Source organism: Janthinobacterium sp. Ant5-2-1, from assembly GCF_001445815.1.
Classification (GTDB): domain Bacteria; phylum Pseudomonadota; class Gammaproteobacteria; order Burkholderiales; family Burkholderiaceae_D; genus Janthinobacterium; species Janthinobacterium lividum_E.
Map to the genome: position 1 here is coordinate 1 of NZ_LNCE01000045.1, position 57,501 is coordinate 57,501.

46 protein-coding genes (1 of these 46 only partly in view) are annotated in these 57,501 nt (G+C 64.6%); 21 read left to right on the forward strand and 25 right to left on the reverse strand.

Features of this window, described 5'->3' with window-relative positions:
* Positions 1-210 (reverse strand): hypothetical protein (locus ASN89_RS14625; protein ID WP_152988572.1); only part of this gene is annotated, 210 nt, incomplete at its 3' end.
* A 241-nt stretch (positions 211-451) separates the two neighbouring features.
* Between ASN89_RS14625 and ASN89_RS14630 the strand changes: the two genes are divergently transcribed.
* A complete protein-coding gene (locus ASN89_RS14630; protein WP_058049758.1) occupies positions 452-823 on the forward strand; it encodes a hypothetical protein in 372 nt (123 codons plus the stop codon).
* 125 nt (positions 824-948) lie between these two features.
* Here ASN89_RS14630 and ASN89_RS14635 read toward each other — a convergent pair whose 3' ends face one another.
* The 3 genes from ASN89_RS14635 to ASN89_RS14645 all read right to left on the reverse strand — a co-directional run bounded on the left by ASN89_RS14635 (position 949) and on the right by ASN89_RS14645 (position 4,386).
* A complete protein-coding gene (locus tag ASN89_RS14635; protein WP_058049759.1) occupies positions 949-1,641 on the reverse strand; it encodes a carbonic anhydrase in 693 nt (230 codons plus the stop codon).
* A gap of 61 nt (positions 1,642-1,702) precedes the next feature.
* Positions 1,703-3,088, reverse strand: a complete 1,386-nt coding sequence (locus tag ASN89_RS14640) for a NarK family nitrate/nitrite MFS transporter (protein ID WP_058049760.1) — start codon at positions 3,086-3,088, stop codon at positions 1,703-1,705.
* The gene (locus ASN89_RS14645) at positions 3,085-4,386 is read right to left on the reverse strand and encodes an MFS transporter (protein WP_414842516.1); all 1,302 of its coding nucleotides are present in this window, start codon (positions 4,384-4,386) and stop codon (positions 3,085-3,087) included. The genes ASN89_RS14640 and ASN89_RS14645 overlap by 4 nt, the downstream gene beginning before the upstream one ends.
* 225 nt (positions 4,387-4,611) lie before the next feature.
* On the opposite strand from ASN89_RS14645, the gene ASN89_RS14650 reads away from it, so the two are divergent.
* Both ASN89_RS14650 and ASN89_RS14655 read left to right on the forward strand, forming a co-directional pair.
* Positions 4,612-5,058 (forward strand): GNAT family N-acetyltransferase, encoded by a 447-nt coding sequence (locus tag ASN89_RS14650; RefSeq protein ID WP_058049762.1) that lies wholly within the window; start codon positions 4,612-4,614, stop codon positions 5,056-5,058.
* Positions 5,059-5,144: 86 nt separating this feature from the next.
* Positions 5,145-5,522 (forward strand): SirB2 family protein, encoded by a 378-nt coding sequence (locus tag ASN89_RS14655; RefSeq protein WP_058049763.1) that lies wholly within the window; start codon positions 5,145-5,147, stop codon positions 5,520-5,522.
* Between the two features lie 113 nt (positions 5,523-5,635).
* Here ASN89_RS14655 and ASN89_RS14660 read toward each other — a convergent pair whose 3' ends face one another.
* Complete coding sequence (locus ASN89_RS14660) at positions 5,636-6,277, reverse strand: hypothetical protein (RefSeq protein WP_152988573.1); 642 nt, start codon at positions 6,275-6,277, stop codon at positions 5,636-5,638.
* Positions 6,278-6,544: 267 nt separating this feature from the next.
* Between ASN89_RS14660 and ASN89_RS14665 the strand changes: the two genes are divergently transcribed.
* Positions 6,545-7,057, forward strand: a complete 513-nt coding sequence (locus tag ASN89_RS14665) for a hypothetical protein (protein WP_152988574.1) — start codon at positions 6,545-6,547, stop codon at positions 7,055-7,057.
* A gap of 3 nt (positions 7,058-7,060) precedes the next feature.
* Here ASN89_RS14665 and ASN89_RS14670 read toward each other — a convergent pair whose 3' ends face one another.
* The 5 genes from ASN89_RS14670 to ASN89_RS14690 form a co-directional block, all read right to left on the reverse strand.
* Positions 7,061-8,368 carry a DUF3472 domain-containing protein gene (locus tag ASN89_RS14670; RefSeq protein ID WP_235501977.1) on the reverse strand — a complete coding sequence of 436 codons (1,308 nt, stop codon included), beginning with the start codon at positions 8,366-8,368 and terminating at the stop codon, positions 7,061-7,063.
* A 128-nt stretch (positions 8,369-8,496) separates the two neighbouring features.
* Entirely contained in the window at positions 8,497-9,888 is a 1,392-nt protein-coding gene (locus tag ASN89_RS14675; RefSeq protein ID WP_058049767.1) for a Gfo/Idh/MocA family protein, read from the reverse strand.
* 66 nt (positions 9,889-9,954) lie between these two features.
* Positions 9,955-12,996 carry a TonB-dependent receptor gene (locus ASN89_RS14680; RefSeq protein ID WP_058049768.1) on the reverse strand — a complete coding sequence of 1,014 codons (3,042 nt, stop codon included), beginning with the start codon at positions 12,994-12,996 and terminating at the stop codon, positions 9,955-9,957.
* Between the two features lie 491 nt (positions 12,997-13,487).
* Positions 13,488-16,433, reverse strand: coding sequence for a TonB-dependent receptor plug domain-containing protein (locus ASN89_RS14685; RefSeq protein WP_058049769.1), 2,946 nt, complete (start codon positions 16,431-16,433; stop codon positions 13,488-13,490).
* Between the two features lie 99 nt (positions 16,434-16,532).
* Entirely contained in the window at positions 16,533-19,883 is a 3,351-nt protein-coding gene (locus ASN89_RS14690) for a TIM-barrel domain-containing protein (protein ID WP_058049770.1), read from the reverse strand.
* A gap of 348 nt (positions 19,884-20,231) precedes the next feature.
* Between ASN89_RS14690 and ASN89_RS14695 the strand changes: the two genes are divergently transcribed.
* The 8 genes from ASN89_RS14695 (at position 20,232) to ASN89_RS14730 (ending at position 30,346) form a co-directional block, all read left to right on the forward strand.
* Positions 20,232-21,368, forward strand: a complete 1,137-nt coding sequence (locus ASN89_RS14695) for an SIS domain-containing protein (RefSeq protein ID WP_058049771.1) — start codon at positions 20,232-20,234, stop codon at positions 21,366-21,368.
* Positions 21,355-22,302 carry an ROK family protein gene (locus ASN89_RS14700; RefSeq protein WP_058049772.1) on the forward strand — a complete coding sequence of 316 codons (948 nt, stop codon included), beginning with the start codon at positions 21,355-21,357 and terminating at the stop codon, positions 22,300-22,302. The genes ASN89_RS14695 and ASN89_RS14700 overlap by 14 nt, the downstream gene beginning before the upstream one ends.
* A gap of 5 nt (positions 22,303-22,307) precedes the next feature.
* The gene (locus tag ASN89_RS14705; RefSeq protein ID WP_200969041.1) at positions 22,308-23,651 is read left to right on the forward strand and encodes a D-tagatose-bisphosphate aldolase, class II, non-catalytic subunit; all 1,344 of its coding nucleotides are present in this window, start codon (positions 22,308-22,310) and stop codon (positions 23,649-23,651) included.
* Positions 23,652-23,686: 35 nt separating this feature from the next.
* Positions 23,687-24,454 carry a DeoR family transcriptional regulator gene (locus tag ASN89_RS14710; RefSeq protein ID WP_058049773.1) on the forward strand — a complete coding sequence of 256 codons (768 nt, stop codon included), beginning with the start codon at positions 23,687-23,689 and terminating at the stop codon, positions 24,452-24,454.
* Positions 24,455-24,457: 3 nt separating this feature from the next.
* Positions 24,458-25,552, forward strand: a complete 1,095-nt coding sequence (locus ASN89_RS14715; RefSeq protein ID WP_058049774.1) for an N-acetylglucosamine-6-phosphate deacetylase — start codon at positions 24,458-24,460, stop codon at positions 25,550-25,552.
* 51 nt (positions 25,553-25,603) lie between these two features.
* On the forward strand, positions 25,604-27,391 hold the full coding sequence (locus tag ASN89_RS14720; RefSeq protein ID WP_058049775.1) for an MFS transporter: 1,788 nt from the start codon (positions 25,604-25,606) through the stop codon (positions 27,389-27,391).
* Between the two features lie 211 nt (positions 27,392-27,602).
* Entirely contained in the window at positions 27,603-29,000 is a 1,398-nt protein-coding gene (locus tag ASN89_RS14725; protein WP_046685034.1) for an amino acid permease, read from the forward strand.
* A gap of 59 nt (positions 29,001-29,059) precedes the next feature.
* Complete coding sequence (locus tag ASN89_RS14730; protein ID WP_058049776.1) at positions 29,060-30,346, forward strand: DUF445 domain-containing protein; 1,287 nt, start codon at positions 29,060-29,062, stop codon at positions 30,344-30,346.
* Between the two features lie 6 nt (positions 30,347-30,352).
* On the opposite strand, the gene ASN89_RS14735 is transcribed toward ASN89_RS14730, so the two are convergent.
* Both ASN89_RS14735 and ASN89_RS14740 read right to left on the reverse strand, forming a co-directional pair.
* Entirely contained in the window at positions 30,353-31,378 is a 1,026-nt protein-coding gene (locus ASN89_RS14735; protein ID WP_058049777.1) for an LLM class oxidoreductase, read from the reverse strand.
* Positions 31,379-31,396: 18 nt separating this feature from the next.
* On the reverse strand, positions 31,397-32,047 hold the full coding sequence (locus ASN89_RS14740; RefSeq protein WP_046685031.1) for a glutathione S-transferase family protein: 651 nt from the start codon (positions 32,045-32,047) through the stop codon (positions 31,397-31,399).
* 125 nt (positions 32,048-32,172) lie between these two features.
* Between ASN89_RS14740 and gcvA the strand changes: the two genes are divergently transcribed.
* Positions 32,173-33,075: a transcriptional regulator GcvA gene (gene gcvA / locus ASN89_RS14745; RefSeq protein ID WP_058049778.1), complete on the forward strand. Its 903-nt coding sequence runs from the start codon at positions 32,173-32,175 to the stop codon at positions 33,073-33,075.
* On the opposite strand, the gene ASN89_RS14750 is transcribed toward gcvA, so the two are convergent.
* A complete protein-coding gene (locus ASN89_RS14750; protein WP_152988575.1) occupies positions 33,072-33,311 on the reverse strand; it encodes a hypothetical protein in 240 nt (79 codons plus the stop codon). The two genes, gcvA and ASN89_RS14750, sit on opposite strands and share 4 nt — an antisense overlap.
* Before the next feature lie 270 nt (positions 33,312-33,581).
* Between ASN89_RS14750 and ASN89_RS14755 the strand changes: the two genes are divergently transcribed.
* Positions 33,582-35,387, forward strand: coding sequence for a PHA/PHB synthase family protein (locus tag ASN89_RS14755; RefSeq protein WP_082654580.1), 1,806 nt, complete (start codon positions 33,582-33,584; stop codon positions 35,385-35,387).
* A 46-nt stretch (positions 35,388-35,433) separates the two neighbouring features.
* On the forward strand, positions 35,434-36,279 hold the full coding sequence (locus tag ASN89_RS14760) for a universal stress protein (RefSeq protein WP_058049780.1): 846 nt from the start codon (positions 35,434-35,436) through the stop codon (positions 36,277-36,279).
* A gap of 22 nt (positions 36,280-36,301) precedes the next feature.
* On the opposite strand, the gene ASN89_RS14765 is transcribed toward ASN89_RS14760, so the two are convergent.
* A complete protein-coding gene (locus ASN89_RS14765; protein WP_200969053.1) occupies positions 36,302-36,679 on the reverse strand; it encodes a c-type cytochrome in 378 nt (125 codons plus the stop codon).
* Positions 36,680-36,906: 227 nt separating this feature from the next.
* Between ASN89_RS14765 and ASN89_RS14770 the strand changes: the two genes are divergently transcribed.
* Positions 36,907-37,605, forward strand: coding sequence for an alpha/beta hydrolase (locus ASN89_RS14770; RefSeq protein WP_058049782.1), 699 nt, complete (start codon positions 36,907-36,909; stop codon positions 37,603-37,605).
* Between the two features lie 9 nt (positions 37,606-37,614).
* Here ASN89_RS14770 and corA read toward each other — a convergent pair whose 3' ends face one another.
* From corA to ASN89_RS14795, 5 genes are all read right to left on the reverse strand, one after another.
* Entirely contained in the window at positions 37,615-38,601 is a 987-nt protein-coding gene (corA, locus tag ASN89_RS14775; RefSeq protein ID WP_046685547.1) for a magnesium/cobalt transporter CorA, read from the reverse strand.
* 188 nt (positions 38,602-38,789) lie between these two features.
* Entirely contained in the window at positions 38,790-40,451 is a 1,662-nt protein-coding gene (locus tag ASN89_RS14780; RefSeq protein ID WP_058049783.1) for a lipocalin-like domain-containing protein, read from the reverse strand.
* Between the two features lie 240 nt (positions 40,452-40,691).
* Complete coding sequence (locus ASN89_RS14785; protein ID WP_082654582.1) at positions 40,692-43,067, reverse strand: TonB-dependent siderophore receptor; 2,376 nt, start codon at positions 43,065-43,067, stop codon at positions 40,692-40,694.
* Between the two features lie 93 nt (positions 43,068-43,160).
* Positions 43,161-44,135 carry a FecR family protein gene (locus ASN89_RS14790; RefSeq protein ID WP_082654583.1) on the reverse strand — a complete coding sequence of 325 codons (975 nt, stop codon included), beginning with the start codon at positions 44,133-44,135 and terminating at the stop codon, positions 43,161-43,163.
* Entirely contained in the window at positions 44,132-44,650 is a 519-nt protein-coding gene (locus ASN89_RS14795) for a sigma-70 family RNA polymerase sigma factor (RefSeq protein WP_058049786.1), read from the reverse strand. The genes ASN89_RS14790 and ASN89_RS14795 overlap by 4 nt, the downstream gene beginning before the upstream one ends.
* A 146-nt stretch (positions 44,651-44,796) precedes the next feature.
* Between ASN89_RS14795 and ASN89_RS14800 the strand changes: the two genes are divergently transcribed.
* Positions 44,797-46,008, forward strand: coding sequence for a serine hydrolase domain-containing protein (locus ASN89_RS14800; protein ID WP_200969043.1), 1,212 nt, complete (start codon positions 44,797-44,799; stop codon positions 46,006-46,008).
* A gap of 17 nt (positions 46,009-46,025) precedes the next feature.
* On the opposite strand, the gene paoC is transcribed toward ASN89_RS14800, so the two are convergent.
* The 3 genes from paoC to paoA are packed head-to-tail and all read right to left on the reverse strand — an operon-like array spanning position 46,026 to position 49,847.
* Positions 46,026-48,230 carry an aldehyde oxidoreductase molybdenum-binding subunit PaoC gene (gene paoC / locus ASN89_RS14805; protein ID WP_058049787.1) on the reverse strand — a complete coding sequence of 735 codons (2,205 nt, stop codon included), beginning with the start codon at positions 48,228-48,230 and terminating at the stop codon, positions 46,026-46,028.
* Between the two features lie 4 nt (positions 48,231-48,234).
* A complete protein-coding gene (locus ASN89_RS14810) occupies positions 48,235-49,194 on the reverse strand; it encodes an FAD binding domain-containing protein (protein WP_058049788.1) in 960 nt (319 codons plus the stop codon).
* Positions 49,191-49,847, reverse strand: a complete 657-nt coding sequence (gene paoA / locus ASN89_RS14815; RefSeq protein WP_058049789.1) for an aldehyde dehydrogenase iron-sulfur subunit PaoA — start codon at positions 49,845-49,847, stop codon at positions 49,191-49,193. The genes ASN89_RS14810 and paoA overlap by 4 nt, the downstream gene beginning before the upstream one ends.
* Before the next feature lie 292 nt (positions 49,848-50,139).
* Here paoA and ASN89_RS14820 point away from each other — a divergent pair, with 292 nt between their 5' ends.
* From ASN89_RS14820 to ASN89_RS14830, 3 genes are read left to right on the forward strand one after another with little or no spacing between them, the layout of a single operon-like run.
* Positions 50,140-51,156, forward strand: coding sequence for a M14 family zinc carboxypeptidase (locus ASN89_RS14820; RefSeq protein WP_058049790.1), 1,017 nt, complete (start codon positions 50,140-50,142; stop codon positions 51,154-51,156).
* Positions 51,153-51,959, forward strand: coding sequence for an alpha/beta fold hydrolase (locus tag ASN89_RS14825; protein WP_058049791.1), 807 nt, complete (start codon positions 51,153-51,155; stop codon positions 51,957-51,959). Before ASN89_RS14820 ends, ASN89_RS14825 begins: the two co-directional genes overlap by 4 nt.
* Complete coding sequence (locus ASN89_RS14830; protein WP_152988576.1) at positions 51,950-52,987, forward strand: serine hydrolase domain-containing protein; 1,038 nt, start codon at positions 51,950-51,952, stop codon at positions 52,985-52,987. Before ASN89_RS14825 ends, ASN89_RS14830 begins: the two co-directional genes overlap by 10 nt.
* Positions 52,988-52,990: 3 nt before the next feature.
* Here the strand turns inward: ASN89_RS14830 and ASN89_RS14835 are convergent, their stop codons facing one another.
* Both ASN89_RS14835 and ASN89_RS14840 read right to left on the reverse strand, forming a co-directional pair.
* Positions 52,991-54,121, reverse strand: coding sequence for a YbfB/YjiJ family MFS transporter (locus ASN89_RS14835; RefSeq protein ID WP_058049792.1), 1,131 nt, complete (start codon positions 54,119-54,121; stop codon positions 52,991-52,993).
* Positions 54,118-54,993, reverse strand: coding sequence for a LysR family transcriptional regulator (locus ASN89_RS14840; protein WP_058049793.1), 876 nt, complete (start codon positions 54,991-54,993; stop codon positions 54,118-54,120). Before ASN89_RS14840 ends, ASN89_RS14835 begins: the two co-directional genes overlap by 4 nt.
* Positions 54,994-55,080: 87 nt before the next feature.
* Here ASN89_RS14840 and ASN89_RS14845 point away from each other — a divergent pair, with 87 nt between their 5' ends.
* Complete coding sequence (locus ASN89_RS14845; RefSeq protein ID WP_058049794.1) at positions 55,081-56,142, forward strand: NAD(P)H-dependent flavin oxidoreductase; 1,062 nt, start codon at positions 55,081-55,083, stop codon at positions 56,140-56,142.
* Between the two features lie 41 nt (positions 56,143-56,183).
* Here the strand turns inward: ASN89_RS14845 and ASN89_RS14850 are convergent, their stop codons facing one another.
* Positions 56,184-57,501, reverse strand: the 3' portion of a protein-coding gene (locus ASN89_RS14850; protein WP_200969045.1) for a PLP-dependent aminotransferase family protein. The gene runs 83 nt beyond the window's last position; the window shows 1,318 of its 1,401 coding nt (coding positions 84-1,401); its start codon lies beyond the right edge, outside the window — the gene reads right to left on this strand; it ends in the stop codon at positions 56,184-56,186.

Genomic DNA, 57,501 nt, shown 5'->3' on the forward strand with positions numbered 1-57,501 from the left:
GGTGATCAGGCCATTCTTGACATATCCCTCCCAGCTGCACGAGCCGGTACAGTTCACGCCATGCGTGGAGCGCACGATCTTGTCGTGCTGCCAGCGCTGGCGGTAGGCGTTTTCCCAGGTACGGTCTTCATCGACCACGGTGCCGTGGCCGTTTGAAAACGGCTCGGCGGGCTTGCTAAAAAATTTCAGGCGGTCCAGAAAGTGACTCATGCTACCTCCACATTGCGCCGCCGACAGCGGCGCCAGGTCTTAAAAAACGCTGCAAGCAGGATGGCTCAAGCGTCGATACAAACAGTCTATCGACGCGCCGCGCCCGGCGGTATTGGCAAGAAGTCGGTTTCCGGCACCAGGAATGCATAGGCGCGTAGTCACCCGGATAGTCACTATTGCCTATGGGCGGCAAGGCGGAGCTGCGGTATACCTGTCGCCATCGTTCAATCAGGAGAAAACCATGAGCATTACCGATTACGCCAGCCTGCTGAGCAGCGCCCGCAACCAGGAGCAGCCGCAACGCCTGCTGTTCACCTTTACCCAGGCGCAGGCCCAGCCTGGCGGCCAGGGCAAGTCCCTCACGCCCGTGATGTGCGCCGACAAGCTGCCCGAGGAACTGGACAGCTTCGAGACATTGAAGGAGGAGTCGAAACAGATGCAGACGCACTGGGACGTGGTCTTCGTGGCGGGACTGGCGGGTACGGACGGCCAGCCGCCCGCGGCGCAGGAATGCGAAGCGCCCCTGCGCGCCATGGTGACGGCCATCGAGCAAGGCCGCATCGACAGCCTGCTGGCGTTTGACCGCAGCGGGGATTTATTGCGTTTTAGCTGAGGGAACTTGTCGGATTACGGCCTGCGGCCTAATCCGACCTACATGATTGATATAGGGTGACGTAGGTCGGATTAGCGGGGCAACGCCACGCGTAATCCGACACATTGTTGACGCTACATACCAGCTTACCTGGCCGTATCCGGCCAAGGGCGCTCATGCAGATGACGCGCCCTTTCTATCGGACAGACCAAGGGCAAAAACTGCTGCTGGCGCGCCGAATACGCCATCAGCGCCCCGCTGTCGATGTCGAAATACCATCCATGCAGTTTCAACGCCCCCTGCTCCACCCGGCGCTTCAGCCACGGGTAAGTGAGCAGGTTGTCCAGCGACTGCAATATGCTGGCCAGCTCGCACGCGTGGTGCTGTTCCGCCGACGAGCGGTGCGCCAGCTCGCGCCTCACCCTTTGCGCCACCGGTTCGGCGATGCGCATCCACTGGCCCACGAAGTCCGTTTCCTGCCCCTCCGCGCGCGGCTGCGGTTCCAGCAGCGCGCGGATGCCGCCGCAGCGCGCATGTCCGAGCACGATGACCCTGGCCACTTCCAGCTTGCAGACGGCGAACTCGATGGCCGAACTGACACCGGGCGGCGCATCGGGCGTGCACGGCGGCACGAGGTTCGCGATATTGCGCACGACGAACATGTCGCCCGGGTCGCTGCCCGTCAGCAGCATGGGATCGACCCTCGAATCGCAGCAGCCGATCAGCAGGGTCGAGGGCCGCTGCCCGTCGCGCAGGCTGTCGTACAGGGTTTGCGGCTCGCTGAAGTACTGCTGCTGAAACAGGCTGAAGCCGTTGACGAATTTTTCCAGTTCTTCCATGGCTACCTCTTACTGTGTTCAACGCCGGGCAAGCAGGACTCGCCCGGCGTTCTGACGCTAACTAGCAAGGCATCGGCGCATTCTTGCGCGCATAGCACCACCAGGTGATCGCGATGCAGCTGACATAAAAGCCGATGAAGCACCACAGGGCCGCGTCGGGGCTGCCCGTCAGCGCAATCGACGTGCCATAGCTTTTCGGGATGAAGAAGGCGCCGTATGCGGCCACGGCCGAGGTGAAGCCCAGGACGGCCGCGCCTTCCTTGTTGGCGTCGACGATGGCTTGCTCCTGTACCGCCTTGCCCTTGCCGGCGGCGGCGCGCTGATGCTCCGTCAAAAAGATCACGGGGATCATGCGGAAGGTCGACGCGTTGCCGATGCCCGTGCCGGCGAACAGCAGCATGAACATCCAGAAGAAGCCATTGAAACTACCACCCACTCCCGCTTGCGGCATGAAGTACAGCACGCCCAGCACGGCGGCTATCATCAGCAGGAAGGACCACAGGGTGACGCGGGCGCCGCCCAGTTTGTCGGAAATCACGCCGCCGGCCACGCGCGCCAGGGCACCGACCAATGGTCCCAGGAAGGCGTAATCGAGCGGATTCACGTCGGGAAACTGGATCTTGATCAGCAGTGGAAACGCGGCCGAATAACCGATGAAGGAGCCGAAAGTGCCCGTGTACAGCCAGCACATGAGCCAGTTATGCTTGCGCTTGAAGATCACGGCCTGCTCGGAAAACGAGGCTTTCGCCGACGCCAGGTCATTCATGCCGAACCAGGCCAGCAAGGTCGACAGCGCAATGAACGGCACCCAGATGAAGCCCGCGTTTTGCAGCCACATTTCCTTGCTCACGCCATTCTTGACCCAGGTGAGCGAATCGCCGCCCCAGGCGCCGAAAACGGCAAACGTGATCACCAGCGGTACGACGAACTGCACCACCGACACGCCCAGGTTGCCCAGGCCCGCATTCATGCCCAGTGCGAAACCCTTGCTGGCCTTCGGATAGAAAAAGCTGATGTTGGCCATCGACGAGGCGAAATTGCCGCCGCCGAAGCCGCACAGCAAGGCCAGGATCAGCATGGTCGGATAACCGGTGTTCACGTCCTGCACGGCCAGGCCAATGCCGATGGCGGGGATCAGCAGCGAGCCCGTGGAAATGGCCGTCCAGCGGCGCCCGCCGAAGATCGGCACCATGAACGAATAAAAGATGCGCAAGGTGGCGCCGGACAGGCCCGGCAAGGCCGTCAGCCAGAACAGCTGGTTGTTACTGTAGGTGAAGCCGATGTTGGGCAGGTTGACCACCACCACGCTCCACACCATCCACACGGCGAATGCCAGCAGCAGCGCGGGGATCGAAATCCACAGATTGCGCGCGGCCGTGGCCTTGCCCGTGTTTTGCCAGAAGCTCGGGGTTTCCGGCTCCCACGTATTGATCATGTAGCGGCTCATGCTTTAGCTCCTGCGAGTTGGTTGGTAGGTGCCGCGCGCAGCGGCTTGAACGAGAAATACATCCAGACGAGGGAGACGCAGACGGTGCCGTACAGGAGCATGAAGGAACTCGAACGCACGCCCGTGAAGTCCACCAGGGCGCCGAACATCACGGGCAGGATGAAGCCACCGAGGCCGCCGGCCAGGCCGACCACGCCCGAGACGGCGCCGATATTGTCGGAAAAATCATCGCCGATGAACTTGAAGACGGACGCCTTGCCCACGGCCATGGCGATGCCGACGATGAACAGCAGCACGGTGAACCACAGCGGCGACAGGCCGATATGGAAGGCCAGCGGGCCAGTGACGGTTTCCACGACCATCTGTGTTTGCGGATACGACAGCAGGAAGAAGCACACCCAGCACACCCACATCACGGCCCAGGTGACTTTCGCCGCACCGTATTTGTCGGAGATCCAGCCGCCCATGGCGCGCAGCACGCCGCCCGGCAGCGAGAAGCAGGCAGCCAGCAGCGCCGCGTGTTTCAGGTCGAAACCGTATTCGGCCACGTAATACTTCGTCATCCACAGCGCCAGCGCCACGTAGCCGCCGAACACCACCGAGTAGTACTGGCAGTAGCGCCACACGCGCGGGTCCTTCAGCACCTTCATCTGCGCCGAAAAGCTTTCGCCCGATGGCGCCAGATGCGATTTGTCCGTGTACGAAAACAGCCAGAAGATGATGGCCGTGGCCAGCATGGCTACCGCATACACCTTGGGCAGCATCTGCCAGCCGAAGGCGGCGACGATGCCGGGTGCGACGAACTTCGTCAGCGCGGAACCGGAATTGCCGGCGCCGAAGATACCCATCGCCAGGCCGCGGCGCTCCTTTTCATACCAGCGCGCCACGTAAGGCGTGCCGACGGAAAACGAGCCGCCCGCCAGGCCCACGAACATGCCCAGCACGAGGAAGTGCCAGTAGGCGGTGGCGTAGGAGATCAGGTAGATCGGCAGCACGCTGGCCAGCATCAGCCAAAAGAAGACGCGGCGTCCGCCGTATTTGTCCGTCCAGATGCCCAGGGGCACGCGCACGAGAGAGCCCGTCAGCACGGGCATGGCGGCCAGCAGGCCAAATTGTGTTTCAGTCAAGCCCAGGCTGGTCTTGATGGGGATGCCCAGTACGGCAAACATCATCCATACCGCGAAGCAGATGGTGAAGGCGAAGGTGCTGCTGATCAGCACGGACGCCTGCTTGCGCCGCTTGCCGGGTTCGACTGCCTTGTTACTACTGTTGTTCTTAGTGCCATCTAGGGTAGCCACGATGTTTCTCCATGAATGCACTGGCCGTCTGGCCAGCCGTCCCGACCAGCTTACGTGGCAGAGTCGAAAGGCACTATCGGCCACAGGGTGATTCTGGAAAGGCAATCTGGATAGCCGCATCGGCAAAAGTGACTAGATGGCGAGGTATGAACCTAGCCTGGATGGCGGGTGTTTTACAAACGGACGCATTTTTGGCACACTCGGCGCCTGGAGAAAAGGAACGCCATGCAGAACAGGGACGAAACAGACGGGATCATCACGCGCGCCGCGCTGCCAAGCGATGTGGACGCCATGCTGGCCTGCGATGCCTATGCGCAGGGGCACGCCAGCCGGGGCGAGGCCGTGCGCGACGCCGTCGGCAAAGGCCATTGCCAGGTGGCCATCCGGGCCGGCCAGGTGGCCGGCTATGTCCTCACGCACGACGATTTCTTCGATTACGGCTTTGTCTCGCTGGTGGTGGTCTCGCCCGCGCATCAGCGCTGCGGCGTGGGCGTGCGCCTGCTGGCCGCCGCCGAAGCCGCGTGCACGACGGCGAAGCTTTTCACGTCGACGAACCAGTCCAACCTGGCCGCGCAACGGCTGTTCGCCAGCGCGGGTTTCGTGCGCAGCGGGCAGATCGACCATCTCGACGATGGAGACCCGGAACTCGTGTACGTCAAATTCCTGCCTTAGGTCGTCTCCTCCCGACGGTGTATGGCGCGGCGCGCCAAAGGCGGCTATGCTGGCGCCACCGTCAATCAACGCCCACCACATCACGCATGGACTATCTGAGCCTCAAGCATTTCCACATGGGTTGCGCCGCCGCCAGCGGCTTGCTTTTCCTCTTGCGCGGCGCATGGATGCTGCGCGCCTCGCCCGCCTTGCAGCAGCGCTGGGTAAAAATCCTGCCGCACCTGGTCGACACGGCCTTGCTGGCCAGCGCCATCGCCCTGGCCGTGTGGAGCGGCCAGTCGCCAGGCAGCCAGCCCTGGCTGGCCGCCAAGCTGTGCGCGCTGGTCGCCTACATCGTGCTGGGTACCATCGCGCTAAAACGGGGCAAGACGCCAGCCGTGCGCGGCACTGCCTTCGCGCTCGCCGTGCTGGTATTTGCCTACATCGTTGCCGTGGCCGTCACCAAGCAGGCCTGGCCGCTCTGATGCATCAAAAAATGTAGCGCAGGGTCGCGCCGGCAGTACAGAGTGTCGAGCGCGCCCTTGGCCATGGTCGTCAGGAAGGCCCGTGACGCGTGCGCGGCGCACCCTGCAGGTGCTTATTTGGCGCGGTTTCTTTCCTGAATTTCCTTGCCAAGGGCGTCCTGTAGCCACCATTCACGCACCTCGAGCGCCTTGTTCTCGATGCTGGCATTGGCCAGCAAGGGATTTTTCTTCAGGTAGACGATATCTTCCTCGAAATTGTCGTGTATCGAAGCCAGTTCCAGGAAACGGTTGGCATCCAGACGTCCCAGATAGATGACCTTGCCAGCCACGACGTCAAACTCGATCGCCTTCGGCGACGCTTCGGAGTACCTGGACCTGAATCCATAATCAAGCAGCCAGATGATAACGCTGTAGCGTCCCGGCGTCAGCTGCAGCGCAAAGGTACTGCCCTTGCCCGTAGGCACTTTTGGCAAGACATTCTGCAAGGCGACCTGGCCGGCGGGAGCATGGCTGGATAACCACAGACTTTTGCCCTCGAGGGCGCCAGGCTCGCTGCTGACGATGCCGAACCTGGCGCCATGCGCCTCGAAGACGGAGCTCTCGAACACGGTGCCGACGACAACGCCCTTGGCAAGGTCGGGGGTCGTGTAGGTAAACGCAGGCGCGCTATTGCGGCCGTTGACGCAGGCGGACAACAGCGCAGGCAGCAAGACGGCGCACGCCAGCGCGCGCAGCATGGTGGTTCGGACAAACATGGATGATCCTGGATGAAATGAAGAAATGGGTAACAAGTAATGGGCAAAGGCCGACAAGCGCACCTACGCCTGTCCAGGCATCGACAAAATTTCCACATGGAAATATTTCCAGTGTATCCGCCTGGCACGAAAATGTCTAGTTGACAAGTAGGCGAAGGTCGCCGTACGACTTCTGCGGAACGCAGCAAGCTGCACGGCAATGATAGTATTGGCAACTTCATCGACAAGGCAGCCACCGTGGCCATGCCCCTCGCCTGAAAGGCAACCATGCTCTTATCCGAACTTTTGACCAAGCTGACCTGCGGCGACCTGGAAGGCGAGGAACTCGACCACGCCGTCGCCGCCATCACCGATGCGCCTTCCGCGCCACGCGACGAGTGGATCGACAGCGATGCGCAAGCCTACGCGGTGGAACTCCTCTCGCAACTGGGCGGCTACATGGCGTCGAGCGACAAGATCGATGAACTGCACGAACAGATACAGGACATGTTCGACGAATTCCCCGACTTCCCGTACGCACTGCTCAAGGAAAGCGACGGCAGCGTGCTGCCCTATTTCGAGTGGCTGGACACGGAACTGGCGCAGCGCGCCGTGGACAAAGGCGGCTATGACCTGATCCAGATCGACGGCAACGGCTCCGATGAAATGGATGCGCTGATCGTCTACCGGCGCGACACGGACGACATCATCCAGGCGGCGGCACTGATGGGCGTGACGATAGGCCGGCCGCTCGCCTACTATCGCGGCATCGATGCGATGGTGGGCAAGCGGCCAGGGTAAGACTTACTGCATCGGCAAGGCGCTGACGTCGACGGCAGGCGCCTGGCCCGTGGCCGGGCGCGTGAAGTTCTGGCTGGTTTTCACATAGTCGGCGAAGAAGCCGCCGTTATGCAGGTAGAACTTGCCGTTTTCCAGCCCGCCCGCATAATCCATGCGCTGCGCATTCGTGGCCGTGGCGTCGCCCGTGAACCTTCCCGCCGTCACTTCGGTCCATGTCCCGGAAACGTTCCTGGCCCACTGGTTGCCGAACTGGACGCGGCGCTCCGTGTAGCCCAGGGTGTCGATGAAGTTTTCGAGGAAGGAATGCACGCCCGTCAGATACGTGGAGATCGCGGGCCGCTTCCACGTGGCGATGTAGCGCCACTTGCCCGTTTCGGGCGCGAAGAACCAGGCCGAATAATCGCTGCCGCCATTGCCGTCGGGCCGCGCGCGCGTGATGAAGCGGTAGGTCGTGCCGGCCGTCCAGTTATACGACAGGTACGTCTGCCCGCCGGTGCCCTCCCCGCCAAATGCGTTGTCGACCACGCCGGCACCCTTGCTGACCAGGGTGGTCTTGGCGCCATTGTCGGCGTCCCACACGGAGAACAAGATCCAGCGCTCGCTCGGCGACTTCACCTGGATACCCATGTAACCCTGGCTGAAGCCGTTGGCCATGAAGTAGGAGCCGATGGCATCCTGGCCTTGGGGAATCGTCATCTCGTTATAAAAATACTCGGTATTGGCCGGCACCGTGTAACCCATGTGCACGGACGGGCCGCGCCGCGACCAGTAGTAATTGGCGGGGTCATTCGCGTAGGTGAGCGCGGCGTTCGACGTCACCTTCAGCGCCGAGACGTCGCCGAACGTGCCCTTCACGCGCTTCAAGCCCTGCATGTCGACCTTCACATAGCCGGCCGCCGGCACATTGACCGTGCCAACGGCATAGGTCTTGCGTTCCTTTCCGGTCAGCTTGACGTCGAACGGCGTGCCGTTGATCTTCACGCGGATGGTGCTGTTGCCGCCATCGGCCAGGCTGGCGTCGAGCGCCACCTGCACGGGTCCCGCCTCGGCCACGCGGAAATACGTGCTGGCGACGGCATTCGGATCACTCCAGCCGGCCAGGCCACGATCGTTGATGACGGCGCCCGCGTTCCCGCTGGTGATGAAGGCGTTGCCGGCCAGCTCCACGGTTGCCGTCGTGGCCGGTGCCGCCACACTGGCGGCCAGCAAGGCCGTATTGCCGTTGCCCGTGGCGGTGGCGCCGCCGCAAGCTGCCAGCAGCAAGGGCATGGCGGGAAGGATGGCATAGAGTAATGAACTTCTGTGTTTCATCAACGTCTCCTGGTGGTACAGCTTTGCGGCGGGCGAACACGGGCCTGCGCGCCTGCGCCGCGGTTGAAAAACTGGATGGATAGAAAAAACCCGCTACGGCAACTGGTGCGGTAGCGGGCGAATGGAGCTTAGTACTTGCCGTCGAGGGCGAAGATCGGCTTGCGCGATTTCCACTGTCCGCCCGTGAAATCCGGGAAGTCCAGGGTCTGGAAGTTGGCGGCGATCGATTGCTCGGACAGGGGCGTGATGGCGCTCCACGTCACGGCATCGTAGATATCGATCGGCATCGGCGCATTCGCCTTCAGGGCTTCGACAAAGGCGTGGATGACGAAGAAGTCCATGCCGCCGTGGCCCGCACCTTCCGCTTGCGCCGCGTATTTGCGCCACACCGGGTGCTCGTACTTGTCCTGGTAGGCCTTGAAGTCGTCCCACTGGTGCGGCTTGCTGACGCCTTCGATGTGGATCGAATTGTTCAAGTCCATCCACAGGCCGTCCGTGCCTTGCACGCGGAAGCCCAGCGAATACGGACGCGGCAGGCTCGTATCGTGCTGCAGGATGATGGTTTCGCCGTTCTCGCACGCCAGCGTGGTGGTGACGATGTCGCCCAGCTTGAATTTCACCTTGGCGTTCGCATGCTGGGCGCCGCCCGGCTGCTTGACGATATAGTCGTGCAAGCCGCGCGCCTTGGTGGCGAAGGCGTTGATGCGCGTAAAACGGTTGCCGCGGTTGATGTTGGTGTACATCGCGCATGGGCCGATGCCGTGGCTCGGATACAGCTCGCCATTGCGCTCGACCGAATGCTGCGTGCGCCAATGGGCTTCCGACCAGCCCTTCTCGCCGAATTCCACGCCGCCGCCATACGGCTTGGCCGGATTGCCGCTGTTGAATTTCACGGCGCGCAAATCGTGCTGGTAGCCGCCCTGAAGGTGCAGCAGTTCGCCGAACAGGCCCGCGCGCACCATCTGCAGCGCGGCCATCACATCGCGGCGGTAGCACACGTTTTCCAGCAGCATGTACGGCGTGCCAGTCTTCAACTGGGTATTGAGCACATCCCAGTGGTCTTGCAGGGTGATGCCGGCCACCACTTCGCAGCCGACGGCGATCTTCGCCTGCATGGCGGCAATCGCCATCGGCGCGTGGAATTCCCACGGCGTGGCGATGATCACGCCATCGAGGCCGCCCGCGTCCAGCATGCGCTTGTAGGCTTTCTGGTCGCGGTCTTCGCCGTACGTGCGGGGACGGGGCTTGCCGGCTTTGGCCACCTGGCCCAGCGCGTGTTTCAGCATGATCGGTTCGATATCGCACAGGGCCACCACTTCCACGTCATCGCGGCGCACCAGTTCAGCCAGCAGCACCTGGCCGCGCATGCCCGTGCCGATCAGGCCCAGGCGGACTTTGTCGCGGCCGGCGGCGGGTGCGGCGTTGGCCTCGCCAGGCAGCAAAGTGCTGCCTGCCATGGCGCCACCGGCCAGCGCGGCGCTGGCGGACAGGAAATTGCGTCGATTGAATTGTGTCGTCATTGGTCTCTTCTCGCTTCCATTGGTAATGATCGTCGCCGGCCCGCCGCGTGGCAGGCCGGCTGCAGTTTAATAGGTGTATTCCGCCGTGAAGCGCACGGAACGCGGCGCCGTGCGGCCAGCCACCTGCAGATAGCTGCGGGCGATGGCGCCATGGTCTTCGCGCGTCTCGTTGTAGCGGGTCACGGTCTGGCTGTTGAACACATTGAACACGTCCACTTTCAGGCTCAGGCCCTTGACGGCGCTGGGAGTATAGGCCAGATTCATGTCCAGCTGGGCTTGCCAAGGCAGGCGGCCCTGGCTGCCGCGCGGCGCCGGCTTGCCATCGCAATAGAAGTAGGAATCGCCGTAGTCGTTTTCGAACTTCAGGTTGTCGGGCAGCGCGCCGATGCAGTTGCGCGGCGCGCCCGACGTCAGCGACAGGTTGGCGCCGACCATCACGTCCGGGATGACCTGCATGAAGCCGTAGGCCTTGAAGGCGTGGCGGTGGTCGCCCGGCAGGTAGCCATACGCGTTGTACATCAGTTCCTTGTGGTCGTCGCTGACCGTCAGGCCCACGTCGCCGCCGCCGATGCTGTCCGTCTGGCCTTCCATATTGCCCTTCAAGCCGGACAAGGTGTAGGTCAGCTTGCCGTACCAGCCGTTCGTGTACGGGTGCTCGATAAACATGTTCAAGGCGCGGTAGGTGCGTGCCGGTTTCGGATTGCCCCACTCCGCCGCCGAAATATCCACGCGGCGCAAGCCCTTGCCGTCGTCAAAATCGACCATCAGGCTGTTGTCGCGGCCCGGGTTGATGATGGCGCACTGGAAGCCGCCCCAGTTGCTCGTGTCGACGCTGTTGCGCGTGGCCCAGGCTTGCAGCGGACGCGCGTCGCAGGTGTCGTCGTTGGTGTCGTTCAGCTTGCGGTACAGGACGCTGGCGCCCACCACCAGCTTCTTGCTCAGGGCGCGTTCGAAGCCCAGCGAGAATTCATCCTGCGACAGCGGCTTCAGGCCGACGGCCGTCACTTCACGCGCATCGCGGCTCTGGCCATACGCATTGTTGGCCGAATACGGCTTGCTGATCGCGTGCAGGCCCGTCGGCGCGCCCGTGACGGGATCGATGCCCGTGTACGTGTACATCTCGCTCGTGGCCAGGAAGGGGCTGGCCATGTTGCTCGACAAATTCGACGGCACGGGCAGGTGGTAGCGGCCGCCGTTGGCGAAGAATTTCAGGGTGCCGTCGCCCAGGTAATCCCAGGTGGCGCCCACGCGCGGGGCAATCATGTTGCGCTGCGAAATGAAGGCCACGCCATCGGTGCTGTAGTTGGTGAACTGCTCGCGGCGCAGGCCCAGGTCCAGCAGCACCCGTTCCGTGACCTGATAATGGTCCTGGATGTATTGCGCCGATTGCACGCTGGTCGGACGCGCCAGGTTGGCGTTCAAGTCCTTGCTGACGTAATAGCCCAGCGCGCCGTAGCCGCCGCCCTGGGCCGGCGTTTCAAAGGCGCCGTTGATGGCCCGGTTCGGATCGGTCGCGCGCTGATAGCTCCAGCGGTAACCGCCGGCCAGGCTCAGGCCCACTTTCGATTCCACGTCGATGCGGTCGATGCCGCCGCGCAGCGAGTGCTTGCCCAGCTTGTATTCGAGGTCCAGGCGCTTGGCTTTCTGGCGGTCTTCCGACGACGGGTCGACCAGGGTGCCCGTCACCGTTTGCGGATTGGCGTACGTCAGGCCGGGCACCTGGGTCGAGGTATTCGACGACGTTTGCGCCAGCAGCGGATTGTAGCCATTCGGCGTACGGGTGTGCGAGGTGCGCGATTCGCCCATCATGGCCGTCACGGTCAGGTTGTCCGTCAGGTAGCCCGTGTACTTGAAGATGTCGATGTTGGCGCCCGGCGCGGCCGACGAACCGCAGCAGTTGACCGTCGTCTCGCCCTTGCCTGCCTGTACGCCATTGCTCGCGTGCGTGGCGTAGCTGTAGCCATACGCCTGGCTGTCTGTTTTCGTACGGTCATACAGCTTGGTGTATTCGAAGTGATGGTCGTCAGTCAGGTTGTAGTCCAGCTTGGCCATCATGCGGTCCACCTTGCTCTGGCTCGTGCTCCAGCCGCGCGCCAGGGCCGTGCCCGAGTCGGCGGCGGCGGCAACGGACTGGCTGTCCGTGCGCGTCTGTTCCAGCGCCACGAAGGCGAACAGCTTGTTCTTGATCAGGGGACCGCTGCCGTACAGGCCCACCACCTTGCTGGTGCTGCCATTGTCGCGGTTCCAGTACAGCAGATTACCGTCCGTCTTGGGATTGGCGCCCGTGTTCGGGTAATAGGTGTTTTCCGGCTCGCCCTTCAGCGAACGGGGGATGATGGAGACCTTGCCGCCGAATTCGACCTTGTTGCCGCCGCTCTTGGTGGTGATGTTGATCACACCGCCCGTGGAGCGGCCAAATTCGGAACCGTAGCCGCCCGACAGCACCTGCAGGTTCGAGATCGCGCCAAATGGCAGCTCCGACGCGCCCACCTGTGTCAGGATGTTCGTGATGGGGAAACCGTTGACGTAGAACGCGTTTTCCGACTGGCCCGAGCCGCCGATCGATGGCGCATTGCCATACACGCTGTTGGTGCCGCGCGAAACGCCCGGCGTCAGCTGCACGATGGACGCGACGTCATTGCCGACCGGCAGCGCCTTCAATTCCTTGGCCGTGAAGATCACGCCATTGTTCGTGTTCGACACGTCGATCGGATTGCGCGACGCTTTCACCACGACGGTCTGCTCCTGGCCCACGGCGCCAGCCGCGCTGGCCGGACCGAAGTTCGCTTCCGCGCCCGCGCCGATCAGGGCTTCGACTTCCTGCGATGATTCCACCGAACCGGCACGCAGCACGCGCACCGCATAGCGGCCTGGCGGCATGGAGTTGGCCACGTAGCGGCCCGACGTATCGGGCGTCAAGGTGCGCTGCACGCCCGTCGCCAGGTTTTCCAGCACCACGGTGGCGCCGGCCGGCGCGCTCACTTCGCCGAAAATGGTGCTGGTGGCGTTCGACTGTGCCCAGGCCTGGCCTGGCACGCCGGCCGCCAGGGCGATCACGATCGCGGCGGCGCGGCTGATGTCGCGCAATTTGAGTCGGGTGGTATGCATGGTGTCTCTCCGTCTATATCGAGGGTTATGCGCGCCCTCCCCGCTCCAGGGCGAAGTCGGGGGGATGCAATTTTTATGGTGGTCGTCGGAAGGTAGCTCCAGGCAGTTGCACCTTCCGGGAAATCAGTCCGTATCGGCTGATTTTCGTTTTCTTGGGATTACTTTAAAAAGAAAAATAAGTATCGTCAACAAAAAGAAAGTTATAACGGCAATTTATCGCTTAATCGAGCAAATAAAGGCGTCTTATCTTTCGATTCAATCTGCAGGGCGTCACGAAACTTTCGTTATCGTGGCGTAGCAGACACACACGTCGGCAAGGAAGTGATCAGAAGAGGACAATTCGCGCTGAAATCCAGGGAGAAAAACGCGAAAGCAGCCAAGGCAATCGTCTTTCACTTACGTTTATCTTTCGTATTAGCCATTTCGGAATATTGTCTTTTCTTTTTCATGGCAATGCCCCGGCCGCTGGCGGGCCGGGGCAACGTCACGTGTTAAAAGAACTTGTAGCTGGCCGACAGGGCGAACTGGCGGCCAAACAGGTCCTGGCTATGGTTGTAGCCTTCCCATCCGTTCGGATCGTAGTACGGCTGCTTGTTGAACGCGTTTTTCACGTTCAGGCCCACGTCGAGGTTCTTCACCGGCTTCCAGCTGAAGGCCAGGTTGACCGTCGTGTACGACGGCGCGCCCTTGCACTGGCCGGCCGGCAACGCCACCGAAGCGGCGGTGCAGTTTTCCGGCGTGTTGTCCTTGTCCCAGGGACCGTAGGCCCAGCGCGTCTTGCCCGAATAGTTGATGAAGACGCTGCTGACGAAGTTGCGGTAGCTCCAGTCTGCGTTGACCGTGGCGCGGTAGCGCGGCGAATCGTAGTAGCCGACGGTGTTGCCCTTGATGTCGCTGCCGTCTTCGCTGTCGTGGGTGTCGCGCTTGCGGATGGTGGCGGCGATGCCCGTGCTCAGCTTGCCCCAGTCGCCGAGCCCGAAGCGCGTGCGCGCGTCGATGTCCACGCCATCCATCAGGGTGCGGCCGCGGTTCGAGTACGAGTTGATCAAGCCGCCCAGGTTGCCCACCGAGTAACCGGGCACGCCGCCCGCGCACACGCCCGCGTTGGCGGGATTGGCGCACATGGCAGCCACCGCCGCCACGTTGCCCCGGTCCGTATCCGTCAGTTCGTTGCGGATGGCGCTGGGCGTGCCGGCCAGGGTCGGGCCGTACTTGTCCACCAGTTCCGTAAACAGCTCGTTGAAGTCCTGCCGCACGATTTCGTCGCGGCGGTTGATGAACCAGTAATCGATGGAGATGCTCACGTCCTTGGCCGGCTGCAGCACCAGGCCCACGGTGGAAATCTTGGCCTTTTCCGGGCGCAGGTTCTGGTTCGGCGGCGTCAGGCCGCCCACCGTCGTGGAGCAGTTCGAATTGAGCAGGCTCTTGCCCAGGTCCGCATCCGTCGCCACCTTCGACTTCATCAGCGCGCGCGCCATGGCGTTCGTTTCATCGCAGCGCACCGTGTCGCGGATGCCGCCCACCTGCGCAAAGACGCCGCCCGTACCCGATTCAGCCAGGTTGGGCGCGCGGAAGCCTTCCGAATACGTCCCGCGCAGCATCAGGTCGGGCCGCGCGCGCCAGATCACGCCCAGCTTGGGCGCCAGGTTGGCCGAGAAATGCGGGTACTTGTCCAGGCGCGCGGCCGCGTTGACTTCCAGGGTGTCGCTGAGCGGCACCACCACTTCGCCAAACACGGCCGCGATGGTGCGCCGGCCGTCGAACCAGGAACCGCCCTGCTGCGTGATCAAGCCATTGGCCGCATCCGCGTTGCCGGGCGTGAGGAAGCTTTCGCGCATCACGTTGGTGCCCACGGCGGCGCGCACTTCGCGCTCGCCCAGCTTGAACAGGGTGCCTTCCAGCTTCGCATCCCACGTCATCAGCTTGGTCCACGATTCGATGGCGAAGGTCGGATAGGCGGCACGCAGGAGCGCCGCATTCGCTTCGCTGATTTCGCCGAACTTGTAGGCGGGATTGTCGGAGATATACGTGCGGCCGCTGACGGGGTCTTTCGTGAACGGCCCGAATGCCTGCTCGAAGCCCTTGATGTTGATGTTCGCCGTCTGGAACAGGGTCGAATGGCTGCCCGCCACGCTGAGCGCCGTTTCAAAATCCCAGCCGCCGCCGATGCTGCCGCGCAGGCCGACGAGCGCGCGGTAGTTTTCATCGACGTTCTTCTGGCCGAAGTGGCCTTGTGCATCCTGCAGCAGATAATTCAGACCGGCCGCGCCGCCCATCTTGGCCACCATGTCGGCATCGAGCTTGCCTTTCAGGTAGACGTTGTTGGGGCTCAGGAAAGGCGTGGCAAACGTGTTCAGGGTATTGCCCGTGTTGCGCGCAAACCAGTTGTTCGTGCTGCCGCTGTTGAAGCTGGACGGACCATTCTCGCCGCGCATCTTGATGTGTGTGAAAGCGCCTTCCGCGAACGCTTCCATGTCGCCGCCCAGTTTCAGCCGGCCGCTCACGTAAGCCGTGGCGCGCTCCGAGGTGGGGCCCGTGTCAAGCTGGTTGGGCAGCGCATTCCACACGCAGCGCGTGCCCGACGCTTCGGTAATGCTGGTGTTGCAGCCATTCACGGCGCGCTGGGTGCGCGCATTGTTCTTCGCCTTGTCGAAGACAAAGAAGGTCCCGGGATTCATCACGCCCGGTTCGCTGCCGACGCCCACGCGCATATTCGGGATGAAATTGGGATTGTTCACATAAAAATACGAGGGGCGCTTCTGGTACGTATCGGCCAGCGCGATGCGGTCGCGCTGGTAGACGTTCACGGAACCATAGATGTTGTAGCCGTCGCTGGCCAGGTCGCCCAGGCCATACAGCACGCTGGCCTGGCGCTCGCCATAGGCTTTCACGCTCGGCGAAAACTCGCCGTTGGCGCGCGCTTCCAGGCCCTGGTACGACTTCTTGGTGATCACGTTGATGACGCCGGCCACGGCGTCGGAGCCATACACGGCCGAGGCGCCATCCGTCAAAATTTCCATGCGCTCGATGGCGGCGGCGGGGATGGCGTCGATGTTGACGAACATGGTCTGGAAGCCGGCCGGCGCGCCATAGAACGACAGGCGGCGGCCATTCAAAAGCACCAGGGTGCCCTGCGCGCCCATGCCGCGCAAGTTCGCTTGCGAACCGCCATCGGAACCCGTGAACATCGAGCGGAAATCCTGCTGCGCCGGACGGGCGGCGGGCAGGTTGTCCAGCACTTGCAGCAAGGTCAGCGCGCCCATGTTCTCGATCTGCTTGGCGTTGATCACCTGCACGGGCGACGCCGTTTCCGCGTTGATGCGCTTCAGGCTCGATCCCGTCACTTCGACACGCTGCAGTTTCTCCTCCTCCGCCGCCAGCGCCGTCGACGCCAATCCTACCGCCACCATCGCGGCCATCAGTTTTTTCAAGTGCATTCTCAACTCCCCTTTTATAAGTGATTTGTTTTCGCAAGGCTGCAAGAGCCCCTCCCCGGTCCGAAGAGGGGCTCTTTTTTAGTGAAATGATTGAAGTAGTTAGCGCGGCTTGACTGTCGCGCCTTCCGTGCCGGTGAGTACGGCGTTGGCCCAGTTGCCGCAGACCTGGGCCGGGTGGGCGCCGCGCGCGCCCAGGGTGCGCAAACTGAGCTGGCTCAGGCCGCGCACGTCGATTTCGGGTTTGACCACCCCGGGAGCCGTGACCAGGCCGCTGTCGTACAGCAGCCGCTCACCACTCCATACCTGGAATTGCAAGCCGCCCGCGCTGCGGCAGCTATCGTCCACGCCCAGGTCGGCGCGCAGCAGATTCCAGTTGCCCGCCAGCTGCAAGTCGATGCGGCTGGCTGGTCCCACGCCGAGGCCCTTGCGGAACCACAGCCCGTTCATGCGCATCTCGGCCGTCTTGCCGGCCGGCCGGTCTTTCGCGATATGCTTCGGCAGCGCCAGATCCGACAGATAGCGCTGCACTTCCTCTCCTTCGGCCACTCTGTGCTCAAGCACGCGGAATGCGGACAAGGTGACGGGCGCCACGTCGGTGGCCAGCGCCGCATCGAACGCGCGCGCCACCGGCGCACTTTGCGCCGCCGTCACCATCGGGTCCAGGGACGCGGCGCCATCGCCTTCCGGATTTTGCGTGCTCATGACGCGGAAGCGCAGCAGGCGTCCCGCCGTGGCGGGGAAATTGATCGTCTGCATGCCTTCCTGCAGCTTCAAGGTGCCGCGCGCCAGCGGCGCGCCCCACTCGCCATTGTTGTCGCCGATGTAGATTTCATAATCGCGCACCTGGCCATGCTTCCAGTGCTGGTCGTTGCGCGGCGCCAGTTCGATGCCATCGACCAGGCGCCGTTCCGTAAAGCCGATCACCCATTCGTGCGGACCGCTTTTCACGGACGGGCTGCGCACGGTGCGGAACCACGTCTCGGGTTTGCCATCGAAGGCGTTTTCCAGCGGATAGCCGCTTTCCTCGGCAGGACGCGCCACCACCTGCATGGCGTCGGCCGGCAAGGCGCGACCCGGCACGGGGGCGGCGGGGAAGTCGGCATCGGCTCTGGCCACGGCCAGCGCGCCGGCAACCTGCAAAGTTAAAGGCTGGCGGATATCCTGCGCCGCCACTTTCACGTGCAAGGTGCCTTGTCTGTCCGCCACGTCGAAATACCAGCCTTCTGCCGCCTTGTCGTAGGCGGCACGGTCGGCGGCTGCCGCGATCAGGCGTTCGCCGGCGCGCACGGCGGCCGGTGCCTGGCCCGCCAGCATCCGCAGCGCATAACCGCGGCGCGCTTCCTGGCCCTGGTACCGGCCATCGACGGCGCCGATGTCGACCTGCACGTCGGCGCCCATCTGGCGCATGCGGATGACTTGCTGGCTGAAGGCGCCGCCCTGGTACTGGCGCGTGTTGCCATCGTCTTCATACAGGGTGTAGTCGGAATCGCCGTGCGGGTAGATATCGAGGGTCAGCAGATCCTTCGGCTTCTGGCCGTCGTACAGCATTTCCGGATACATGGGCAGGATGGCGCCGGCGCGCACGAACACGGGCAGCTTATCGAGCGTCACCTGCATGTCGAGGTCGCGTCCCTTGGCGCCGGCCGTGGCCTGGCGGCCATCCCAGTAGTCGTACCACGTGCCCTGCGGCAGGTGGATGCCCTTGCGCCAGCCGCCGCTGACGGCCTGGCTGCGGTAGACGGGCGCCACCAGCACGTCGCGGCCCAGCAGGAACTGGTATTTATAGGCTTCCGTATAGGCGGCCGGGTCTTGCGGGTAATCCCACATCAGGCCGCGCACCAGCGGCGCGCCCGATTGCTCCGCTTCGCGCACGAGGGTATACATATAGGGGGTGAGGCGCATCTTCAGCTTCAAATAGCGGCGGTTGATGTCGCGGTACGGCTGCTCGAACCACCATGGGTGCTTGCGCTCGGCAGCGGCCCAGCCGGACATGCCCATCAGGACGGGCGTAAAACTCTTCCACTGCAGGTCGCGCAGATAGGTTTCCGGACTGCCGCCAAAGATGGCGTCCACGTCGCCCGATGCATAGGCCTGGCCGGACAGGCCCGAGCCGATCAGGGTCGGGATGTGCCAGCGGATGTAATCCCAGCTGGCGCTCTGGTCGCCCGTCCACGCCACGGCGTAACGCTGGATGCCGGCCCAGCCCATCACCGTCCACAAAAACGGCCGGCTGTCGGAGTTGTTCAGGATGCCGTCGTAGGCCGACTTGTTCGCGTCCATGGCGAACTGGTAGCCCTTGCCCGTCCACGCCACGTCCAGCTTTTGCACGCGGCTGCCCGCCTGGCCCACTTCCCAGGCGATCTTGTCGACGCCGTTTTCCGTCCACAGGCCCGTGCGGAAGCCATAGCCGGCCAGGCCCTTCACGGTTTCCGGCAAGTTCGTGTAGCCGCAACCATAGCCGTCGTTGGGCAGTATCCAGCCGCCCGGCATGTCGTGTTCGCGGTACTGGCGCGCCACGGTTTCCACCACGTCCGGCGTCTTGCCCGTGGGGCCGTCCGTCCAGCCCTTCGGCACGGAACCGGGCTTTTTCACGTTGTCGCCATCGTTGTAGCAGTCGGCGTCGCCGTATTCCAGCGCCCAGCGGGGCAGCATGCGCGCGCGGCCCGTCAAGTCCGTGTAGCGGGCGACGACGTCGCGCAAGTCCTTGCCGACAAAGAAATACGCATCGAAGCGCCCTTCCGCGTGCTGCAGCGAGATCTGCTCCTTGTCGCGCAAGTCGTAATTGCCGTCGGACCAGGTATTGCGCAGCATGCCCCAGCCCCTTGAACTCATGAGGAATGGCGCGGGATTCGGCCGGTCGCCCTCTTCCCAGCCGCCCGAATACGACACGGGCACCTGCTTGCCCTTGAATTCGAAGCGGCCATTTTGCTGGCCGCCGCCAAAGTAACGCTCGCCCGGCAGGCTCGATAGCACCTGCACGCCCTGCTTGTCGTCGAGCGACAGCGGCTGCACCTCGCGCCACAGCGGCACCGCATCGCCCTTGCGCAACAGAGTAAAGCGCAACGGTTTGCGGTCGATGCGCAGGCTCAGGGCTTCGGTGCTGATCAGGATATGGTCGGGCTGTTCATTGATCTGGTACGCCACCTGCGCGGCAGGCTGGCCCACGACGATGGGCGCGGCCTTGTCGCCGGGCCCCGTCAAGCCGGCCTTGCCGCCCGCCTGGATGCGCAGCACGTCCACCTGCGGCAGGCTGATACGCAGTTGCATGCCCGTATCGCTGCGCACGTCCCAGCCCAGCGCCTCGCCCTTGGCCACGTCGGCCGCATGCACGGCACTCAAGCTGCTCAGGTTACCGATAGGCGCGGCCTGCAGGCCCGGTGCGGCCAGGGTGGCAAGGGCGGCCAGGACACAGGCGGCAAGGGCGCGGCGGGGAAGCGGGAGAGGTTTCATCAGGCGGCTTTCAGAAAATCAAAGTGATGGAAATACTTTAAGAAGAAAAATAAATATCGTCAATCAAAAGAAAGTTAAAGCGGCAATTTATTAATAAATTGCCCAGAATTGGCGCATTTTTCTTACGTTTCACCAAAATGTCACAAAACATACTTTCGTTATCGTGGTGTTTCAGCGACAGGCCGCGCCGCCACGGGCTTTTGCGCTGCACCGCAACATGCTTCACCGCCGTTAAAACGACATTATTTCGCAAGCCAGAAAACTATTTACTTTCGTTTTACTTTCGTATTTGACTTTTCGAAATTTAGTATTTATGCTTTCTCACAACAAACACTTTACTGACCTCTCATGACTACCCTTCTTCAGCGTGACATTCAAACCTGGCGCGACATCGGCGGCTTGCACACGGCCGAGGAAATCGCCCACCAGCCAGCCATCTGGCGCGCGCTGGCCGGCATCTTGCGCAAGGAGCAAGCGACACTGGCCGCCTTCCTGGGCGACGCGCTGTCGAACCCACAACAACGCGTCATCCTGACGGGCGCCGGCAGCTCCGCCTATGTGGGCGAAATCGTCGTCGATACCTTGAATGCGGCCTGGCCCGCGCAGATCCGCGCCATCGCCACCACGACGTTGCTGACGCACCATGAGCTGTACCTGGAAGCGGACGCGCCCACCCTGCTCGTCTCGTTTGCCCGCAGCGGCGACAGCCCGGAAAGCCTGGCGGCCGTGGAACTGCTGCGCCAGGTCGTGCCCGGCGCGCGCTTTTTGAACATCACCTGCAACGCGGACGGCAAGCTGGCGCGCCAGGGCGCGAACGACAGCAATACCTATAACCTGCTGATGCCGGAAGGCAGCTGCGACCGCGGCTTCGCCATGACCAGCAGTTTCAGCAGCATGCTGCTGGCCGCCCTGTCGGTGCTGGGCAAGGACACGGATCTGTCTCGCATGGACACCTTGGCGCAGCTGGGTGAACAAGCCTTGCGCGACTGGTCGGCGCCTGTGGCGGACCTCGGTTCGACACCCGTACGGCGCGTCGTCTACCTGGGCAGCGGCCCGCTGGAAGCGCTGGCCAAGGAAGCCGCATTGAAAATCCTGGAATTGACGGGCGGCAGAGTGATGGCGATGGCGAATACGCCGCTGGGCTTTCGCCACGGCCCGAAATCGGCCGTCACCACGGAGTCGCTCGTGATCCTGCTGCGCAGCGGCAAGCCATTGGCACGCCAATACGAAGACGACCTATTGAAAGAACTGCAGCGCGACAGCGTGGCGCAGACGTGCCTGACGGTGGGTATCGGCGGCGACCTCTCTGCCGATGCGCCGGCCTGGCCCGACGCCTGGCTGGCTCCGCTGTGGCTGCTGATGGCGCAGCAATATGCGCTGCACCAGTCCGCGCTGCTGCAACTGCGCCCCGACAATCCATTCGCCGGCGGCATCGTCAACCGTGTCGTGCAAGGCGTCACCATCTATGGCCATGACCAATTCTAATCACACAGCCGGCTACCACGGCATCGACATCGGCGGCAGCAAGATGGAACTGGTCGCCTTTGCCGACCGCGACGGCGCGCTGACGGAAGTGTTCCGCGAACGGGTGGCCACGCCGGGCGACGATTTTGCCGCCTTCGTGCAAGCCATCGTCGACCTGGTGGCGCGCGGCGACGCGGCGCTCGGCACGACGGCGCCCGTCGGCATCGGCTTGCCCGGCGTGATCGACAGCGCCAGCGGACGCCAGCTCAGTTCCAACGTGCCGGCCCTGAACGGCCGCCTCGTGGCGCAAACCCTGCAGCAAGCCTTGCGGCGCCCTGTCGCCATCGGCAACGATTGCCAGTGCTTCGCCCTGTCGGAAGCGCAGGGCGGCGCGGCAGACAACGCCGCCAGCATGTTCGGCGCCATCCTCGGCACGGGCGCCGGCGGCGGCTATTGCGTGGGCGGCCAGTTGCTGCGCGGCTTTAACGGCGTGGCCGGCGAATGGGGCCACTGGAGCCTGCCCGCCACCTTGATGGCGCAGCACGGCCTGGCCGATTACGCCTGCCCGTGCGGCAAGGCGGGCTGTCTGGAACGCTATGTCTCCGGCCCGGCCATGCGCAAAATCCACGCGCATTTCGGCGGCGACGGCGCCGAGCCGCTGGCCATCGTCGCCCGCGCCAACATGGGCGACGCCGTGGCCCAGCGCACGGTGGCCGTGCACCTCGACGTACTGGGCCACGCACTGGCCGGCCTCGTGCTGGCCTACGACCCGCACGTCATCGTGCTTGGCGGCGGCCTGTCCAAGCTGCCGCACCTGTACGACAAGCTGCCGGCCGCCGTGAAGCGCCATCTGTTCCCCGGCGTGCACGTGCCGCCGATACTGCCGCCCCGCTTTGGCGACGCCGGCGGCGCGCGCGGCGCGGCCCTCTTGATACGACAACATACAAAGGCGTAACCATCATGAAACAAGCGGAAAATCCGACTTTTACCCTGTCCCCGATCCAGCAAGTGATCAAGGCGCACCGTCGCGGCGAGCGCGTGGGGCTGTACGCCGTCTGCTGCAGCCACCCGAGCGTGCTGCGCGCCGCCATGCGCGTGGCCAGCGAGTACGACACGGTGCTGCTGGTCGAGGCGACGTCGAACCAGGTCGACCAGTTCGGCGGCTACACGGGCATGACGCCGGCCGTTTTCCGCGACACCATGCTGGCCCTGGCCCGCGAACAGGGTTTCCCCGCCAGCCGCCTCGTGCTGGGCGGCGACCATCTGGGTCCGAACGCCTGGCAGCACCTCGATGCGGCCACCGCGATGAACCACGCCGAAACCCTGATCGCCGCGTATGCGTCGGCCGGCTTCCATAAGATCCACCTCGATTGCAGCATGCGCTGCGCCGACGATCCCTTGCAGCTCGACGATGAAACCGTGGCCGCCCGCTCGGCGCGCCTGTGCGTCGTCGCCGAGGAAGCGGCAGCGGCCGCCGGCTTCGCGCCGCCCGTCTACGTGATCGGCACGGAAGTACCGGTTCCCGGCGGCGAAGCGTCGCTGGCGCAGGCCGGCGCCGTCACCAGCCCGCAGGCGGCGCGCCGCACGCTGGACGTGCACCGCCGTGCTTTCCTCGACAAGGAATTGCATGGCGCCTGGCGCCGTGTCATCGCCATGGTGGTGCAGCCGGGCGTCGATTTCGACCAGAGCAGCATCCAGCACTACGACGCCGATGCCGCCGCCGAACTGTCGGCCTTCGTTGCCGAGCAGCCCGGCCTCGTCTTTGAAGCCCATTCCACCGACTACCAGCGCGAGTCCGCCCTGCACGCCATGGTGCGCGACCATTTCGCCATCCTGAAAGTGGGCCCGGCCGCCACCTTCGCCCTGCGCGAGGCGCTGTTCGCGCTGTGCCAGATCGAGGAAGAACTGCTGCCGGCGCACGCCACCTCACAGCTGATGCAAGTGCTCGACGACGTGATGGTGGCCAAGCCGAAGAACTGGATCAAGCATTACCTGGGCACGCCGGAAGAACAGCGCCTGATGCGCCGCTACGGCTTGAGCGACCGTTGCCGCTATTACTGGGGCGAGCCGGAGGTGGCTGCCGCCGTCGCCAAGCTGCTGGCCAACCTGGACACCGTGGCCATTCCGCTGCCGCTGTTGAGCCAGCATTTGCCGGAGCAATACCTGGCCGTGGTGCAGGGCAGCTTGCCGGCGCAGGCGCAGGCCCTGATCGAGCATAAGATCGGCAGCTTGCTGGCGCAATATGCGCGCGCCTGCAACCGCAATGCGGCAGTCCCCGTCATTGCCGAAGCGGCAATCTGTTAAGCTCGGTATTTTCACTTTTTACCGAGCCCGCCACCATGCGAAATACCAGCCAACGCCGTGAATCCATCCTCCAAATGCTTGCCCAGCAGGGCTCGGTGCAAGTGACCGACTTGGTGGAAAAGCTCGGCGTGTCCGCGGTCACCATCCGCAGCGACTTGAATGCGCTGGAAGCGCAAGGCATGGCCACGCGCAGCCACGGCGGCGCGACCCTCACGCGCACGCCCCCGCTTGAACACACGATACGCCAGAAGGACGCCATCAACCACGAGCAGAAGGAGCGCATCGGCGCCTATGCGGCGCGGCTGGTGGAACCGGGCGACAACATCATCATCGACTCGGGCACCACCACCATCTCGCTGGCGCGCCATCTGCGCGATGCGACGGGCGTGACGGTGGCCACGAATGGCCTGAACATCGCGTGGGAACTGGCCGACGCGCCCGGCGTGGACCTGATCCTCACGGGCGGCCTGCTGCGCAAGCAGTCGCTGTCGATCCAGGGCAGCCAGGCGGAAACCTGTCTGCAGGCCTACAGCTTCGACAAGCTGTTTCTGGGCGTCGACGGCTTCGACCTGCAGTTTGGCGTCACCACCCACCACGAAACGGAAGCAAGCCTGAACCACAAGATGGTGGAACGGGCGAAGAAAATCATCGTCCTCACGGACGCCTCGAAGTTCGGCCGCGTCAGCCTGCACCGCATCGTGCAGCTGGACCGCGTCGATACCGTCATCACCGATGCCAGCATCAGCCAGGAGTACCGCGAAGGGCTGCAAAAGCTGGGCATCGAACTTTTTATAGCGGAATAACACATGCTGAGCGGCAGAATCCTTACCCCATCTGGCTGGATCACGGGCACCATCACCTTTGACCAGCGCATCGTCCAGATACAAGAAGACCCTGCCGCCGACAGCGCGCTGACCATTCTGCCCGGCTTCATCGACCTGCACGTGCATGGCGCGGCCGGCGTCGACATCATGGAAGGCGGGAACGCGGGCGCCACCGTGGCGCAAGTGCACGCGCGCCACGGCACCACGGCCCTCCTGGGCACCACGCTGACGGCGAAAGAACCGTCGATCCTGCGTGCCCTGCAAGGCCTGGCCGGCGTCATCGCCGAACGCCCCGCCAACGGCGCGCGCATGCTGGGCGTGCACCTGGAAGGACCGTTCTTGAACCTGCACCGCCTGGGCGCGCAGCCGCCCGACGTGGTGCAGGCGAGCCTGGCGCTGGTGCAGCGCTTCCACGCCATCGCCCCCATCAAGGTCCTGACCATGGCGCCGGAAATCCCCGGCCACCTGGAACTGATCCCGCAGCTGGCGGCGATGGGCATCCGCGTGCAGATCGGCCACAGCGCCGGCACGTATGACGAAGGCGTGGCGGCGCTGCAGGCCGGCGTGTCCGGCTTTACGCACCTGTACAACGGCATGACGGGCATGACGCATTACGACCCGGGCATGGTGGGCGCGGCGCTGGCGCACGCCGAATACGCGGAAATCATCCCCGACCTGCAGCACGTGGCCAAGGGCGCCCTGCGCGCGGCCCTGCGCGCCATCCCGCGCCTGTACGGCGTAACGGACGCCACCTCGGCCACCGGCATGCCCGATGGCGAATACGGCCTGGGCACGCAGCGCGTCTACAAATGCCTGGGCTGCGTGCGCCTGGCCACGGGCTCGCTGGCCGGCAGCGTACTGACCATGGACCAGGCCCTGCGCAATTTCGTCGACCTGGGCCTGGACCTGGCCGACGCGTCGAACCGCTTGTCGCTGTACCCGGCCGATTACCTGGGCGAATCCGAACGGGGCCGACTGGCGCCGGGCGCCTGGGCCGATATCGTCGTCCTAGATTCCCAATTACAGCCAGTGTCCGTCTTCGTCGAAGGCGCGGCCATCGATCTTTCCACCCGCTAAATTCAGTCTCCAGACTCATCCCCCAAACCTCAACCCCGTCCCGGAGTTACCATGCACGACACGTCACACAAGGCCCCCGTGTGGGCCATGCGCTACCTGCTATTTATTGCCGGCATGGGGGGATTGCTGTACGGCATAGACATCGGCATCATCGCCGGCGCCCTGCCCTACCTGGAATCGACGGCCTCGGTGGCCTGGAAACTGACGGCCCAGCAGCTGAGCTTTATCGTCGCCGCAGTGCTCCTGGGTTCCGTCCTGTCGTCGCTGTTCGCCGGCGCCCTGGCCGATCTCCTGGGCCGGCGCTGGGTGATGTTCCTGGCCGGCGCCCTGTTCAGCGCCAGCATCCCGCTGATCGCGCTGGCAGACGGCTACACGCCGCTGCTGCTTGGCCGTCTGCTGCAAGGCATCAGCGGCGGCTTGATCGGCGTCGTCGTGCCCCTGTACCTGGCCGAATGCCTGCCCGCGCAGCAACGTGGACGCGGCGCCGCCCTGTTCCAGCTGCTGCTGACCATCGGCCTGGTGGCCGCCGCCCTGATCGGCCTGCTGCAGGCGCAGACGGTGGAAACGGCCACGCAGGCGGCGCAAGCGTTGCCGGAAGCGGGCCGCATCGCCGCCATCTTCACGGCCAAGGATCACGCGTGGCGCAGCATCTTCTGGGTCTGTTTGACACCGGGCCTCGTGTTTACCATCGGCGCCCTGCTGCTGGCCGAGTCGCCGCGCTGGCTGGCGCAACGGGGCCGCATCGAGCAGGCGCGCCAGTCGCTGCTGCGCACGCGGTTGCCCGCCGCCGCCGACATCGAGCTGCGCGAGATGCAGGATACGCCGGAAAATACGGCCAAGGCCAGCGGCAAGGCGAAAGACCCGCTGCTGAGCCGCCGCTACGTGCTGCCCTTCCTGCTCGCCTGCCTGATCCTCGCCTGCACGCAAGCGACGGGCATCAATTCCATCCTCGCCTATGTCGTCAATATCCTGAACCAGGCGGGCCTGTCGGGCGCCTCGGCCAACATGGCGGACGTCCTGCTGAAAGTACTCAATGCCGTGATGACGGTGGTGGCCGTGCTGCTGGTGGACCGCAAGGGCCGCAAGTTCCTGCTGATGCTGGGCACGGGCGGCATCGTCGTCTCGCTGCTGGCGGCCGGCTTGCTGTTCCGCGGCGCCGAAGCGCACCTGGCCGACGTGCGTCCCGCCATCGCATCGCAAGTGCAAGCGGACAGCCTGGCCTTGCAGCTCGATGCGGCCACCTTGACGGCACTGGGCGCGGCCGCCGACGGCACGCCGCAGCAGCTGACCATCGCCTACGCCTACGGTCCGTTCACGAATGTGAAAAGCCTGCGCAGCGACGACCCCGTGCTGCGCCAGGTGACGATCGCCCGCGATGACGCCGTGCAGCCTGACAGCGTGATCGGCGTGTTCTTCCGCAAGCTCCACCTCAATCCGTTCGCCGACCCGGCCGCCGGACGCGAGGCGCCGCTGCGCATCGAAAAGGCCAGCCTGGGTCCCGTGCCCTCGTCCACGCACGGCTGGCTTGTGGCCATTGCCATCTGCGTGTTCGTTTCCAGCTTTGCCGTGGGACCGGGCGTGTGCGTGTGGCTGGCCCTGTCCGAACTGATGCCGACGCGCATCCGCTCGAACGGCATGAGCATCGCCCTGCTGGTCAACCAGTTCGTCTCGACGGTGATCGCCGCCATCTTCCTGCCGACCGTAGGCTTGCACGGTTATTCGACCCTGTTCTTCTTTGGCGCCGGCTGCACGGTGCTGTATTTCCTGGCCGCCGCGTTCCTGCTCCCCGAGACCAAGGGCAAGACGCTCGAAGAGATCGAATCGCATTTTGCAAAGTAAGCTCGAGTAACCAACTGTAGCAGTCTCCTTTCCAGCCCCGGGCCACCATCCGGGGCTGTTTTTTTGCCTGCCGGACAAGTTTGCGGGGCTGGCGCGCACGGCACCGTACGGTTTTCCTTCTGGAATCAAGGGCGCGTGGGCTAGAATCTGGCTGCGTCGTGCTACTCACGAGGCGGCAATGGCGCCATGACAAAAACCACCAGGAGACACAGTGAGCTTATTTAGAACCAAGAATTTGGATGACATGATCGCCCACAGCAAGAAACCGGGAGGTCTGGCGAAAGTGCTGGGGCCCTTCGACCTTGTCCTCATGGGCATAGGCGCCATCGTCGGCACGGGCATTTTCGTGCTCACCGGAACGGGCGCCCTGACGGCCGGCCCCGCCCTGTCGCTGTCGTTCGTCGTGGCGGCCGTCGCCTGCTGTTTCGCCGCCCTGTGTTATGCGGAATTCGCTTCCACCGTGCCGGTCGCCGGCTCCATCTACACCTACAGCTATGCCACCCTGGGCGAACTGGCCGCCTGGATGATAGGCTGGGACTTGCTGCTCGAGTACGGCCTTGCCGCGGCCGCCGTCTGCGTCGGCTGGTCCGGCTACTTCCAGTCGCTGCTGTCGGGCTTTGGCATAACGTTACCTGTCGCCCTGACTGCCGCGCCGGGCGCCCTGCCTGGCGTGACGACCTTCATCAACCTGCCCGCCCTCGTCATCATGCTGCTGCTGACGGCCATGCTGGGCTGGGGCGTGCGCGAATCGGCGCGCCTGAACAACATCATGGTCGCCATCAAGGTGGGCGTGGTACTGCTGTTCATCATCTTCGGCGCGCGCCACGTGCAGCCGGCCAACTGGCAGCCCTACATGCCCTTCGGCTATCACGGCATGCTGAGCGCCGCCGCCCTCGTCTTCTTCGCCTTCATCGGCTTCGACGCCGTCACTTCGGCCGCCGAGGAAGTCAAGAAGCCGTCGCGCGACCTGCCGATCGGCATCATAGGATCCTTGGCCGTGTGCGCCGTGCTGTACGTCGTGGTGTCGGCCATCATGACGGGCATCGTGCCATATCAAAAATTCCTCGGCGTCGACCATCCCGTCTCGCTGGCCCTGCAATATGCGGGCGAAAACTGGATCGCCGGCTTCGTCGACCTGGGCGCCATCCTCGGCATGACCACCGTGATTCTCGTGATGGCCTTCGGCCAGACGCGCATCATCTTCGCCATGTCGCGCGACGGCTTGCTGCCCAAGCGCCTGTCGACCGTGCACCCGCGCTTCCACACGCCGTTCTTCGCCACCTGGCTCGTCGGCATCGTGTTCGGCCTGATCGCCGCCGTGATCCCGCTCAACATCCTGGCTGAACTGATCAACATCGGCACCCTGGCCGCCTTCACCATGGTGTCGATTGCCGTCGTGGTGCTGCGCAAGCGCCGTCCCGACTTGCCGCGCGCCTTCCGCTGCCCCGGCGTGCCGTATGTGCCGGCGCTGGCCGTGCTCCTGTGCGTGGGCCTGATGACCTTCCTGAGCTGGTTCACCTGGATGGCGTTTTCCATCTGGCTCGTGATCGGCCTGGCCATCTACTTCGGCTACGCGCGCCGCCGTTCGCTGCTGCATCCGCAACAGTAATCCCTCCACTGCGCCATCGCAGTAAGATGGCGGTCTCGCAACCCTGCAGACCGCCATCCATGCAACGTTCCCCAGACCTCATCAAACAGCTGGACCAGAGCACGGACCAGCTCAAGCGCGCGCGCCTGCTCAGCATGCAGCTGCTGGCCGCCGGCTTGCTGCTGCTGGCCGCGCTGGTGTTTGTCGTGGCCCGCTCGCAGCGGGGCGGCCACCCGGCCTGGGGCTATGTAGAAGCGTTCGCGGAAGCGTCCATGGTGGGGGCGATCGCCGACTGGTTCGCCGTCGTGGCCCTGTTCCGCCACCCGCTGGGCATCCCCCTGTGGCATACGGCCATCATCCCGAACAGCAAGGCGGACATCGGGCGCAGCCTGGGCGCCTTCGTGGAAAACCATTTCATTACCGAGCAAGGCATCGCCGAGCGCATCGTGCAAGCCGACCCTGCCGCACGCCTGGGCGCCTGGCTGGCGGACGAGGCCCACGCGCGGCAGCTGGGCATGGCCAGCGCCGGCGTGGTGAAGCAGTTGCTGGCGATGGCCGACCATGACAAGCTGGGGCAACTGCTGCGCGAACAGGCCAGCGGCTATCTTGGACAATTGAATCTGTCGGACGTGGCGGCCGACTGCATCGATGCGCTGATCGCCGACGGCAAGCCGCAAGAATTGCTGGACTTCCTGCTCGACCGCGGCGCCGCCTACCTGGACGACGAGACCCACCACGCGGCCATCGGCGACTTCGTGCTGGGCGCCTTCCAGATCGAGAACGCGCTGATAAAAAAGGCCGTGAAAGCGTACGAGCCGCGCATGATCGCCTCGCTGCAAAAATTTGCGCTCGCCGTGCGCCTCGATCCCGAGCACCCGCTGCGCCAGCGCATCGCCGGCTGGATCGCCGACAGCGCGCTGCACCTGAAAGCCGACCCGCAGTGGCAGGACACGGTGCGCCGCTACCAGCTGCAGCTGGTCGCCAGCGACACGGTGCAAGCCATGCTCGGTGACGTGTGGCACCACATCAGCACGCGCGTGCTGGCCGACCTGCACGCGAACCAGCCCGTGCTGGCGCAAGCCATCGCCGGCCTGGCGCGCAACACGGGCCAGGTACTCGGCACGGACGACCATGCGCGGGCATGGCTGAACGGCGCCATCGTCGCCGGCAGCGGCTCGCTGGTGCGTCGCTACCGGGGCGAAGTGGGCGCCTTCATCGCCAGCCGCCTGGACCTGTGGAGCAAGGAAGAAATGAGCGAGCGCATCGAACTGGCCATCGGACGCGACCTGCAATTCATCCGCATCAACGGCACCATCGTGGGCGGCCTGGCCGGCTTGCTCATTTACGCGGCCAGCCAGGCGTTCTAAGCGGACTTACCAGCGTGGCGTGGCGTTGGTGGGCGCAGCATGCGACGGAAAATGCGGCAGCACTTCCTGCGCCAGTTCCTGCAGCACCTCGGCGGCCGGACGCCGGCCATGCTGGATGCCCAGCGCCGCATGGTTGACACCCGCTTCCTGCCATTCCCCCAGCAAATCGATCAAGCCCTTGCACCCCGTGCGCAGCACATAGCCGCTGCGCACGGGCGTGCGCGGGTAATCGGGGTCGTCGACCAGATCCAGCCACTCATTGCACATGTGGGGGCGAAAGCCGCCATCGGGTATGCACTGGCGCCAGGCGCGGATCTTTTCCGCCAGCCGGCGCGGCCCGTCCTGCGTATCGGTCGCTTCCGGATACGTCAGCCAGCCATCGGCGTGGCGCCCTATCCACTCAAGCGGCTGGCCCGAGGAACTGGTGACGATCAGGGGAATGGCGCCCGCCACGGGCTTGGGCAGCAGTTCGAGGCCCTCAATCCTGCCCAGCGGGCTGCTGACATGCGCGGGGCCAGGGCGCAGCAATTGGCGGAACAGGTGCACGGCCTGCGCATAGCGTTCGCCGCGCGTATCGTACGGCACGCCATACGCGGGAAATTCGCTGGCGCGGTCGCCCGAGGCCGTGCCCAGCACAAGGCGCCCGCCCGACAGCTGGTCGATGCTGGCGGCCGCCTTGGCCAGGTCGATGGGATGGCGCAGGGTGAAAATAGCGCTGCCCGTGGCCAGGGCCAGCGAGTCCGTGCGCGCCGCCAGGTAGGCGAGATAGGTCCACGGGTCGAACAGCTGGCCCGCATCACCGAAGCGCGGGTCGAACAGGGGAATGTCGCGCACCCACGCGGCGGCAAAGCCTTGCTTGTCCATGGCGGCGACCAAGTCGGCCTGGCCGGCCAGCGCCTGCATGTCGCCCTGGTAAAAGCGCAGCGGCAGGTAGATGCCGAGGGTAAGCGCGCCGGACGCGAACATGCGGCGATAGCCGCGGTGCTGCGTGAAGGCCTGCGACGAGGCGCCTTCCGTGATGTCATTGCTCATGCTGTTCCTCGATAAGAATCAGGCGCCCGTGGCGGGCGCGGGGATAGTGACGCCCAGCCGCACGGCCGGGCGGGCCGCCACGCGGGCGTACCAACTGCTGATGTGCGGCCAGGCGCCAAGGTCGAAGCCGACGATGCGGGCGATGTGCAGCCAGCCGAAGCTGGCGATGTCGGCGATGGAATAGTCGTCGCCGGCCAGGTAGGCGTTAGCCGCCAGGCGGCCATCCATGGTGGCCAGCGCGGCGTCGCACAAGCGACGAAAGTGCGCCGTGGCGGGCACGTTCGCGCCCGCGTCGACGATCTCGAAATGCACGCGCTGGCCCAGCACCGGCCCCATGCTGGCCGCATGAAATTGCAGCCAGGTGATGGCGGCCCAGCGCGGCGCGGGCGCCGCGGGCAACAGCCGCCCAGTCTTCTCGGCCAGGTATAGCAAGATGGCGGCCGATTCGAACACGGTGATGCCCGTGTCGTGGTCGACCAGCACGGGAATGCGCCCGTACGGATTGAGGGCCAGGAAAGCGGGCAGCCGGTGTTCGCCCTGTTCGATGCGCACATGGCGCAGCCGGTAGGGCAAGCCCAGTTCGGCCAGTGCGATGGTGGCCTTGAAGCCGTTGGGCGAGCTGTCGGTGTAGAGTTCAAGCGAACCCGCCAGGGATGTGATGCTGTGCATGAAGTATCCTGTCGATATAGTTTTACTGAAGTAAAATAAGCGTTGCAAACACCGCCATCCTCGCTCTTATCTTCGGAGAATTGAAACGATGATTTTTACTTTCTGGCTATAGATAAACTATATTGATGAAGCATCCATTACCGCTCCAGGCGCTGCGCGCCTTTGTCGAAGTGGGCCAGCGCGGCAGCATCAAGGCCGCCGCCGAAGCGCTGCACGTGACGTCGGGCGCCGTCAGCCAGCAAATCCGCCTGCTGGAAGAACGGGTCGGCATGCCCCTGTTTACGCGCGAACGCCAGGGCTTGCGCCTGACCGAAGCGGGCGCCATGGTCCACCCCACCCTGCTGGGTGCCTTCGCGCAGATCGCCGGTGCCAGCCAGGCGCTGGAAGACATGGGTGGGCGCCAGACGCTCACCGTCAGCACGGTCGCCACCTTTGCCGCGGCGTGGCTGGTGCCGCGCCTGGGCCGCTTCAACCAGCGCCACCCGCAGATCGAGGTGCGCGTGGAAGCCACGTCGGCGCTGGTCGACTTGCGCCGCGACAGGGTTGACGTGGCCTTGCGCCACGGCTTGGGAGAGTATCCGGGCTTGCAGGTGACGCGATTGATGGCGCCCGTGCTGGTGCCCGTCGCCAGCCCCGCCCTGATGGCAGGCCAGCAGCCCATCACCACGCCCGGCGATTGTCTGCGCTACCCGCTGCTGCACGATACGGACCGCGCCGACTGGCCCTTGTGGCTGGCCGCGCATGGCGCCCCGGACGGCAGCGCGGATGCGACGCGGGCGTTGCGCGGCTCGGCGTTCGAAGATGATTTTCTGTTGATACGCGCAGCCGAAGCGGGACAGGGACTGGCCCTGGTGCCGCAGCTCTACGCGCAGGAGGAAATTGCCGCGGGGCGCCTGGTGCAAGTGCTGGATTTGCCCTGGCCCGCGCGCTTTGCCTACTACCTGGTGGCGCGGCCCGATGCGGCCACGCGCCCTGCCGTCCAGGCATTCATGGCATGGATCCGCGAGGAAGCGCAGGCCGCGCGCTAGAACACATGGCCCCCGGCCGCGCACGACACGACGCCGCACATGGCGCTGAACGGCACCGGCACGCCGGCGCGGCCCGTGGCGATGCAGCTTGCCGCCGGCACCACGGCCAGCAACAGGGCCAGGTAGGCTATCGCCTTCAAACGCCGCACGGAAGAACGACTGACGCCCGCAGCTGCGCCGCGTAGATAGCCTCTGCCCGCCTCTTCGCTGCCGCTTGCCGACATTTTCGTATGCATGTCCATCTCCTCTATCCACTGTGATCGGTCTTGCTTTACTGTATTTTGCTACATAAATTTACCAAATACAATAAATAAATTCACGAATAAATGGCTTTTCTTTATTATTAAAATAAGATCGCTGGAATCGCAATATTCGTTTAAATCATTTTCATTCGAAGTTTCATCCAGATGGCTAGCCACGCCGCACGCATCCGGCCAAAGTTGATGTAGATCATAATTTTTTGAACAAGCTATTGCTATCCTGTAAAAAAATGACAGGAGCCCTCGATGAGCAAGACGCAGCCGAGCGACGCGCAGCACAACGTTGAACATGCGCGCCTGGGCAGCGCCTGGCAAGGCGTGTCGGCGCCCGATTATCCGGAGACAGCGCCGGAAGGCGCCACCCTGGACCTGCTGCTGAACGCCTGGCTGGGCAAGCTCACGGGTGGCATTTCGCCGGCCGCGCTGGGCAACGCGTATGCCGACTGGCTCAGCCACCTGGCGCTGGCGCCATCGAAGCAGCAAGCCCTTGTGCAGGAAGCGTGGAGGAAGATCGGCCGCTGGCAGCAGTACGCCATGCAATCGGCACTGGCTGGCGGCACCGCCGAGACGCCATGCATCGCGCCGCTGCCGCAGGACCGGCGCTTCGACGATCCGGCCTGGCGGCGCTGGCCGTACAACCTCGTCTACCAGGGCTTCTTGCTGCAACAGCAATGGTGGCACCGCGCCACCACGGGCGTGCGCGGCGTCGCGCCGCACCACGAGGATGTCGTCACGTTCACCGTGCGCCAGTGGCTCGACATGCTGGCGCCGTCGAACTTCATGCTGACCAATCCCGTGGTGCAGCAAGCCACCGTGGAAAGCGGCGGCGCCAGCCTGGCGCGCGGCCTGGTCCACGCGGCCGAGGACTGGCAGCGCGCCGCCATGGGGCCGTACGCGCCCGAGACGCGCCGCTACAAGGCGGGCGAAAACGTGGCCGTCACGCCGGGCAAGGTGGTCTACCGCAACGACTTGATCGAATTGATACAGTACGCGCCCGCGACCGACAAGGTGCATGCGACGCCGCTGCTGTTCGTGCCGGCGTGGATCATGAAGTTCTATATCCTCGACCTGTCGCCGCACAATTCGCTGGTGCGCTGCCTGGTGGGCCGGGGCCACACGGTGTTCATGATTTCCTGGAAAAACCCCACGGAGGAAGACCGCGAACTGTCGTTGGAAGACTACCGCCAGCTGGGCGTGATGGACGCGCTCGACGCCGTTGTCCGCATCACGGGCGCGCCGCAGGTGCACGCGGCCGGCTACTGCCTGGGCGGCACCCTGCTGGCCATCGCCGCCGCCACGATGGCGCGCGACGGCGATGCGCGCCTGACCAGCCTCACCATGCTGGCCTCGCAGGTGGATTTCAAGGAGCCGGGCGAACTGTCGCTGTTCATCGACGAGAGCCAGGTCAGCTTCCTGGAAGCGGCCATGTGGAAGCAGGGTTACCTCGATACGAAGCAGATGGCGGGCGCCTTCCAGCTGCTGCGCTCGAATGACCTGATCTGGTCGCGCCGCCTGAACCACTATCTGCTGGGACAAGACGAGCAGGACAGCGACCTGATGGCCTGGAATGCGGACGCCACGCGCATGCCCTGCCGCATGCATTCGGAATACCTGCGCCGCCTGTTCCTGCACAACGACCTGGCCGAAGGCCGCTACCGCACGGCGGGCCGCCACATCGCCCTGCCCGACATCGCCGCGCCCATCTTCGCCGTCGGCACCCTGACGGACCACGTGGCGCCATGGCGCTCCGTGTACAAGCTGCAGCTGCTGACCGACACGGACGTCACCTTTTTGCTCACTTCGGGCGGCCACAATGCGGGCGTGGTCTCGCCGCCGGGCCAGCCGCGCCGCAACTACCAGCTGGCCACGCACCGCCACGACGCGCCCTATGTCGATCCGGACAGCTGGCAGCGCGACATGCCGCACCACGACGGTTCGTGGTGGCCCGCCTGGCAAGCCTGGCTGGCGCAGCGCTCCGGCGTGCAAGTGGCGCCGCCAGCCATGGGGGCCGACCTGGGTGATGCGCCTGGCAGCTACGTGCTGCAAACCTGACCACCGACAACCGAGCGACAACCGCGCGACAACCGAGGAAAACGCCATGCCCTACACTACCCTGCTGGTCCACGTCGACAATTCCCGCCACTGCGCCCAGCGCATCCGCCTGGCCGTGCGCCTGGCCGTTGCCGAAGGCGCGCACCTGATCGGCTCGGCCATGAGCGGCATCTCGCGCTACGCGTATGGCGGCGGCGTCAATGCGCTGCAGTTTGCGCCGGCGCAGATGCAGGCGCTGCGCACCCAGGCCAGCGAGGCCTTGCACGACTTCGAGCGCATCGCCCGCGAGGAAGGCCTGGGCGCCTATGAAACGCGCTTCGTCGACGACGATGCGCAAGGCGCGCTGCTGCTGCAGGCGCGCTATTGCGACTTGCTGATCCTGGGCCAGACGGATGCGCAGGATACGCCGTCGCGCGTCATCGCCGGCACGCCGGAATACCTGATGCTCCATTGCGGCCGGCCCGTGCTGATGGTGCCGCACGCGCCTTCGGCCGCGCCAGCGGGCATCACGCAGCATCCGCTGCTGGCCTGGAACGGCAGCACCGAAGCGCTGCGCGCCATCACCGATGCGCTGCCGTTGCTGCAAGGGGCGCGGCAAGTCACGCTGGCCGTCGTCAATTCACACGCCCAGCCGGCCGCGCACGGCGAGCAGCCAGGCGCCGACCTGGCCCTGTACCTGGCGCGCCATGGCGTCAACGTCGAAGTGCTGCAGCACGACACGCCGCCGGGCCAGGACGTGGGCACGGCCCTGCTGGCCATGGCGGCCCAGCGGCACTGCGACCTGCTCGTGATGGGCTGTTACGGCCACATGCGCCTGCGCGAAGCGCTGCTGGGCGGCGTCACGCGCACGGTGCTGCAGGAGATGACGTTACCGGTGCTGGTGTCGCACTAGGCGGCCATGCAGTCGAATGGCGTCATCGTTTTTGTAAAATCACGCCACTCATGTATTGATTCAGATCGCGAAAATCCTTCACGCTCCAGGCGTGCGGCGCAATTTTCACGCCATTCTCTTTCAAGGTCTTTGGAATCAGGTCGCCATTCGGACGAAGGATGACTGACGAGACGATCACGCCTGGATAATCATTGAGCCGTTTCTTGAAAGCGGCGGTGGTCAGATCGGGGGTACGGGGGTTGCTTTTATTTGCCAGCGGCCCCGTTCCCTTGATCTCTGCTCCGTGGCACACGGCGCATCGCTGCATGTACAGATTTTTTCCATTGAGGTTCTCCGCGAAGGAGGACGATGTGTGAAGCAGAGATAAAAGGCCCAGCGTAGCGGTGAATACTAATTTCATTGTCATGTAGTTTGTTATTGATATCAACGGAGCGGAATCAGGGCAACCCACGCAAGGGTCGATGCTCCCGGCGATATTTTAACCGGGATTGCTCATTCAACAAGCGACGCGTGCAGCCGGGGAACGGCCTACAATAGCCAGGCTGGACACTGCGCGGCCGCCTGCTGACAGGCCGCGCGGCTCATGCCGCCTCCCCTGTCAGCGCCACCGCCACAAGGAGTATTCGCATGAGCAAGCAAGCCACCATCGTCCTCGTCCACGGTTTCTGGGGCGGCGCCGCCCACTGGAGCCGCGTCATTGTCGAATTGCGGCGCCAGGGCCACACGGCCATCCGCGCCGTCGAACTGCCGTTGACGTCCCTGGCCGACGATGCCGAACGCACGCGCAAGATGGTGGCGCAGGTCGATGGACCGGTATTGCTGGTGGGACACTCCTACGGCGGCGCCGTCATCAGCGTGGCTGGCAATGCGCCGAATATCGTGGGCCTCGTCTACATCGCCGCCTTCGCGCCCGATGCGGGCGAAAGCCCGGGCAGCATCACGCAGGAACACCCGCCCATCGGCGCGGCCAGCCTGGAGGGCGACAGCGACGGCTACCTGTGGGTGAAACCCGAGCAATACCATGACAGCTTTTGCCAGGACCTCGACGCGGAAGAAGGCGCCGTGCTGGGCGTGGTGCAGAAAGCGCCGCTGGCCAGCACCTTCGGCGACACCGTCAGCGACCCGGCCTGGAAGCACAAACCCAGCTGGTACCAGGTTTCCACTGCCGACCGCATGATTTCCCCCGTCAATCAGGAGCGCATGGCGGCGCGGCTGAATGCGCGGAAAATCATCAGCCTGAATGCCAGCCACGCGTCGCTGGCTTCGCGCCCCGTCGAAGTGGCGGCGCTGATACTCGAGGCGGCAGGCGCGGTGGCCGGCGAATAAGGCTGCTGCCTACAGCCACCCTTCGCGCTTCAGGCGCCGGTGCAGCCAGACGCAGCCGGCGATGATGACGACGATCACGGCAGGATAGCTGCCGCGCCACTTCAGTTCCGGCATGAATTCGAAGTTCATGCCGTACAGGCTGAAGACCATGGTGGGCACGGCCAGGATGGCGGCCCAGGCGGCCAGGCGCTTGACGACCTCGTTCTGACGGATCGAGATTTGCCCCAGCGCCACCTGCATGGCCGAGTTGACCAGCTCGCGCATCTGCCCCGCCGTGTGCGTGACCCGTTTGACGTGGTCGAGAATGTCGCGGTAATAGATGCGGTTTTCCTTGGGCACGATGTCGCCATGAAAACGGATCAGCTGGGTGCAGATGTCGTGCAGGGGATTGACGGCCGCGTCGAGCTTGAGCAGCTCCGTCTTGAGCTGGTAGAAATCCTGCAGCTTGTCTTCGCTCAAACTGGGCTTGAACAGCTGCAGTTCGTAGTGCTGGAAGCGGGCCTGCAAATGGTCGATGCAGGGCTGGTACTGGTCGACGATGAAATCGATGATGGAATACAGCACGTAGCCGGGGCCGCTGGCCAGTTTCTCGGGCACGCTTTCCTTGCGCTCGCGCAGCTTCGCATAGCCGGCGGAAGGACCATGGCGCACCGTGATGATGAAGCGGGGGCCGAGAAAGACGTGGGTTTCGCCATAGACGATGGCCTCGCCGTCCAGGGTGGCCGTGTGCATCACCATGAACAGGGTGTCACCGTACTCTTCCAGCTTGGGCCGCTCGTGCGCGCCCTGCGCATCCTCGACGGCCAGCTCGTGCAGACCGAACGCCGATTGCAGCGCCTGCATGGCGGTGGCGTCGGGGCTGGCCATGCCGATCCAGACGAAACAATCGGGGTCGCCGAGAAAGTCGCCCACCTTGTCGATGTCGAAATGGGCGATCTTCTTGCCGTCGCGATACGCTTCGCAATTGACGACGGCGGCGTGGTGGCTTAAATCCATATACATGTCCAAAAATAAAAGTGGCTGCCGCTGGCATGACGCGGCGAAAAATACGTTCAGGCGTAGTATGGAGGAAACTCGCCAAAAAAACGCACCTTGCCTTCACTCAATGGAAATGCTGTATCGATAGGCCAGCGGCAGTCACTACGCCAGGGCGGCCCCGCAAGCGGGCGCCCTGGCTGGCATGACTAGACCATGCCCCTGGCTGCGGCGAGGATCGCTTTCAGCTCGTCCGCGTTGGTATACACGTAGGCCTGGCTTTGCTCCACCAGCTGCGCCGATGGGGGCACCGGATCGAGCAAGGCGCGCGTCTGCTCGTTGGGGGCCAGCCCGGCAGCGCTGACGACGGTATCGGCCGAATGCGCCCAGTTCGTGCCTTCGGCAAAGCCGCGGCCGATCTCCGCGCCAGCCGCGTCACGGGCGATGGCGCCGCCTTCCGTGTATTGCAGGCCGGTGCCGAAAAAGCCCGACTGGCCCGTGGCGATCAATGGCTCCAGGGTAAAGGCGCGCAGGCGCTGCGGCAGTTGCTGGTCGATGGAAAACTGGTAATGCGCGGGGTACCAGGTGTCCGTCGCCGGATACACGGCGGGGTTGGGCGAAGTGTCGTCCTTGACCCAGGCCGTCACGGTCATGGTACCCGTCAGGTCCAGGGTGGCGTTGTCGGCGTCGATGTACTTGCCATTGAATTTGGCCGTCATGGGCTTCGGCGGCGTCGGCCCCGTCTGCCAATAGAACTGCTCGTTGTCCAGCGAGTGCAGCGCGGAGATCGTCATCTGCACTTCCTGCAAGCCTGGTGCCAGTCCGGCCTGGAACTGCACTTCAAACCAGTCCCATCCGCCAGGCGGCGCCGGCGTCAGGTTGGCGGCGGCGCGCAGCACCGCATGCTGGGCGCCGCCTTTCGGCATGAAACCCGCCGTCCATTGATGGTCGTACCACATGCTGCCATCCGTCAATTCGATGCGTTTGCCGTCAATGGTAATCACATTCGCGGCGCCCGGACGCAGCTTGAGCAGCGATGCCGAGTAATACAAGGTTCCCAGTCCATCAATGCTGGGCGAGCAGCCGCCGTCTCCCTGCATGAAATAGCCCTTGGGATTATCCAGCGAGATATCGATGCCGAATTCCACATCGACGGGCTTGCCCATGTCCCAGCCGCGCGCCTGCAGGCGCACGGGAAACAGGCTGCCGCCCGCCTCGAGTCCTTCGATGGCGTTGCGCCCGATGCGGTAGGCAAACGGCTTGGCCTCCACTTCGACGAGGCCCGTGGTGCCGGCCACGACCACCGTGTTGGCGCGGTACTGCAGGCCCGTCTGCGGATCGCAGATCGCCAGGTGCATCTCGAGCGACTGGTTTTCAATATCGCTCAGGCCCAGTTCGGCGGCCAGCAGCGGCGGCAGCAACGCGTATTGCCAGAACATCAGCTCGACGCTGTAGTGATGGCCGCCGGCATCCGTAAAATTGCCGACAAAAAAATGCCAGCCCAGCTGGTATTGCAGTTGAGGCAAATCAATTTGCGGGAAGGAAAACTGCGGGTCGAGGGGAACTGGCGCATAGCCCGTATTCGATTCCGGCCCGAGGAACAGGCAGCTGGCATAAAACTCGCGCGGGCTCATCGCCTTTGTCTGCAGCAAGTGCTGACGCAGCAAGGCATAGCGCTCCGTGCGCTCCTGCACGAAGGACAGTTGATGGTCCTCCAGTTGCTGCAGGCGCAGCAGAAAACGGTCGGCATACGCCGCTTCGCTATTGGCGGCGCTCTCTATGCGCCGCAACAGATCGGGAGGAATCTTGCTGGCATCATAGTCTTTCATCCACAGGGCTTGGGCGATGTTTTGCAGGGTGATGGGGTTCATGGTGGCTCTTGCTGGAGGGAATAGCACGACAGGAGCGCGCCGCGGCAGGACTTGCCTGCAATGATGCGGCCGCATACAACAACAGCATGTCAGCTTGGCGCGCCGGACGCCGCCCCCTTTCCCGTATTGGCAGACGATTCTGCCAAGCCAGTGTACTGACTGCGCGCGTCGCAATGATCTCCAATTGTCACCCGCGCAACATGTGTTCAGGCAACCCGGCTGGCGCCGCCCAAGCCACAATCAATAGCGGTAGTTCAAACTCAGCATCGCATTGCGCGGATCGCCGTAACTGACCCTGCGGCCCGTGCTGATGCCGTAGTAGCTGCGGTCGCCCAGGTTATTGAGGTTCAGCGACAGGGCCAGGCGATCGGAGACCTGGTAGCGCGCCATGGCGTCGAGCACGGCATACGAGCCCTGGTGCACGGTGGTGGTGCCGCCCCGCACGGCCCGGGTTTGTTGCCAGGTGCGCGATTGCCGGCGGGCGCCGCCGCCCACCGTCAGGCGCGGCATCGGCTGCCAGGTGCTGTACAGGCTGAGCTGGTCTTCGGGCGCCAGGGTATTGACCTTGCCGGCCGCGTCGCGCGCGATCTTGTGCGTGTAGCCGGCCTGCAATTGCCAGCCCGGCATCAGGTGGCCCGACACTTCCAGCTCCACGCCGCGCGAGCGCACGCCGTCGATGGCGCGGTAGGCGTCCATGCCCGTCACCTTGTTCACGGCGTCGACAGACTCGGCAAAGTTATCCTGGCGCACCTCGAAAGCGGCCGCGCTGGCGTTCAGGCGGCCGTTGAGGAACACGCCCTTCACGCCCGCCTCGATATTCTTGCCCAGCACGGGGTCGAGCGTCTTGTTGTCGACGTCGCGGCTGTTTTGCGGACTGAAGATGTCGCTGTAGCTGGCAAACGCCGTCAGGTTTGGCGCGAAGTCCCACGTCAGGCCCGCATACGGCGTAAAGACCAACGCTTCATCGATCCCGGCCGTTGGGTTGACGTAGGACGACAGGCGCCCGCCCAGTATCACGTGCACGCCCTGCGGCAGCGAAAAGCGGCCCGTCGCATACACGGCCTTCTGGCGGATGACTTCGCGCGCCGTGTCCAGTTCCCACTTCGGCTCAGCGACTATGCCCCGGTAAGTATAGATATTATCGACCTTGATGAAGGAATACGGGCTGAAGACGTCGTCCGATTGCTTGCGGTAGGCATTCGCGCCCACCACCATTTCATGCGTGCGGCCCAGCAAGGTGAACGGCCCCTTGGCGTACACGTCCAGGCCATTGCTGGTGGCGTCGCTGTTGTACTGGCGCGCCGTGACGGAGGTGCCACTGCCGTCCGCCTTCGGGAAGCCGTCAAGGTAGGCGACGGGCGCGTACAGGGCATTGGCCTGGTGGATCAGGCGCACATTCGCCAGCCAGCCATTGTCAAAGGTGTGTTCAAGCGAGGCGAAGACGGATTTCGCTTGCGTCTGCTGCGTGCTCCAGGTGGGTGCGCCGTTGAACGAGCGGGGCATGGTGAAACGCTTGCCGTCCGCGTCGAACAGGGGTGCGCCGCCCCAATCGCTGTTGCGCGGCACCGTGTGCTGGTAGTCGGCGCCCACGGTCAGCAAGGTGCGCGGCGACAGGTCCGCCTCCACCGTGCCATAGGCCAGTTCGGAGCGGCGCTGATAGCGGTCGACAAATGAATGCTTGTCCTGGTACGACGCCACGGCGCGCGCACGCACGCTGCCGCTGTCGTTCAAGGGGCCGCCCACGTCCGCCATGCCGCGGTAATTGCTCCACGACCCAGCCGAGAGGTCGGCCAGCGCGCGCCATTCGCGCGTGGGCTTCTTGCGGATCAGGTTGACCGTGGCGCCCGGCGTGCCGGCGCCGCTCATCAGCGCATTCGCGCCCTTCAGCACCTCGACCCGGTCGTACAGGTCCATATTGGCCAGGGACTCGCCCAGGTTCAGCGAAGCGTCGCGCGTCCACGGCAAGCCGTCGTAGCTGAAATTGTCGAGCGAAAAACCGCGCGCATAGTAAATCGTGCGCTCGCTGTCGATGTGCTGCACGTACACGCCCGGCGTGTGGTTGAGTACTTCGCTCAGCTGCACCAGGCCGAAATCGTCCATCTGCTGGCGCGTGACGACGCTGACCGCGTGCGGCGTCTCGCGCGGCGACAGCACCAAGCGGTTGGCCGTGCTGACGGCGCCCGTCGTATAAGAACCCGTGTCTTCCGTCACCTGGCCCAGGTAATTGGTGGTGATGACCACTTCCGGCATCGTGGCGTCAAGCTGGACGGCGGCCGCCTGTGACGCCGCCGCTTGCACGGTATAGACGCCGCTATCGGTCTTGAGCAAGGCCAGCTGCGTGCCCTGCAAGGCGCGGCGCAAGGCTTGCTGCGCCGTGAAATCGCCGTGCACGGCCGCGCCGCCGGCGCCGCGCGCCAGGTCCGCATCGATGGAAATGCGCACGCCGCCGCGGCTGGCAATGGCGATCAGGCTGGCGTTCAGCGGCTGGGCCGGCACGTCGTAGCGCACGGTGGCTGGCGCCATTTGGACCGATGGCGTTTGCGCCAGGACGGCGGGCGCGGCGCAGGAAAGTAACATTACAGCCAGGGGAATCTGGCGCATCAACAATGGTGGCATGCTGGGACTCTATCTTGTGGTGAAGGAAAAGTGGGGCTACACCAGGTATGAGTCGCGGCGCGTCAAAAGTGACAGTGCCGGCGCAAAAATAATTCAGGCCCGCTTCACATCGAGGCCCGTCCACCAGCCGCCGGGACCCTGGCGCAAGGTGACGGGCAGGGTTTCGGCCAGCGCCAGCAAGGTCGCTGCGCTGTCGTCGAGCGAGTAGTTGCCGGACACGCGCAGCGCCGCCGCCTGCGCCGTGATGTCAATGTAGCCGTGGCGGTACGGCCGCAAGGCGGCCACGACTTCGCCCAGCGGCTGGTCGACGGCCACCAGCAAGCCCTGCTCCCACGCCGTCGCCTGCCCTGCCGCCATGCCGGGCAGCATCGTCAGGCGGTCCGCATCGAAACGCGCCGTCTGGCCCTGGCGCAGCACGCGCGCCAGGCCTTTGCCGGCCGGACGCACGTCGAAATCGCCCCGCACGGCCAGCGCCACGGTGGCGTGCGCTTCGCGCCGCAGCATCAGCTCGCCGCCCGGCGCCGTCACCGTGCCGTGCGCGCTGCGCAGCAGGAATGGCGCGTTTGCCGCATGCGCCACCCTGGCCAGCAGCTGGCCCTGGCGCAAGGTGACATGGCGGTGTTCATGGGTGACATCGCTATCGGCCGAGGAACGGGCGTCCAAAGTCAGCACGCTGCCGTCGGCCAGCGTGTAGCGGCCCCGCTTCGCCGTGGCCGTATGCAGGTCCGCGCTCCAGTCCGGCAAGAACGGGCTGCCGCGCAGCAGCCAGGCGCCGCCGAAGGCCGCGCCCGCCAGGCACAGGGCGCCCTGCAGCAACTGCCGCCGCTTGTTGTCATGTTGCGCGGCGCGCGCCAGGGTTTGCCCGACAGTCCCCGCCCCGCCCGCCGCCTGCAGCGGGCCGACGCTGTGCTCGACGGCCAGTCCCAGAGCGCGCCACGCGGCCGCATGGCGCGCATCGGCGGCCAGCCAGCGGGCAAAGGCCTGATGCTGGGCCGCGTCCGCCTCGCCCGAACTGAGCTCGACCAGCCAGCCAATGGCCGCGTCCTGCACCGCAGCGGACATGCTCATGCCGGGTCCGCGGCGGCCAGGCAGCAGCGCAAGCCTTGCGCCATGTACTGGCGCACCATGCTGGCCGACACGCCCAATTGCGCCGCGATCTGCGCATACGTGAGGCCATCGAGCTGGCTCATCAGGAAAGCGCTGCGCGCCTTGGCGGACAAGGTATCGAGCGCGCGCGACAGCCGCTCCAGCGCTTCGAGCAGCACGGCGCGTTCCTCGGGCGACGGCTGGACGGCCTCCGGCAGCAGCGCCAGACTCTCAAGATAAGCCTGCTCGATATCGCGCCGCCGCCACTGCTGCAGCAAGACGCTTTTCGCGACCGTCGTGAGATACGCGCGCGGCTCGCGGATGGCGGACAATCGCCCCGCATGCAGCACGCGCACAAAGGTTTCCGAGGCCACATCTTCCGCTTCCGCCCGGTTACGCAAGCGCAACAGCAAGCGCTGCAGCAGCCAGCCCTGGTGGCCCGAAAACAGGATGGCGGCCAGGGTGGCGTCATTCGAGGGGAAAGGCAAGGCAGACAAGAGCGGATCCGGCGGCTTTAATGATAATGATTCTCATTATATTGCAGGATCTGCGGCATGTCTTCGACTTTCGCTGTTCTTGTCATACACTAAGTAATTCACAATAATTTCCTGAGGATTACTTAGCAACGCTTTCCTGCGCATGCATGCAGGCCAAGGCAATCATGCAGGTGTACGGCCGCGTGGGCAAGGTCATCAGCGACGCGGATAGCATCCTCGCACAAGCGGTTCAGCGCTTGCCTGAAAATAATCAACCAAGCCACGACATTCCCATGAAAACTCCTCGCACTGATAGAAAAACGATTTTTTCAATCGTGACTTTTTTATTGGCCATCGCCACATTCGTGCATGCGCAAGCTGCCGCTCATTCACCGGCAGAAAAGGCAGATGACTACACTGCCAAAATTGACCGTCTGATACGGCAAACAAGCCCAAGACCTTTTAATGGGGTGGTTCTGATCACCCAACATGGAAAAACGAAATACTCGAAAGCCTTCGGCTATTCCGATTTTGAGAATAAGACGCCATTAACGCCAGAAGACAATTTCAGGATCATGTCGAACAGCAAGCAAATGACGGCTGTCCTGGTTTTAAGGGAAGTTGAAAACGGCAAAATAGACTTGCAAAGTCCCGTCCGGCGATACCTGCCTGATTTACCGCAGGCCTGGGCCGACCAAGTGACGGTGCATCAATTGCTCAACTTTTCGGCAGGAATCACTGAGATTGACAAGCCGCTCAGTTTTGCCCCCGGAACGGGTTTTTTGTATGGCGTGACAGCCTATACAATGCTGGGCAATATTTTTGAGAAAACCAGCGGGAAGACGTATATCGAAGCGGCGAATGACTTGTTCAAAGAACTGGGAATGCACAACAGTTTTTGCTATGAGGAAGATAAAAACAATAAGGTCATCAATGGTTATGTCAATGCAAACAATACATTTGAATTGAAGCAGCATCCCGTTCAGGGAAAGGGCTGGGTGGACTTCATTCCGGCCGGGGGAATCGTGTCAAATGCCACAGACCTGGCTATCTGGGATGAAAAACTTCACCAGGGGAAAATCTTGAAGCCGGCAAGCTATAAGCTGATGACGAGTTACGACATATCGAGCCAGCATGTTGCCTTCGGCAGCGAGAAAAATGGCTATGGTTACGGCGTGTATGTCAGCGACAAGACCCCCGTCAAATACATAGGACACTCCGGAAAAGGCTTGGGATTCGCATCGATCAAAGTCTATTTCCCTGAAAAAGATGTCGATGTGATTGTGCTGGAAAACCAGTTCAGCGAAGACAGCGCCCTTCACTACTATTTTGAAATAAAAATACGAGAAATAGTGATGAATAGCAATCTTGTGAAATAGTCTCCCAGCCGGCAAGTCTACGCCGTCAGCTTTTTATCGAACTTGACTATCAGCTTGTCCAAGGTCACCGGATAGTCGCGCACGCGCACGCCGGTGGCGTTGTAGACGGCGTTCGCGATGGCCGCCGCCACGCCGCAGATGCCCAGTTCACCCACGCCCTTGGCTTTCATGGGCGAAGACATCGGGTCTGTTTCATCGAGGAAGATGACGTCCTGGTGCGGAATGTCGGCGTGCACGGGCACTTCGTAGCTGGCCAGGTCATGGTTGACGAAGAAGCCGCGGCGCTGGTCGACCACCAGCTCTTCCATCAGGGCCGCGCCCACGCCCATGGTCATGGCGCCGATCACCTGGCTGCGGGCCGCTTTCGGGTTCAGGATGCGGCCGGCCGCGCACACGGCCAGCATGCGACGCACGCGCACTTCGCCCGTGTCGCTGTCCACGCCCACTTCCACGAAATGGGCGCCGAACGTCGATTGCTGGAATTTTTTATCGAGGTCGCCGTATTCCATATGGTCTTCCGCGACGACGTCGCCATGGTAGGCGGCGGCAGCAAGCGGCACGCTGCGCTCGCCCTGGCTCACTTGCCCATCGGAAAAGCGCGCCTCCTTCTCATCGAAGCCCAGCTTGGCGGCGATGGCCTGGCGCAGGCGCACGCAGGCCGCGTACACGCCGGCCGTGGAACTGTTGCCGCCCCACTGTCCGCCCGAACCGGCCGAGACGGGGAAATCCGAGTCGCCCAGGCGCACGACCACCTTGTTCAAGGTCACGCCCAGCATTTCCGCCGCCGTCTGCGCAATGATGGTGTAACTGCCCGTACCGATGTCCGTCATGTCCGTTTCCACCGTCACGATGCCGTTGCCGTCCAGGCGCACGCGGGCGGCGGACTGCATGACGAGGTTGTTGCGGAAGGCGGCGGCCACGCCCATGCCCACGAGCCAGCGGCCGTCTCGCCGCATGCCGGGCTGGCTTTGCCGTTCTTTCCAGCCGAATTCCACGGCGCCCGTGCGCAGGCAGTCGATCAGGCGGCGCTGGGAAAACGGCCTGCTCGGCTTTTCCGGGTCCACTTTCGTGTCGTTCAGGATGCGGAAGACGATGGGGTCCATTTTCAGCTTGTCCGCCATCTCGTCCATGGCGATTTCCAGCGCCATCATCCCCGGCGCTTCGCCCGGCGCGCGCATGGCGTTGCCTTCCGGCAGGTCGAGCACGGCCAGGCGCATGGCCGTCATGCGGTTGGGCCCCGCATACAGCAGCCGCGTCTGCATCACGGCCGTTTCCGGCTGGCCTCCCTTGAGGTCGCCGGACCACGATTCATGGCCGATGGCCGTGATCTTGCCATCGCGCGTGGCGCCGATGCGCAGGCGCTGGATGGTGGCGGGCCGGTGCGTCGTGTTGTTGATCATCAAGGGCCGCGTCAGGGCGACCTTGACGGGACGCTGCGCCGCGCGTGCACCCAGCGCCGCCAGCAAGGCTTCCGCGCGCACGAACAGCTTGCCGCCGAAACCGCCGCCGATATACGGCGACACGATGCGCACCTTGTCCTTCGCAATGCCAAGCGTGCGGGCCAGGTCGCCGCGGCCCCAGTCCACCATCTGGTTCGCCGTCCACACCGTCACCTTGTCGCCTTCCCACGCGGCAATCGAGGCGTGCGGCTCCATCATGGCGTGCGACTGGTCGGGCGTCGTGTAGGTGGCGTCCAGGCGCACGGGAGCATGGGCAAAGGCGCCGGCGAAGTTGCCCGCACGGCTGTCAGGCTTGCCCTCCTTCGGCTTGGCGGCGCCGCCTTTGGCCTTGGCCAAGTCGAAAGCGCCCTGCTGCTCGACATATTTCACATCGAGCAGCTGCGCGGCCGAGCGGGCTTGCTCGAAGGTTTCCGCCACCACCAGCGCGATGGCCTGGTGGTAATGTTCAATATCCGGCCCACCCAACAACTTTGCCGTGTTCATCTTGCCTTTGCCCAGCTTGCCCGCCGATTCCGCCGTCACCACGGCCAGCACGCCCGGCGCACGCCGCGCGGCGCTGGTGTCGATCGACGCGATGCGCCCCTTGGCAATCGCCGCGCCGACGACATGGCCGTAGGCCGCATGCGGCGCGGCCTTGTTCTGCTCGTACGCGTACGGCGCCGTGCCCGTGGTTTTCAGGGGGCCGTCGATACGGTCCGTGGGACGGCCCACGACTTTCAGCTGGTCGATGGGATTGGTGGTCGCAGGTGTCGTAAATTTCATGGCCCTAGCCTTTCTTTGCTTGTGCTTCAGCCAGCACCGAGGCAATCGTGCGCTGCGCCAGGGTCACCTTAAAGGCGTTGTCGTCAGTCGGCCTGGCGCCGGCCAGCAGGCGTTCGCTGACGGCGGCGGCGCCCTCGGGCATCGCCTGCTCGGCGCCAGAAATTCTCCACGGTTGCGGCGCGACGCCGCCCAAGGCCAGCCTGCCCGTGCCATTGGGCAAGATGATGGCCGCCACGGATACGAGCGCGAACGCGTACGAGGCCCGGTCGCGCACCTTGCGGTAGACATGCGTGCCGCCAACGGGCCGGGGCAAGGTCACGCTGGTGATCAGTTCGCCCGGCTGCAGCACGGTTTCCACGTGCGGCGTGTTGCCCGGCAAACGGTAAAAGTCGGCGATGGGGATGCTGCGCACGGCGCCGTCGGCCCGCACCGTATCGATGGCGGCGTCGAGCACGCGCATGGCCACGGCCATGTCGCTCGGATGCGTGGCGATGCAGGCCTCGCTGCCGCCCACAATCGCGAGCGGCCGGCTGAAGCCGACTATGGCCGAGCAGCCGCTGCCCGGCACGCGCTTGTTGCAGGCCTGGTTCGTGTCATAGAAATACGGGCAGCGCGTGCGCTGCAGCAGGTTGCCGGCCGTCGTCGCCTTGTTGCGCAGCTGCGCCGAAGCGCCGGCCAGCAAGGCGCGCGACAGCACGGCATAGTCGCGCCGCACCGTGGCGTGCGCGGCCAAGGCAGTGTTGCGCACGAGGGCGCCGATGCGCAAGCCGCCGTCGGCCGTGGTCTCCACTTTATCCAATGCAAGGCCATTGACGTCGATCAGATGCGCGGGCGTCTCGATTTCCAGCTTCATCAGGTCGAGCAGATTCGTGCCGCCCGCGATGAAGCGGGCGCCCGGTGTGTTCACGGCGGCGGCCGCCGCTTCGGCCGGCGAGGCGGCCTTCTGGTAGCTGAATACCCTCATGCCGGCCTCCCCGCCACCTCGGTGATCGCTTCGATGATGTTGGAGTAGGCGCCGCAGCGGCAGATGTTGCCGCTCATGCGTTCGCGCAATTCTTCCGGCGTCGCCTGCGGGGCCGCGTTCAAGTCCACGCTGACGTGGCTGGGGATGCCCTGGCGGATTTCGCCCAGCGCGGCGACGGCCGAGCAGATCTGCCCCGGGGTGCAATAGCCGCACTGGTAGCCGTCGTGCGCGATGAAGGCAGCCTGCATCGGATGCAATTTCTCCGGCGTGCCCAGCCCCTCGATGGTGGTGACCTTGGCGCCGTCATGCATCACCGCAAGAGTCAAGCAGGCATTGATGCGCTGGCCGTGGAGCATGACGGTGCAGGCGCCGCACTGGCCGTGGTCGCAGCCCTTCTTGGTGCCCGTCAGCTGCAGATGTTCGCGCAAGGCGTCGAGCAAGGTGGTGCGCGTGTCGAGTTCCAGGCTGTGGCGCTGGCCGTTGACGTCGAGGCTCACTTTCATCAGGACTGGTTGCGTCTGGCCGCTCGTGCTGACGGCCTGCGCCGCCCCCGCCGCTCCTGCCACACCGGGCACGGCCGCGGCCGTGGCCGACAGCGCACCGGCGATCAGCAAGCCGCGCCTGCCGGCATTGATTTGATGGAACTCTGTCATCTCGCGCTTCCTCCTGGCTGTGGACTGGCTGGGTGGGCGCATGCAGGCCCGAAGCACCAGAATGACGACCCGATTCCTACGCGTCTGTACGCGAACGAACGTTCAGGCGCCCCTGTCGACAGGAAGAGCGATGGCATGGCGGGGCAAGCAGCCTTGTCTCGGCGGCAATAAAATACACGGCAAACATGACGGCTTCGTGACATGGCGCAGTGCGCAAATTTCGCCATGCGGGACGTCTGGCGCGGCCGTGATTTCGGCTACACTGGCTGCTACTTTCCCATTCAGACGCCTGATGATCGAAAAGAATCTGCCCGAGCTGGTCATGCTGAAGCGCCTCATCGACGAGGGCGGCAGCCACCTGGAAGTGGCCGCGCCCTGCAGCATCGCCATGGATGGGCGCGAGTTTCCCGTGTACTCGATCGCCATGGGCAATCCCAGCCCCGACGTGCCCGTGCTGGGCTTTTTCGGCGGCATCCACGGTCTCGAACGCATCGGCACGCAAGTGCTGCTATCCTTTTTGGAAAGCCTGATCGCGCGCCTGCGCTGGGACGCCACCTTGCACCAGCAGCTGGAAAGCATGCGCCTCGTGTTCATGCCGCTGGTCAATCCGGGCGGCATGTGGCAAGCGACGCGCTGCAATCCGCAGGGCGTGGACCTGATGCGCAATGCGCCATTGAGCGCGCGCGAAAAAGTGCCGTTCATGCTCGGTGGACAGCGCTACAGCGCCCGCCTGCCCTGGTATCGGGGCGCTGCCGGGGGACCGATGGAGGTGGAAAGCCAGGCCGTGTGCGACCTCGTCGAGCGCGAACTGCTGTCGCGCCAGTTCAGCATCGCCCTCGATTGCCATTCCGGTTTCGGCTTGCGCGACCGCATCTGGTTTCCCCATGCGCATACCAAGGTGCCCATAGCCCACCTGGCCGAGATCGGCGCGCTGGAAGAGCTGTTCAGCCAGAGCTATCCCAATCACAACTATGTGTTCGAGCCGCAAAGCCGGCAATACCGCACCCATGGCGACCTGTGGGACTATCTGTACCTGAACGGCACGAGCTACAGCGGACGCGTGTTCCTGCCGCTGACCCTGGAAATGGGTTCATGGCGCTGGGTCAAGAAAAACCCGCGCCAGCTGTTCAACCGCGTCAGCATCTTCAACCCCACGGCCGCGCACCGCCTGCAGCGCGTGCTGCGGCGCCACCTAGTCTGGTTCGATTTCCTCATGCGCGCCGCCAGCAGCCACGGCCGCTGGATGCCGGAAGGCTTGCTGCGCAAGGCGCAGCGCCGGCGCGCCCTGGCGCAATGGTATGAATCATGAGCGGCGCGCACACCTGGGTCCTGCTGCGCGGCCTGATGCGCGAACAGCGCCACTGGGGCAGTTTTCCCGCCACCCTGGCGCGCGCCCTACCCGGCGCCCACATCGTCACGCCCAACCTGCCCGGCAACGGCACGCGCCACGCGCAGGACAGCGCCACCCGCGTGGCCGCCATGGTGGAAGACTGCCGCCAGCAATTGCAGGCGCGCGGCATCCCGGCGCCGTACCACTTGCTGGCCCTGTCGCTGGGCGGCATGGTGGCCGTCGAATGGGCTCACCGCTACCCGCAGGAAATCGCCCGCTGCGTACTGATCAACACCAGCATGCGGCCGTTCAATCCGTTTTACCGGCGCTTGCGCTGGCAAAACTATGGCGCCCTGCTGCGACAATTGATCTTTGGCGACCCGCGCAGCCAGGAAAGTCTGATCCTGCGTCTGACCAGCCAGCGGCATGCTGGCGGCAACCCCACCCTGCTGGCCGAGTGGCTCAGCTACCAGCAGCAATTCCCGGTCAGCCGGCGCAACGCGCTGCGCCAGTTGCTGTCGGCCGCCCGCTACCGCGCCCCGGCAATCCGCCCGGCCATGCCCGTGCTGGTGATGGCCGGCGCGCTGGACCGATTGGTCGACCACCGCTGCTCGCAGCGCCTGGCCCGCGCCTGGCAGGCGGACTGTTTGATCCACGGCGGCGCGGGCCACGACTTGCCGCTCGACGAGGGGACCTGGGTGGCGCAGTCGGTGGCGAGGTGGCTGGGCGTGGCAGCGACAGACGATAACAAGATAAACACGGCACAATCATCATGCAGATAAGCAACCTTACAGAGCAATTGACAGCGCTGGTGGAAGCCGGCGTACGCGAACATATTTTTCCAGGCGCGGCCTGGGCCGTGGGCACCCTGGACCACCACGTTACGAGCGCGGCCGGACGGCTCACGCCCGAACCTTCCAGCGCCGCCATGCAGGTCGACACATTGTTCGACATCGCGTCGCTGACGAAGATCATCAGCGTGTGGTCGCTGGTCGGCCAGCTGGTGAAGCAGAAACGCCTGGGGCTGGACAGCCGGCTCGCCGACGTCTTGCCCGGCACGGCAAGCTACGCGCTGGCGCCGATCACGGTTTTCCAGCTGCTCACCCACACTGCCGGCCTGCCGCTGCGCGCCCGCTTGCGCGCCAGCTATGGCGAGGTGTACGACGATATCGTGCGCGGCGTGCTGCGCGAGCCGCTGGAAGGCATACCAGGCCAGGCCGTGGAATACACGGACCGCGCGGCCCTGATCCTCGGCCTGGTCATCGAGCGGCTGCTGGGCATGCCGCTGGACGTGGCCCTTGCCGAACATGTGCTGCAGCCGCTGGGCATGACCGCCACGGGCTACGGTCCCGTGGCGCCACGGCACGGCCAGCTGATCGCGCCGACCGAATTCTGCGAGCAGGCGGGCGCCCACCTGTGTGGCGTCGTGCATGATTTTTCAACCCGGCTGCTGGGCGGCGTGTGCGGCATTGCCGGCCTGTTTTCCAATGTGCCGGACCTGGAGCGCTTCCTGCGGGCGATGCTGACTCCGCATGGCGATGTGTTTGACGCCGCCTGGGTGAGGGAATCGCTGAGGGTACAGACGGGCGAGCTGCAGCCCTCGCGCGGCCTGTTCTGGCATCCGGCGGCAGGCACCGGGCCGCAAGACGACGTCTGGTGCCACCTGGGCTTCACGGGCACGGCCATGTGGCTCAGCCCCCGGCGCGGCCGCTATGCCGTGCTGCTGACGAACAAACTGTATTACACGCGCGAGTTCGACAGGATCAATGCGCTGCGCCGCGACTTCATGCGCTGCGCATTCGATCTCTGATTTTTACAACCGCAGGCTGACGATAATCGCCAGCAGCAGCGCGCCAGCCGCCGCCAATAACGCACTGTTGAAACTGTGCGACTGCGCATACAGGCTGCCGGCCAGCACGGGGCCGATGATCTGGCCGATGCCATACACCACCGTCATGAAGGCCATCATGTTGGTGCCCGCCTTGACGGCGGCCCGCTGCGCGGCCGGCATGGCGATGGTCACCGTGCCGACAAACGTGCCGCCGACGAGGATGGCGCTGAGCAGATAGCCGGCGGCCGAGGGCGCCAGCACGGGCAAGGCCACGCCTAGCGCCTGCAGCAGCAAATTGAGCCTCAATGCCTGGCGCGTGCCAAGTCGCTCGTGCAGTCGGTGCCACAGGAAGCACGACGGCGCCGCCCCGAGGCCGAACACGGCCCACACGTGGGCGGAGTTCAGCCCGGGCAAGGCCGCGCCGACCAGCACGGGCAAATACGTGGCCGTGACGATATAACCAAATCCCGCCAGCCCGTAGATCAGCACGAGCGGCCACGGCGCGACGGGCGCCAGGGACGATGCGGCGGCTTGCGCCGGTGCGGCCAGGGTTGCCTGGCCGCTGGCGGCAATGGCTGGCGCGGCCGCCAGCCCCGCCAGCACGGTGACGCCGGCCAGCAGCAGCCACATGCCGGCGCTGCGCCAGCCCAGGTGCGACGCCAGCACCAGCAATTCGGCCGACACGGCGATGCCGGCGCCCACGCCCGCATACAGCAGCGGCGCGCCGCGACCATGGCCGCGCTGCACCAGCAGCCATAACGACGCGGCCACCATGGCCAGGGCGCTGAAGACGCCGGCCACGCCACGCACCGTCACGATGAGCCAGACGGGCATAGTCAAGGCCAGCACGCCCAGGCACAGCGCCGTGCCGGCCACCGACCACAGGCACAGCCGGTGCGCGCTGTGGGCACGCGCGCGCATGGCCAGGACGGCGCCCAGCAAATAGCCGGCATAGTTGGCCGAGGCGGCCAGGCTGCCGTCGCGCAAGCTCAAGACGCCTTCCTCGACCATGTGCGGATAGATGGCCGTGAAAGCAAAGCGGCCAAAGCCCATGCCGATGGCGAGGATGACGGCCGCGGCGATGGCCGCGCGCAGCCTGGCCGCCGCGCTCATGCCGCCGCCTCGCCCACTTGCGCCAGCAAATGCTGGAAGGCGGGCACGTCGAATCCCGCGCGCCACACCAGCACGGTGTCAATTGCCCCTGCGGGCAGGGTTGTCAAGGTGGCCGGCGCGTCCGACAGCGCCAGCACGCTGGCCGGCAGCAAGGTCACGCAAGCGCCGGCCGCCACGCAGGCGATCATCGTGTGATATGAGCTCATTTCCTGCACCTGCCATTGCGTGCTGCCCGCCACGCCCAGCATTTCCTCCGCGATGCCGCGGTAGGTGCAGCCCTGCGGGAAGGCCGCCAGCGAGCGCGTGCGCACGTCCGAGGCGCGGCGCGCCTGCGCTTCGCTGGCTGGCAGCAGCAAGCACAACTCTTCTCGCCACACGGCCGTCGATGCGAGGCCCAGCTCTTCCAGGGCGGCGGCGCCGCCGAACGCTGGCGGCAAGGCCACGAAGGCGCAGTCAAGCAAGCCCGTGCGCACTTGCTCGATCAGGGGACGCGACGGCCCCGTGCTCAGCGCCAGGCGCGTCGCCGGATAGCGGCCGTGGTACGCGGCCAGCAGCGCCGGCAAGCGGCTGGCCGCCGTGCTTTCCATGCTGCCGACGCGCAAGGTGCCGCCCTCGCGCCCGCCCGTGACGACGTGCCGCGCTTCCTCCGCCAGCGCCAGCAAACGCTGCGCATACTCGAGAAAACGCTCGCCGGCCGCCGTCAGGGCCATGCGTTTATTCGTGCGCACGAACAGTTCCGCGCCGATATCGGCTTCCAGCTGCTGGATGCGCGTGGTGACGCTGGATGGCGCGCGGCCCAGCCTGGCCGCAGCCTGGGTCACGCTCAGCTCACTGGCGACGGAGCAAAAAATCCGCAATGATTCGGTATCCATCGTATTCTTTATATGAAAATGATTGTGATATTATATTCTCCAAATACGAATACTGTACAGCCGCCTTAACTTCGTGAAGGAAACACCATGAGTTCAATCCAGCGCTTCCTCGGCCGCCTCGGCTTGCAGTTGCCGATCATCCAGGCGCCGATGGCAGGCATCTCCACGCCGCGCATGGCCGCCGCCGTCTCGAACGCGGGCGGCCTCGGCTCGCTGGCCATCGGCTCGGGCACCGTGGCGCAGGCCCGCCAGATGATCGCCGACACGCGCGCGCTGACGCACCGTCCCTTCAATGTGAATGTGTTTTGCCATGCGCCGGCGGTCAGGGATGCGCGGCGCGAAGCGGCCTGGCTGGCCCATCTGGCGCCTCTGTTTGCGGAGCTGGGCGCGGCCGTGCCCGTGGCGCTCGAGGAAATCTACGAAACGTTCATCGGCAATGAGGCGGCATTCGACCTGTTGCTGGAACAGCGCCCCGCCGTCGTCAGCTTTCATTTCGGCTTGCCGACGCAGCAGCAGATTGCCGCCCTGCGCCAGGCCGGCATCTACACGCTGGCCACGGCCACGAATCTGCGCGAAGCGGCCCTGATCGAACAGGCGGGCGTCGACGCCATCGTGGCGCAAGGCGTGGAAGCGGGCGGCCATCGCGGCGTTTTCGACCCGCATGCGCCGGACGAGCGCCACAGCACAAGCGTGCTGCTGCGCCTGCTGGCAGGACGCACCGCCCTGCCCCTCATCGCCGCCGGCGGCATCATGGATGGTGCCGGCATCCGCGCCGCGCTGGACCTGGGCGCCGCGGCCGCCCAGCTGGGCACGGCGTTCCTGCTATGCCCGGAATCGTCGGCCAATGCAGGCTACCGGGCCAACCTGAAAAGCGAACGGGCGGCGTCCACCCGCCTGACCAGCGTACTTTCGGGCCGCCTGGCGCGCGGCATGGTAAACCGTCTAATTGAATACGGCGAAGCGCCAGGCAGCCCGCCGCCAGCCGACTATCCCGTCGCCTACGATGCCGCCAAACAATTGAACGGGCTGGCCAGCCAGCACGGCAACAGCGAATTTGCCGCACAGTGGGCCGGCCAGGGCGCGCCGCTGGCGCGGGAAATGGGGGCGGAGGAACTGGTGTTGACACTGGCGAGGGAAATGGCGGCTTGATGCCAGGATGCTTCTGGAGAAAAGGAAGTGGCTCCTGACAGTTAAACCACGGCAGCGCTGAGCGACTCGGGCCGCCGCGCAAGCAGCTGAGACAGCCGTTGAAGACCCGCCTGCAAGCGTCCACGGTCCTTGATGCTGCCCAGGGAGATCCGGATGGCATTCACGGAGTCGCCGCCAGTGGCGAATGCCTCCGCCGGCGTGACGGCGATGCCGTAGCTGGCGGCTGCACGCGCAAGCTGCGAAGAGTGCCAATACGCCGGCAACTCGATCCATACATGCAGACCGTCTCCCGCGCCGCTGTAGCGCCCCGCCAGAATATCGCGGGCCATCCGGTGGCGCAGGCGCGCCTCCTTGCGTACGCCTTCCAGCAATCCGTCAGCCGAACCGTCGAGTATCCACTGCGTGGCCAGTGCCGCCGTCAGAGGCGCGACCATCAGCGCAAATGACCTGAGCGCGACCAGGAAACGCTCGCGTTCCTCCGGATCGCGTATCAGCACGAAGGCGACACGCAAGCCGGGTGTCAGGCATTTCGACAGGGTGGAGATGTAGAGCACCTGTTCCGGGGCAAACGTGGCGACAGGCGGTGGCGGAGCATCGGCAAGCAGCCAGTAGGGATCGTCCTCGACGATGCGTACGTCGCAGCGCTGCGCGATGCTGGCAAGCTCCTTGCGCCGGCGTTCCGGCATGGTGATGGCAGTCGGATTCTGCAATGTCGGATTGAGGTAGATCAGCCGGGGCTTGTGCTGGCGGCACGCCTCCTCAAGCATCTCGGGCACCATCCCGTGCTTGTCCGCTTGCACCGCAATGATGTGCCGGCCGAATTGGGCCGCTGCGGCCCGCAAGCCGGGATAACTGGTTGGCTCTGCCAGGATGACGTCGCCAGGCTCCGTCAGCGCCAGGATCAATGCGGCGATCGCCGCTTGCGCACCGGGACAGACAACGACCTGCCGCGCATCCAGATGGCCAAACATCGGCGCCAGCCATGTGGCGCCAGCCTTGCGGTCGGAGTCGCTTCCCCCGCCCAGGTGGTAGGTCATCAGCAATTCATTATCTGCCCGCATCAGTACTTGAGACAAACCTTGTTTCAACATGTCGTCGAAGTCCACGCCAGCGGGCGGTGGCGGGGTATTCATGGAGAGGTCGAGGATGGCGGTCAATTCGACCTTCGGCGCCGCGACATACGTGCCGCGAGCACCGCGGCCTTCCAGCAAGTTGCGGCGCCTCGCTTCGTCGTAAGCGCGCGTGATCGTCGTCAGGTCGACTTCCAGCTGTGCTGCCAGGTGGCGCTGCGGTGGCAGACGGTCGCCCGGTCTCAACGATCCGTCTGCCACCGCCGCCTGCAATGCATCGGCAATCTGC

What these genes read in the sequence shown, in the direction of transcription:
- ASN89_RS14700 (WP_058049772.1), top strand. Translation starts at nt 21,355, where the DNA reads ATGACCAATTCTAATCACACAGCCGGCTACCACGGCATCGACATCGGC.
- ASN89_RS14720 (WP_058049775.1), top strand. Translation starts at nt 25,604, where the DNA reads ATGCACGACACGTCACACAAGGCCCCCGTGTGGGCCATGCGCTACCTG.
- paoC (WP_058049787.1), bottom strand. Translation starts at nt 48,230, where the DNA reads ATGAAATTTACGACACCTGCGACCACCAATCCCATCGACCAGCTGAAA.
- ASN89_RS14680 (WP_058049768.1), bottom strand. Translation starts at nt 12,996, where the DNA reads ATGCATACCACCCGACTCAAATTGCGCGACATCAGCCGCGCCGCCGCG.
- ASN89_RS14710 (WP_058049773.1), top strand. Translation starts at nt 23,687, where the DNA reads ATGCGAAATACCAGCCAACGCCGTGAATCCATCCTCCAAATGCTTGCC.
- ASN89_RS14660 (WP_152988573.1), bottom strand. Translation starts at nt 6,277, where the DNA reads ATGTTTGTCCGAACCACCATGCTGCGCGCGCTGGCGTGCGCCGTCTTG.
- ASN89_RS14665 (WP_152988574.1), top strand. Translation starts at nt 6,545, where the DNA reads ATGCTCTTATCCGAACTTTTGACCAAGCTGACCTGCGGCGACCTGGAA.
- ASN89_RS14770 (WP_058049782.1), top strand. Translation starts at nt 36,907, where the DNA reads ATGAGCAAGCAAGCCACCATCGTCCTCGTCCACGGTTTCTGGGGCGGC.
- ASN89_RS14690 (WP_058049770.1), bottom strand. Translation starts at nt 19,883, where the DNA reads ATGAAACCTCTCCCGCTTCCCCGCCGCGCCCTTGCCGCCTGTGTCCTG.
- ASN89_RS14830 (WP_152988576.1), top strand. Translation starts at nt 51,950, where the DNA reads ATGCAGATAAGCAACCTTACAGAGCAATTGACAGCGCTGGTGGAAGCC.
- ASN89_RS14835 (WP_058049792.1), bottom strand. Translation starts at nt 54,121, where the DNA reads ATGAGCGCGGCGGCCAGGCTGCGCGCGGCCATCGCCGCGGCCGTCATC.
- ASN89_RS14810 (WP_058049788.1), bottom strand. Translation starts at nt 49,194, where the DNA reads ATGAGGGTATTCAGCTACCAGAAGGCCGCCTCGCCGGCCGAAGCGGCG.
- corA (WP_046685547.1), bottom strand. Translation starts at nt 38,601, where the DNA reads ATGGATTTAAGCCACCACGCCGCCGTCGTCAATTGCGAAGCGTATCGC.
- ASN89_RS14630 (WP_058049758.1), top strand. Translation starts at nt 452, where the DNA reads ATGAGCATTACCGATTACGCCAGCCTGCTGAGCAGCGCCCGCAACCAG.
- ASN89_RS14650 (WP_058049762.1), top strand. Translation starts at nt 4,612, where the DNA reads ATGCAGAACAGGGACGAAACAGACGGGATCATCACGCGCGCCGCGCTG.
- gcvA (WP_058049778.1), top strand. Translation starts at nt 32,173, where the DNA reads ATGAAGCATCCATTACCGCTCCAGGCGCTGCGCGCCTTTGTCGAAGTG.
- ASN89_RS14840 (WP_058049793.1), bottom strand. Translation starts at nt 54,993, where the DNA reads ATGGATACCGAATCATTGCGGATTTTTTGCTCCGTCGCCAGTGAGCTG.
- ASN89_RS14730 (WP_058049776.1), top strand. Translation starts at nt 29,060, where the DNA reads ATGCAACGTTCCCCAGACCTCATCAAACAGCTGGACCAGAGCACGGAC.
- ASN89_RS14635 (WP_058049759.1), bottom strand. Translation starts at nt 1,641, where the DNA reads ATGGAAGAACTGGAAAAATTCGTCAACGGCTTCAGCCTGTTTCAGCAG.
- ASN89_RS14715 (WP_058049774.1), top strand. Translation starts at nt 24,458, where the DNA reads ATGCTGAGCGGCAGAATCCTTACCCCATCTGGCTGGATCACGGGCACC.
- ASN89_RS14685 (WP_058049769.1), bottom strand. Translation starts at nt 16,433, where the DNA reads ATGCACTTGAAAAAACTGATGGCCGCGATGGTGGCGGTAGGATTGGCG.
- ASN89_RS14740 (WP_046685031.1), bottom strand. Translation starts at nt 32,047, where the DNA reads ATGCACAGCATCACATCCCTGGCGGGTTCGCTTGAACTCTACACCGAC.
- paoA (WP_058049789.1), bottom strand. Translation starts at nt 49,847, where the DNA reads ATGACAGAGTTCCATCAAATCAATGCCGGCAGGCGCGGCTTGCTGATC.
- ASN89_RS14670 (WP_235501977.1), bottom strand. Translation starts at nt 8,368, where the DNA reads ATGAAACACAGAAGTTCATTACTCTATGCCATCCTTCCCGCCATGCCC.
- ASN89_RS14780 (WP_058049783.1), bottom strand. Translation starts at nt 40,451, where the DNA reads ATGAACCCCATCACCCTGCAAAACATCGCCCAAGCCCTGTGGATGAAA.
- ASN89_RS14640 (WP_058049760.1), bottom strand. Translation starts at nt 3,088, where the DNA reads ATGAGCCGCTACATGATCAATACGTGGGAGCCGGAAACCCCGAGCTTC.
- ASN89_RS14845 (WP_058049794.1), top strand. Translation starts at nt 55,081, where the DNA reads ATGAGTTCAATCCAGCGCTTCCTCGGCCGCCTCGGCTTGCAGTTGCCG.
- ASN89_RS14735 (WP_058049777.1), bottom strand. Translation starts at nt 31,378, where the DNA reads ATGAGCAATGACATCACGGAAGGCGCCTCGTCGCAGGCCTTCACGCAG.
- ASN89_RS14785 (WP_082654582.1), bottom strand. Translation starts at nt 43,067, where the DNA reads ATGCCACCATTGTTGATGCGCCAGATTCCCCTGGCTGTAATGTTACTT.
- ASN89_RS14760 (WP_058049780.1), top strand. Translation starts at nt 35,434, where the DNA reads ATGCCCTACACTACCCTGCTGGTCCACGTCGACAATTCCCGCCACTGC.
- ASN89_RS14695 (WP_058049771.1), top strand. Translation starts at nt 20,232, where the DNA reads ATGACTACCCTTCTTCAGCGTGACATTCAAACCTGGCGCGACATCGGC.
- ASN89_RS14820 (WP_058049790.1), top strand. Translation starts at nt 50,140, where the DNA reads ATGATCGAAAAGAATCTGCCCGAGCTGGTCATGCTGAAGCGCCTCATC.
- ASN89_RS14655 (WP_058049763.1), top strand. Translation starts at nt 5,145, where the DNA reads ATGGACTATCTGAGCCTCAAGCATTTCCACATGGGTTGCGCCGCCGCC.
- ASN89_RS14765 (WP_200969053.1), bottom strand. Translation starts at nt 36,679, where the DNA reads ATGAAATTAGTATTCACCGCTACGCTGGGCCTTTTATCTCTGCTTCAC.
- ASN89_RS14825 (WP_058049791.1), top strand. Translation starts at nt 51,153, where the DNA reads ATGAGCGGCGCGCACACCTGGGTCCTGCTGCGCGGCCTGATGCGCGAA.
- ASN89_RS14750 (WP_152988575.1), bottom strand. Translation starts at nt 33,311, where the DNA reads ATGCATACGAAAATGTCGGCAAGCGGCAGCGAAGAGGCGGGCAGAGGC.
- ASN89_RS14790 (WP_082654583.1), bottom strand. Translation starts at nt 44,135, where the DNA reads ATGAGCATGTCCGCTGCGGTGCAGGACGCGGCCATTGGCTGGCTGGTC.
- ASN89_RS14755 (WP_082654580.1), top strand. Translation starts at nt 33,582, where the DNA reads ATGAGCAAGACGCAGCCGAGCGACGCGCAGCACAACGTTGAACATGCG.
- ASN89_RS14705 (WP_200969041.1), top strand. Translation starts at nt 22,308, where the DNA reads ATGAAACAAGCGGAAAATCCGACTTTTACCCTGTCCCCGATCCAGCAA.
- ASN89_RS14800 (WP_200969043.1), top strand. Translation starts at nt 44,797, where the DNA reads ATGCAGGCCAAGGCAATCATGCAGGTGTACGGCCGCGTGGGCAAGGTC.
- ASN89_RS14675 (WP_058049767.1), bottom strand. Translation starts at nt 9,888, where the DNA reads ATGACGACACAATTCAATCGACGCAATTTCCTGTCCGCCAGCGCCGCG.